Source organism: Stenotrophomonas sp. TEPEL (genome assembly GCF_004348785.1).
GTDB lineage: Bacteria > Pseudomonadota > Gammaproteobacteria > Xanthomonadales > Xanthomonadaceae > Stenotrophomonas > Stenotrophomonas indicatrix.
Genome location: NZ_QQXJ01000001.1, coordinates 4,108,422 through 4,165,198 on the forward strand (window position 1 = coordinate 4,108,422; position 56,777 = coordinate 4,165,198).

52 protein-coding genes and 1 pseudogene (1 of these 53 only partly in view) are annotated in these 56,777 nt (G+C 67.3%); 23 read left to right on the forward strand and 30 right to left on the reverse strand.

Going from position 1 to position 56,777, the window contains the following annotated elements; genetic code table 11:
- Window positions 1-458 (forward strand): nuclear transport factor 2 family protein (locus TEP_RS18785; RefSeq protein ID WP_132826579.1); only part of this gene is annotated, 458 nt, incomplete at its 5' end.
- A gap of 94 nt (window positions 459-552) precedes the next feature.
- Here the strand turns inward: TEP_RS18785 and TEP_RS18790 are convergent.
- Entirely contained in the window at window positions 553-996 is a 444-nt protein-coding gene (locus TEP_RS18790) for a Rid family hydrolase (protein ID WP_025875920.1), read from the reverse strand.
- Window positions 997-1,213: 217 nt separating this feature from the next.
- On the opposite strand from TEP_RS18790, the gene TEP_RS20040 reads away from it, so the two are divergent.
- Window positions 1,214-1,573 carry a helix-turn-helix domain-containing protein gene (locus TEP_RS20040; RefSeq protein WP_132826296.1) on the forward strand — a complete coding sequence of 120 codons (360 nt, stop codon included), beginning with the start codon at window positions 1,214-1,216 and terminating at the stop codon, window positions 1,571-1,573.
- Window positions 1,574-2,048: 475 nt separating this feature from the next.
- Entirely contained in the window at window positions 2,049-2,417 is a 369-nt protein-coding gene (locus tag TEP_RS18800) for a hypothetical protein (RefSeq protein ID WP_132826297.1), read from the forward strand.
- Window positions 2,418-2,447: 30 nt separating this feature from the next.
- Here TEP_RS18800 and TEP_RS18805 read toward each other — a convergent pair whose 3' ends face one another.
- Window positions 2,448-3,125, reverse strand: a complete 678-nt coding sequence (locus TEP_RS18805) for a hypothetical protein (protein WP_132826298.1) — start codon at window positions 3,123-3,125, stop codon at window positions 2,448-2,450.
- A gap of 108 nt (window positions 3,126-3,233) precedes the next feature.
- On the opposite strand from TEP_RS18805, the gene TEP_RS18810 reads away from it, so the two are divergent.
- Complete coding sequence (locus tag TEP_RS18810) at window positions 3,234-3,707, forward strand: nuclear transport factor 2 family protein (protein WP_132826299.1); 474 nt, start codon at window positions 3,234-3,236, stop codon at window positions 3,705-3,707.
- A 96-nt stretch (window positions 3,708-3,803) separates the two neighbouring features.
- Here TEP_RS18810 and TEP_RS18815 read toward each other — a convergent pair whose 3' ends face one another.
- From TEP_RS18815 to TEP_RS18835, 5 genes are all read right to left on the reverse strand, one after another.
- Window positions 3,804-4,829: an NAD(P)H-dependent glycerol-3-phosphate dehydrogenase gene (locus TEP_RS18815; protein WP_032978039.1), complete on the reverse strand. Its 1,026-nt coding sequence runs from the start codon at window positions 4,827-4,829 to the stop codon at window positions 3,804-3,806.
- Window positions 4,830-4,849: 20 nt separating this feature from the next.
- On the reverse strand, window positions 4,850-5,368 hold the full coding sequence (gene secB / locus TEP_RS18820) for a protein-export chaperone SecB (protein ID WP_049467899.1): 519 nt from the start codon (window positions 5,366-5,368) through the stop codon (window positions 4,850-4,852).
- A 99-nt stretch (window positions 5,369-5,467) separates the two neighbouring features.
- Window positions 5,468-5,905, reverse strand: a complete 438-nt coding sequence (locus tag TEP_RS18825; RefSeq protein WP_025875933.1) for a rhodanese-like domain-containing protein — start codon at window positions 5,903-5,905, stop codon at window positions 5,468-5,470.
- Between the two features lie 57 nt (window positions 5,906-5,962).
- Window positions 5,963-6,394: a hypothetical protein gene (locus TEP_RS18830; protein ID WP_080150286.1), complete on the reverse strand. Its 432-nt coding sequence runs from the start codon at window positions 6,392-6,394 to the stop codon at window positions 5,963-5,965.
- A gap of 32 nt (window positions 6,395-6,426) precedes the next feature.
- Window positions 6,427-6,894, reverse strand: a complete 468-nt coding sequence (locus TEP_RS18835) for a YiiD C-terminal domain-containing protein (protein ID WP_032951885.1) — start codon at window positions 6,892-6,894, stop codon at window positions 6,427-6,429.
- 33 nt (window positions 6,895-6,927) lie between these two features.
- On the opposite strand from TEP_RS18835, the gene TEP_RS18840 reads away from it, so the two are divergent.
- From TEP_RS18840 to TEP_RS18850, 3 genes are all read left to right on the forward strand, one after another.
- Window positions 6,928-7,716, forward strand: coding sequence for a uroporphyrinogen-III synthase (locus TEP_RS18840; RefSeq protein WP_132826300.1), 789 nt, complete (start codon window positions 6,928-6,930; stop codon window positions 7,714-7,716).
- A gap of 104 nt (window positions 7,717-7,820) precedes the next feature.
- Window positions 7,821-8,801 carry a uroporphyrinogen-III C-methyltransferase gene (locus TEP_RS18845; protein ID WP_132826301.1) on the forward strand — a complete coding sequence of 327 codons (981 nt, stop codon included), beginning with the start codon at window positions 7,821-7,823 and terminating at the stop codon, window positions 8,799-8,801.
- A 6-nt stretch (window positions 8,802-8,807) separates the two neighbouring features.
- The gene (locus TEP_RS18850; RefSeq protein ID WP_132826302.1) at window positions 8,808-10,115 is read left to right on the forward strand and encodes a heme biosynthesis HemY N-terminal domain-containing protein; all 1,308 of its coding nucleotides are present in this window, start codon (window positions 8,808-8,810) and stop codon (window positions 10,113-10,115) included.
- A 152-nt stretch (window positions 10,116-10,267) separates the two neighbouring features.
- On the opposite strand, the gene TEP_RS18855 is transcribed toward TEP_RS18850, so the two are convergent.
- Window positions 10,268-11,563, reverse strand: a complete 1,296-nt coding sequence (locus TEP_RS18855; RefSeq protein ID WP_093820881.1) for an acetyl-CoA C-acetyltransferase — start codon at window positions 11,561-11,563, stop codon at window positions 10,268-10,270.
- Window positions 11,564-11,656: 93 nt separating this feature from the next.
- On the opposite strand from TEP_RS18855, the pseudogene TEP_RS18860 reads away from it, so the two are divergent.
- Window positions 11,657-12,424, forward strand: a pseudogene (locus TEP_RS18860) (hypothetical protein); the annotation flags it as partial.
- An 89-nt stretch (window positions 12,425-12,513) separates the two neighbouring features.
- On the opposite strand, the gene TEP_RS18865 reads toward TEP_RS18860, so the two are convergent.
- From TEP_RS18865 to glnA, 11 genes are all read right to left on the reverse strand, one after another.
- Entirely contained in the window at window positions 12,514-13,146 is a 633-nt protein-coding gene (locus tag TEP_RS18865; RefSeq protein ID WP_132826303.1) for a superoxide dismutase family protein, read from the reverse strand.
- 33 nt (window positions 13,147-13,179) lie between these two features.
- Window positions 13,180-13,749 (reverse strand): superoxide dismutase family protein, encoded by a 570-nt coding sequence (locus TEP_RS18870; RefSeq protein ID WP_025875951.1) that lies wholly within the window; start codon window positions 13,747-13,749, stop codon window positions 13,180-13,182.
- A gap of 93 nt (window positions 13,750-13,842) precedes the next feature.
- Complete coding sequence (gene ntrC, locus TEP_RS18875) at window positions 13,843-15,291, reverse strand: nitrogen regulation protein NR(I) (protein WP_132826304.1); 1,449 nt, start codon at window positions 15,289-15,291, stop codon at window positions 13,843-13,845.
- Window positions 15,284-16,345: an ATP-binding protein gene (locus TEP_RS18880; RefSeq protein WP_132826305.1), complete on the reverse strand. Its 1,062-nt coding sequence runs from the start codon at window positions 16,343-16,345 to the stop codon at window positions 15,284-15,286. The genes ntrC and TEP_RS18880 overlap by 8 nt, the downstream gene beginning before the upstream one ends.
- Before the next feature lie 163 nt (window positions 16,346-16,508).
- The gene (locus TEP_RS18885; RefSeq protein WP_132826306.1) at window positions 16,509-18,554 is read right to left on the reverse strand and encodes a TonB-dependent receptor; all 2,046 of its coding nucleotides are present in this window, start codon (window positions 18,552-18,554) and stop codon (window positions 16,509-16,511) included.
- Window positions 18,555-18,634: 80 nt separating this feature from the next.
- Window positions 18,635-18,937 (reverse strand): hypothetical protein, encoded by a 303-nt coding sequence (locus TEP_RS18890; RefSeq protein ID WP_033832709.1) that lies wholly within the window; start codon window positions 18,935-18,937, stop codon window positions 18,635-18,637.
- Between the two features lie 109 nt (window positions 18,938-19,046).
- The gene (locus TEP_RS18895; protein WP_132826307.1) at window positions 19,047-20,201 is read right to left on the reverse strand and encodes an MltA domain-containing protein; all 1,155 of its coding nucleotides are present in this window, start codon (window positions 20,199-20,201) and stop codon (window positions 19,047-19,049) included.
- A gap of 116 nt (window positions 20,202-20,317) precedes the next feature.
- Entirely contained in the window at window positions 20,318-21,064 is a 747-nt protein-coding gene (locus TEP_RS18900) for an N-acetylmuramoyl-L-alanine amidase (RefSeq protein WP_059063145.1), read from the reverse strand.
- Between the two features lie 346 nt (window positions 21,065-21,410).
- The gene (amt, locus tag TEP_RS18905) at window positions 21,411-22,841 is read right to left on the reverse strand and encodes an ammonium transporter (protein ID WP_132826308.1); all 1,431 of its coding nucleotides are present in this window, start codon (window positions 22,839-22,841) and stop codon (window positions 21,411-21,413) included.
- Window positions 22,842-22,863: 22 nt separating this feature from the next.
- Complete coding sequence (locus tag TEP_RS18910; protein ID WP_164275288.1) at window positions 22,864-23,202, reverse strand: P-II family nitrogen regulator; 339 nt, start codon at window positions 23,200-23,202, stop codon at window positions 22,864-22,866.
- 261 nt (window positions 23,203-23,463) lie between these two features.
- The gene (glnA, locus tag TEP_RS18915; protein WP_132826309.1) at window positions 23,464-24,873 is read right to left on the reverse strand and encodes a type I glutamate--ammonia ligase; all 1,410 of its coding nucleotides are present in this window, start codon (window positions 24,871-24,873) and stop codon (window positions 23,464-23,466) included.
- 219 nt (window positions 24,874-25,092) lie between these two features.
- Here glnA and TEP_RS18920 point away from each other — a divergent pair, with 219 nt between their 5' ends.
- From TEP_RS18920 to TEP_RS18930, 3 genes are all read left to right on the forward strand, one after another.
- Entirely contained in the window at window positions 25,093-25,887 is a 795-nt protein-coding gene (locus tag TEP_RS18920; protein WP_033832703.1) for an undecaprenyl-diphosphate phosphatase, read from the forward strand.
- A 73-nt stretch (window positions 25,888-25,960) separates the two neighbouring features.
- Window positions 25,961-26,788: an META and DUF4377 domain-containing protein gene (locus TEP_RS18925; RefSeq protein WP_132826310.1), complete on the forward strand. Its 828-nt coding sequence runs from the start codon at window positions 25,961-25,963 to the stop codon at window positions 26,786-26,788.
- 57 nt (window positions 26,789-26,845) lie between these two features.
- Window positions 26,846-27,364 carry an META domain-containing protein gene (locus TEP_RS18930; protein ID WP_132826311.1) on the forward strand — a complete coding sequence of 173 codons (519 nt, stop codon included), beginning with the start codon at window positions 26,846-26,848 and terminating at the stop codon, window positions 27,362-27,364.
- Between the two features lie 132 nt (window positions 27,365-27,496).
- Here TEP_RS18930 and TEP_RS18935 read toward each other — a convergent pair whose 3' ends face one another.
- The 9 genes from TEP_RS18935 to TEP_RS18975 form a co-directional block, all read right to left on the reverse strand.
- On the reverse strand, window positions 27,497-28,108 hold the full coding sequence (locus tag TEP_RS18935) for a YbhB/YbcL family Raf kinase inhibitor-like protein (protein WP_132826312.1): 612 nt from the start codon (window positions 28,106-28,108) through the stop codon (window positions 27,497-27,499).
- A gap of 10 nt (window positions 28,109-28,118) precedes the next feature.
- Complete coding sequence (locus TEP_RS18940) at window positions 28,119-30,197, reverse strand: tetratricopeptide repeat protein (RefSeq protein ID WP_132826313.1); 2,079 nt, start codon at window positions 30,195-30,197, stop codon at window positions 28,119-28,121.
- Between the two features lie 56 nt (window positions 30,198-30,253).
- Entirely contained in the window at window positions 30,254-31,288 is a 1,035-nt protein-coding gene (locus tag TEP_RS18945; RefSeq protein WP_025875982.1) for an alpha/beta fold hydrolase, read from the reverse strand.
- A 7-nt stretch (window positions 31,289-31,295) separates the two neighbouring features.
- Window positions 31,296-32,087 (reverse strand): lysophospholipid acyltransferase family protein, encoded by a 792-nt coding sequence (locus tag TEP_RS18950; RefSeq protein WP_132826314.1) that lies wholly within the window; start codon window positions 32,085-32,087, stop codon window positions 31,296-31,298.
- A 119-nt stretch (window positions 32,088-32,206) separates the two neighbouring features.
- The gene (locus tag TEP_RS18955) at window positions 32,207-32,641 is read right to left on the reverse strand and encodes a hotdog fold thioesterase (protein ID WP_025875986.1); all 435 of its coding nucleotides are present in this window, start codon (window positions 32,639-32,641) and stop codon (window positions 32,207-32,209) included.
- Window positions 32,642-32,651: 10 nt separating this feature from the next.
- Window positions 32,652-34,709 (reverse strand): phospholipase D family protein, encoded by a 2,058-nt coding sequence (locus tag TEP_RS18960; RefSeq protein WP_132826315.1) that lies wholly within the window; start codon window positions 34,707-34,709, stop codon window positions 32,652-32,654.
- Window positions 34,706-35,323: a YceI family protein gene (locus TEP_RS18965; protein WP_025875990.1), complete on the reverse strand. Its 618-nt coding sequence runs from the start codon at window positions 35,321-35,323 to the stop codon at window positions 34,706-34,708. The genes TEP_RS18960 and TEP_RS18965 overlap by 4 nt, the downstream gene beginning before the upstream one ends.
- A 4-nt stretch (window positions 35,324-35,327) precedes the next feature.
- Window positions 35,328-35,804 carry a histidine phosphatase family protein gene (locus tag TEP_RS18970; protein WP_032977995.1) on the reverse strand — a complete coding sequence of 159 codons (477 nt, stop codon included), beginning with the start codon at window positions 35,802-35,804 and terminating at the stop codon, window positions 35,328-35,330.
- Window positions 35,805-35,841: 37 nt separating this feature from the next.
- Complete coding sequence (locus TEP_RS18975; RefSeq protein ID WP_049465923.1) at window positions 35,842-36,471, reverse strand: ParA family protein; 630 nt, start codon at window positions 36,469-36,471, stop codon at window positions 35,842-35,844.
- 122 nt (window positions 36,472-36,593) lie between these two features.
- Here TEP_RS18975 and TEP_RS18980 point away from each other — a divergent pair, with 122 nt between their 5' ends.
- Window positions 36,594-38,078, forward strand: a complete 1,485-nt coding sequence (locus tag TEP_RS18980; protein WP_132826316.1) for an AAA family ATPase — start codon at window positions 36,594-36,596, stop codon at window positions 38,076-38,078.
- A 663-nt stretch (window positions 38,079-38,741) separates the two neighbouring features.
- On the opposite strand, the gene TEP_RS18985 is transcribed toward TEP_RS18980, so the two are convergent.
- Entirely contained in the window at window positions 38,742-39,377 is a 636-nt protein-coding gene (locus TEP_RS18985; protein WP_132826317.1) for a tetratricopeptide repeat protein, read from the reverse strand.
- Window positions 39,378-39,548: 171 nt separating this feature from the next.
- On the opposite strand from TEP_RS18985, the gene TEP_RS18990 reads away from it, so the two are divergent.
- The 3 genes from TEP_RS18990 (at window position 39,549) to TEP_RS19000 (ending at window position 45,079) form a co-directional block, all read left to right on the forward strand.
- Window positions 39,549-43,235, forward strand: coding sequence for an indolepyruvate ferredoxin oxidoreductase family protein (locus TEP_RS18990; RefSeq protein ID WP_132826318.1), 3,687 nt, complete (start codon window positions 39,549-39,551; stop codon window positions 43,233-43,235).
- A 197-nt stretch (window positions 43,236-43,432) separates the two neighbouring features.
- On the forward strand, window positions 43,433-43,759 hold the full coding sequence (locus TEP_RS18995) for a helix-turn-helix domain-containing protein (RefSeq protein WP_240790727.1): 327 nt from the start codon (window positions 43,433-43,435) through the stop codon (window positions 43,757-43,759).
- A gap of 33 nt (window positions 43,760-43,792) precedes the next feature.
- Window positions 43,793-45,079 (forward strand): type II toxin-antitoxin system HipA family toxin, encoded by a 1,287-nt coding sequence (locus tag TEP_RS19000; RefSeq protein ID WP_132826320.1) that lies wholly within the window; start codon window positions 43,793-43,795, stop codon window positions 45,077-45,079.
- Here the strand turns inward: TEP_RS19000 and TEP_RS19005 are convergent, their stop codons facing one another.
- Window positions 45,080-45,694, reverse strand: coding sequence for a DUF938 domain-containing protein (locus TEP_RS19005; RefSeq protein WP_132826321.1), 615 nt, complete (start codon window positions 45,692-45,694; stop codon window positions 45,080-45,082). It lies immediately after the preceding gene.
- 548 nt (window positions 45,695-46,242) lie between these two features.
- On the opposite strand from TEP_RS19005, the gene TEP_RS19020 reads away from it, so the two are divergent.
- The 8 genes in view from TEP_RS19020 to TEP_RS19055 are tightly spaced (at most 27 nt apart) and all read left to right on the forward strand, a layout consistent with a single transcriptional unit that may run on beyond the window.
- Window positions 46,243-47,874: a TldD/PmbA family protein gene (locus TEP_RS19020; RefSeq protein WP_165933947.1), complete on the forward strand. Its 1,632-nt coding sequence runs from the start codon at window positions 46,243-46,245 to the stop codon at window positions 47,872-47,874.
- 27 nt (window positions 47,875-47,901) lie between these two features.
- Window positions 47,902-49,536 carry a TldD/PmbA family protein gene (locus TEP_RS19025; RefSeq protein ID WP_132826322.1) on the forward strand — a complete coding sequence of 545 codons (1,635 nt, stop codon included), beginning with the start codon at window positions 47,902-47,904 and terminating at the stop codon, window positions 49,534-49,536.
- Window positions 49,537-49,557: 21 nt separating this feature from the next.
- Window positions 49,558-50,892: a TldD/PmbA family protein gene (locus TEP_RS19030; RefSeq protein ID WP_132826323.1), complete on the forward strand. Its 1,335-nt coding sequence runs from the start codon at window positions 49,558-49,560 to the stop codon at window positions 50,890-50,892.
- Window positions 50,892-51,599 (forward strand): DUF4159 domain-containing protein, encoded by a 708-nt coding sequence (locus TEP_RS19035; RefSeq protein ID WP_025876014.1) that lies wholly within the window; start codon window positions 50,892-50,894, stop codon window positions 51,597-51,599. Before TEP_RS19030 ends, TEP_RS19035 begins: the two co-directional genes overlap by 1 nt.
- A gap of 13 nt (window positions 51,600-51,612) precedes the next feature.
- Complete coding sequence (locus TEP_RS19040; RefSeq protein ID WP_025876016.1) at window positions 51,613-52,596, forward strand: MoxR family ATPase; 984 nt, start codon at window positions 51,613-51,615, stop codon at window positions 52,594-52,596.
- Window positions 52,597-52,603: 7 nt separating this feature from the next.
- Complete coding sequence (locus TEP_RS19045) at window positions 52,604-53,500, forward strand: DUF58 domain-containing protein (RefSeq protein WP_132826324.1); 897 nt, start codon at window positions 52,604-52,606, stop codon at window positions 53,498-53,500.
- Window positions 53,497-54,618, forward strand: a complete 1,122-nt coding sequence (locus tag TEP_RS19050; RefSeq protein ID WP_132826325.1) for a BatA domain-containing protein — start codon at window positions 53,497-53,499, stop codon at window positions 54,616-54,618. Before TEP_RS19045 ends, TEP_RS19050 begins: the two co-directional genes overlap by 4 nt.
- Window positions 54,615-56,777, forward strand: the 5' portion of a protein-coding gene (locus TEP_RS19055) for a hypothetical protein (RefSeq protein ID WP_132826326.1). The gene runs 9 nt beyond the window's last position; only the first 2,163 of its 2,172 coding nucleotides appear in the window; the start codon lies at window positions 54,615-54,617; the stop codon falls past the right edge of the window. The genes TEP_RS19050 and TEP_RS19055 overlap by 4 nt, the downstream gene beginning before the upstream one ends.

Consider the following 56,777-nt stretch of genomic DNA (forward strand, 5'->3'; position numbering starts at 1 on the left):
GTCCCCCCCTTCCCCCGTTCACTCTCGAATCGGCGATCCAGAAGGTTCGCTTGGCAGAAGATGGCTGGAATTCCCGCGATGCCGACAAAGTGGCGCTTGCCTATTCGCTCGACACCCAGTGGCGAAACCGCGCCGAGTTCACCAACGGCCGCGAGGAAGCCCGGCAGTTCCTTGCCCGAAAGTGGAAGAAAGAGCTTGAGTACCGCCTGATCAAGGAGTTGTGGGCATTCACCGGCAACCGCATCGCCGTGCGTTACGCCTATGAATGGCGCGACGACTCTGGAAACTGGTTCCGCTCCTATGGAAACGAAAACTGGGAATTCGGCGCGGATGGTCTGATGGAGCGCCGCTTCTCATGCATCAACGACATGCCCATCAAGGACAGCGAACGCAAGTTCCACTGGCCACTGGGGCGCCGCCCGGATGATCACCCGGGGCTGTCCGACCTGGGCATGTAAGTTGCGGAGCCAACGTGGGGAAGGCCTGCGGGCGTGATTGCGCCCGCGGGCTTTCCATGTCAGCGCCGGGTGCTCCTTCGCTTCAGGGGGCCGGCTACGGCTGCACTTCAGCGCGGAACGCGATCTCGATCAACTGTTCGGGGAAGGCGAGCGCGGAAACGCCGATGAGGTTGCTGGCCACCTGGGGAACAGGCTGGCCATAGACGGCAGGCCTGACCTTGCTGCTGGCGGCGAACGCCGCAGGCACATCAATGACAAACAGGGTTTCCTCAACCACATCCGCCAGCGATCCACCCAGCTCGGCCAACAGCACCTGCGCGTTCTCGTAGGTGCGCTTCATCTGCGCTTCCATGGTGTCGAAGTTGGCAGGCTTTCCATCAGCGCCCAGAGCGGCCGGCGCCACCAGCTGTCCCTCCGGCGTGTGCGAGAGCTGGCCCGACACGAAGATCGAATTGTTCACGCGCACGGCCTGTACATACCCATAGGCCGATTCCCACGGCACGCCGAAGCTGGCCGTCTTGCGGTTGGAGGTACTCATTGCGTTGTCCTTCCAAGGATGAGGTCGCCAGTCTGCCGGCAGGCTCGGGTCTCCACCTGCCCCGAACGGGTGAGGCAAGCGTGTTCGTGAGCCTCGGGCGGCGGCTGCTGGCCGGAAGCAGACACAGACTTCGGTTGCGCCATCCATGCGCCGTTTGTTCAATCCAGCGCGTGCTCGGCCAGACATGATCTATCGGTCCCACTGCAATCCCGCACCGATGACAGATTCCGATACGTGCCGTTCGCCAATCCAAAGTACCTTCCAACGTTGTGTCATCGGTGGAGAACGAAAGGACAGATCGGCACCACCGCAGGTTGCGGAGGGGGCGATAGCCTTCTCCACCCTGTCTTCCCTGGCCGCAGTATTGAGCGATGAGAACCGCCGGCTGTTGCGACTGCTGCGCGAACTTCAACCCAGGTCGCTCACCGAACTGTCCGAACACTGCGGGCGCAAGGTTCCAAGCCTTTCTCGTACCCTTCGGATGATGGAAGGCTATGGGCTGGTTGAACTGAAACGGGTCGGGGCGTCTGTGGTGCCATCTGCCCTGGCCACGCGCTTTCTCATAGAGCTCGACTAGCACCACGCTGTATCGCCGCATCGCGAAGTTCTGTCGTTATTGCCTCGCTGACGTGTCAGCCCACTGCGGCGGCAATCACGACCCATGTCGCATATTCCTCTATCGCTGAGGGCCCTTGCGCCATCGGCGTCTGGGGCGGCTTAACAGCATGCAAGAATGCCGAAAGCGTCTTGCATCAAGCGTTGAATGCAATTTGTCTGATTGGCGTTGCGCAGCCACAGAGGTACAGATGACGGGCCATCGAAAAAGGATGGCCGGGCATCGAAAACCCGTGAGATCACACACGTTGTTTACGCTTGCCGGCCGGCGTCACCCCGCGTGGCGCCGGCTGGCAATCCGTCTGCCGGCTATGGCGGGCGGAGCGTGGAGGCCTTGCGCCTGCCGGACTTATGCGTGATCTCCCGGTTTTCGAGCCACGTCTCCGCCCGCCACCTTTGTGTGGCGGCTACCGTCTGTCCTGCACGGAGCCCCAGCCATGACTACACCGGAATTTCCTCGCCCTCATCCCTATCGCGCAGCGGACGATGCGTCATCAGAACAAGCATCTGTGATCGATCCCAGAGCTTTCATCGCCACGCTGACGCGGATTGGGAAAGGCGCAGCCGCCGACGGCCAGCCGTGGCCGGAGCGTCATCAGATGCCCGGCCGCCGCATGGCGCTGGCCGATGCGGACTGCGCACTGGCGGGCCTGCGCATCGCGCTGGAAATGCTGCTGGCGGCCGAGCGCGTCCGCCAGAACGGACCGGACGACGAATACGTGGGCGATCGGGTGATGGAGGGTTTGATGATGGCGTGCCTGGCGCTGACCGCGCAGGTCAGCGCGCGGATGCGGCCTGAGGCGTAACGCCGGAGAATCTTCCGGCGTTACCGCCCATCATTCGCAGGAATCGCCTTCTTCCTTCAGCATCGCGTCGTCCACCGGACGCTCGCGCTCGATGAGGGTGCGCTGCTCCGCGTTCGGCTCGCCCAGCCACCACACGTTGCAGCGGGCGGTAAGGCGGCCGACCATCTTCGAGTGCGTCGGCGAATACAGCATCGCCAGCGCAGTGGTCGAGCACTGGTGCGCCTGGCAGGCGGTGTAGAGCCACCACGGCTCGCCCTGCAGCACCATCAATTCGCCAGGCCCGCTGGGACCGCTCAGCAGGCGTTCGCGTAGGGAGGGGACGTTCCTGTCGGGCGATTCGGCCGCCGCAGTGTTCTTCATCAGGGCGTCGAACGCGGCCAGCACCTTCGGGTCCTTGCGGCCGCAGTCGTCCACGGTGTTGCCGCCGACCAGGGTGAAGAAATAAGTCGCCAGCGGATTGTCCGCGCAGGTGAGTTCGGCGCCGGGGGTCTCACCTTCCGGCTCGCCTTCGTTGTCCCACACCGACGGGTCCACGCCGTCTTCGACGGAGGGCGCGCGCTCGACCACCGTGGCCGTGGCGGCTGGGGCTTCCGTCGGCGCAGCAGTAGCGGCGGGTGCAGCTGCGGTGCCTGCTTCCGGTGCCGGTACCTGCGTGCACGCAGCCAGCAACGCGACCAGCCCTGCCATTCCCATCATTCGAGACGTCATTCCCTGTCCTGTGTCCATTCGCCCAGCCGGCGACCGCGTGATTCTACCCGCCAGCCAAGGTGGATACTCTGGCAATCACGCCTTCCAACACTGCCAGGATGCAGACGCATGCGCCGTTCACTACTTGCCTCGATGCTTCTCAGTGGCCTGTTGCTGGCCGGGCCTGTGATTGCGCAACAGCCCGCTGCGCCCTTACCCATCTCGCTGCCCGATGTCCCCCTGCCCGCCGCGCTGGATCGCGTGCTGCGCGATTACGAACAGGCGTGGCGCACCGGTGATGCGAAGGCGTTGGCGGGATTGTTCGCCGAGGACGGCTTCATCCTGCAGAGCAACCAGCCGCCCGTGCGCGGGCGCGGGGCGATCGAGGCGGCGTATGCCGGCCAGGGAAGCAGCCCGTTGCGGCTGCGTGCGCTGGCCTATGCCGCAGAGGAATCCACCGGTTACATCATTGGTGCCTACACCTACGGCAACAACGCAGGCGATACCGGGAAGTTCACGCTGACGTTGAAGCGCGTGGCGGGTGGGCCATGGATGATTTTTTCGGACATGGACAACACCAACGTGCCGCCGCAGTCGCGGTGATGGGCGCTGCGGGTTCCCCAGTAGATCCACGCCATGCGTGGATGGATTTCGCGCACGCACAAAAAAAACCCCGGCGCTGGGCCGGGGTTTTTCGATTCACTTGAACAGCGTATCCGGATACTCCGGCTTCTGTTCGCGTGCCAACAGCGCACGCAATCCTTCTTCCGGGGTCTGCTCGCCATGCAGCACGGCGCGCACGCGGTCGGAGATGGGCAGGTCGATGCCATGACGGCGCGCCTGTCGCATCACTTCGTCGGCGGTCTGCACCGACTCGACCACCTGGCCGATTTCGCGGATGGCGTCCTGCAGCGTCTGCCCGCGGCCCAGGGCCAGGCCGAGGCGGCGGTTGCGCGACAGGTCGCCGGTGCAGGTCAGCACCAGGTCGCCCAGCCCCGCCAGGCCCATCAGCGTTTCCGGCTTGGCGCCGATCGCTGCCGCCAGGCGCAGCATCTCGTTGAGGCCACGGGTGATCAGGCCGGCACGGGCGTTCAGGCCCAGCTGCATGCCATCGGCGACGCCGGTAGCCACGGCCAGCACGTTCTTCATCGCACCGCCCAGCTCGGCACCGACCATGTCGTCGCCGGTGTAGGCGCGGAACGCCGGGCCGTGCATGGCCTCGGCCACCGTCTGCGCGAACTCGGGCACGTCGCCGTGCACGGTGATCGCGGTCGGCAGGCCCAGGGTGACTTCCTTGGCGAACGACGGCCCGGTGACAACGGCCAGCGGCACGTCCTCGCCCAGCACTTCGCGCGCTACTTCATGCAGGAAGCGGCCAGAGCCGGGCTCGAAGCCCTTGGTGGCCCAGGCCACACCGGCACCGGCCGGACGCAGCGGTGCCAGCGCGCGCACGGTTTCACCGAAGGCATGCGACGGGGTCACCACCAGGATCCAGGCGGCACCTTCCACCGCCGACGCGAGGTCGGTGGTGGCGCGCAGCGATTCCGGCAACGGAATGCCGGGCAGGTAACGCGGATTCTCGTGGCGCTGGTCGATGGCCTCGACCACGGCGGCATCGCGCCCCCACAGCACGGTCTGGCGACCGTGGCGGGCGAGCAGCGTCGCCAGCGCGGTTCCCCAGGAACCGGCGCCGAGTACGGCAACCTTGTCAGCGGTAGTGCTCATCCGTGACGTCGCGGCCGGGATCAGGCGTTGCCGGCCGGCTCGGAGTCAGCCAGCGACGGTGCGTCGCCCTGCTCCTGGCGCTGGCGCAGGGTTTCTGCGTACAGGCCTTCGAAGTTGATCGGCTGCAGGAAGAACGGCGGGAAGCCGCCGGCCTGGATCAGGTCGCTGACCAGCTGGCGCACGTACGGGAACAGGATGTTCGGGCACTGGGTGCCGAGCAGCACGTCGATCGACTGCGGGTCCAGGCCGACCAGGCCGAACACGCCCGCCTGCTTCACTTCGGCCACGTACGCGGTGCGCTCGCCGGCCTGGCAGGTCAGGGTCACGGCCAGCACGACTTCAAAGGCATTCTCGCCCAGACGCTGGACCTGCTGGTTCAGGTTGAGCTGCAGTTCCGGCTGCACCTGGTCGTTGAAGATCGACGGGGCATTCGGCGACTCGAAGGAAACGTCCTTGACGTAGATCTTCTCGACGGTGAACGCGGGGCCGGTGGCGGCATCGGCCGGCGCAACAGCGCCGTTGGTGGTCTCTTCGGACATTTCCAATAACTCCAGTGAATGCAATGAAAACGATGGTCGAATTAGTGCGATGGGGGCGGCGGAGGGCGCAAACAAGGCCACATCCGCCACCACCTGCGATCAGTTGCGGCCCTTGACCAGCGGCAGTTCTGCCTGCTGCCACGCGGGGATGCCGCCGTCGAGCACGAAGACCTTCTCGAAGCCGGCCTTCTTCAGCGCCTTGGCGGCGGTCTCGGACGCGTTGCCGCTGCGGCATACCAGCACCACCGGGGCCTGCTTGGCGTTGGCCACCAGCTTGTGCTCGGGGCCGAACGCGCTGGCCTGGGCACTGCGGCTGCCGGCGATGTGGCCCTTTTCGAAATCAGCGCTGGGCGACAGATCCACCACCACCGTGCCGCCCGCGTTGATCAGCTGGGTCAGTTCGGCGGGCTTGATGCCCTTGAAGCCCCGGAACAGGCGGCGGATTTCGGTGACGATGAGGGCCACGGTCAGGCCGACCAGGGCCGCGGACAGCATCGGGTTTCGGCCTGCGAAGGCCAGCAACTCTTCGTAATTCACTCAGGTCACGGGTCGATTAAGCGGGCGCCGATTGTCGCACAAGCCGGACACGCCCCGTCACTGCCCCTGCCAGAGGTCCGGCAGGCCCGCACTCTGCCACCAGCGCTTGGCTTCCGGATCCCAGCGCCAGCGCTCGGTCACCACCACGGTGCGCTCGGCCTGGGTGTTCTGGTTGATCACCCCGATTTCGACCCGACGCTCGACCTGGCCGCCGTCCAGCGATGCGCTGCTGCGCTCGCGGTAGGACGACACACGCAGCTGCGCATAGCGGTTGAGCTCGAATTCGGTCGGCGGCTTGGTCTTGCGCAGCTGCGGGTCGAGATAGGCGATGGCGTCGTCCATGCTGCCCCAGCGGATGGTGGCGCCGTAGGCGATCTGGGTCTCTTCCAGCAGCTTGCGCTGCTTGCGGCTGAGGTCGTCGGCGGCAGCGCCGGCGGCGGCGCTGAGCAGCAGCAGGGAACACAGGAGGATCTGGATGAGGCGGCGCATCGGTGGGTTCCGCAGGGCGTCAGCCTGCCATCCTACCCTTTGGCGAAGGCAACGAAGCGACCGCTGAATTCGGCCGCGGCCTTGCCGTCGGCACCGGGCTGGGTGGCGACAATGCTGATGCGGGCCTTGCCGCGCTGGCGGAAGGTGGCCAGGAAGGTCTCCCAGGCGCCGCTTCCGGCCGCTTCGGCATGGGCATGCAGGTCTTCATAGACCGGTGCCAGGTAGCGCAGGTTGCTGTCGGCCACGTAGACCTCGGCGTCGTGGCCGGCCAGGCGCAGGCGCAGGCTGACCAGCGCCCAGCCGGACAGGGTCAGCACCGAGGCCAGGCTGCCGCCGAACGCATTGCCCTTGTCATTGACGTTGGCCACCAGCGGCGCGGTGATGCGCAGCACGCCGTCGGCATAGCCATCCAGGCGGATCTGCATCGCGCGGACCGCCGGCATGCAGTCCAGCACGTCCTGCAGGGCAGCCAGCGAAGAGGTCAGGGCATCAACAGCCATCAGCAGCAACCACGACAACGAAGGGCCCGCATAATGACGGCAATGGCCAACCATACGATACCCACTGGCTGGACCCTCATCTCGCTGCGCCCGCAGGGCCAGCAGGCGGCGCTGCGCCACGCCGCAGCAGGGCTGGGAGGCCGTACCGTCGCGCTTTCGCCCTGGCGGCTGCAGCGGCTGCAGGACAGCGCCGCGCGCCAGCAACTGCAACGCGCGCTGACCAGCGATCGGGTGGTGTTCACCAGCCCGGCGGCCGTGGCCGCAGCGGCCAGCCTGCTACCGCTGGCGACGGCGCAGCGCAGCCCGTGGCTGACGGTGGGCGAAGGCACCGCGCGTGCCCTGCTGGCCCATGGCGTCGCTGACGTCCATGCGCCCCAGCGGATGGACAGTGAGGGTCTGCTGGCGATGCCGGTGCTGGGCGATGTGCGGGGCATGCGGATCGGGCTGGTGACCGCACCGGGAGGCCGGGGCCTGATTGCCGCCGAACTGCAGACTGCTGGCGCACAGATCACCCGTGCCGATGTCTACCGACGGCTGCCGCTGCGCTTGTCACGGCGCATGCTGGCGCGTTTGGCCCGTTCTCCGACGCCTTGGCTGCTGGCCATCAGCAGTGGCGAGGCATTGCAGCACTTCTGGCAGCAGTTGCCTGCGCACTGGCAACAGCGGCTGCGGGCGAACGCGATCGCGCTGGTGGCCAGCGGCCGGCTGGGCACGCAGGCGCAGGCCCTGGGGCTGACCCGGGTGGTGCGCAGCGAGGGCCCTACCAGCGCTCAGCTGATGGCCGCTGCACACACTGCGCTCACTGGCCCGGCAGCGACCTGAACAGGCACCCGGCAGCGTCTTGCCGGTGTCGTCGGCAACAGTGATGCTGTGCACAACGCTGCCTGCCGGATCTGTTCCGGCATTGCCGCCGACAAGGAAGCCCGATGAACGACACTCTGCCGACCGCTCCATCGCCCCATCGCCCCCTGCGCTGGCTGCTGCCGCTTGCCGTGCTGGCGGTGCTGGGCGCGGGCGGCTATGCCGGTTACCGCTATTGGCAGAAGCAGCAGAGCGACCAGCTGGCGCAGGCGCAGACCACCGCCGTGCAGCTGAAGGGGCTGGAGGCTACGGTCGAGGCCCTGCGCCGCGACCAGCGCGCTGCCAGCCAGCGCCTGCAGGATGCGGCCACCACCAACCGGGTACTGCGCGACGAAGTGCTGGGCCTGTCGCAGCGCAGTGCCCTGCTGGAAGAAAACCTGGCCAAGCTGGCCGACAGCGCCAACCAGGGCCGCCAGGCCGTGCAGCGCGATGAGGCCGAACTGCTGCTGACCCAGGCCGCACAGCGGCTGGCCTTTGCCGATGATGTGGAGGGCTCACGCCGGCTGTATGCGCTCGCCGCCACTGCATTGGCCGACCTGCCCGACAGCGACGGCCTGAACCTGCGCCAGGCACTGGTGCAGGAACGCAACGCGCTGGATGCGTTGGGCGCCGGCCCGCGCGTGCTGTCGCTGCAACGCCTGGACGCGCTGGACAAGGCCCTGCAGGGCCTGCCTTCGCAGATCGCGCAGGCGCCGGCCAACTCCACCGAAAAACCGTGGTGGCAGGCCGCGCTGGCGCCCTTCGTGGATATCACCCCGAGCCGCCTGAACGGCCCGCTGACGTCGGCCGAGCGCGCCACCATCGATACGGCGCTGCAGCTGGAACTGACCCTGGCCCGCGCAGCGATCGAGCGCGGCGACGGCAAAGGCCGCGATGCCGCGCTGAATAGAATCGATCTCTGGGCGCAGCGGCGCTGGCCGGATTCACCGGACCTGCGCGCGCAACGTGCTGAACTCCACGCCCTGCGCTCGCTGCCATTGCAGGCCGATGACACCGTGCTTGGCAGCACTCTGCAACAACTGCGTACCCAGACCGACCGGAGGTAAGCCCGTATGAAACCCCTGCAATCACTGGTCGTGCTGTTGCTGGCAGTGGCCATTGGCGTGGTTGCCGCGCAATGGCTCGGCACCGATGACCTGAACCGCTACGGCGAAGTGACCCTGCGCTATGGCGGCTTCGACTACCACAGCAACCTGCCGAAGGTAGCGCTGCTGTCGGTGATCGGCGTGCTGGTGCTGTGGCTGCTGTGGAGCCTGATTGCCGCACCGTTCCGTGCCTGGGGCCGCTACCGCCGCAAGCAGGGCCGGGTGCGCCTGATCGACGGTCTGCTGGCCTATGAGCATGGCCAGTGGCAGCGCGCCGAGAAGCTGCTGGATGGCGCCGCCAAGGATCCGGAAGTGAGCGGGGTTGCCCTGGCCAATGCCGTGCGCAGCGCGCAGGTGCGGGCCGATGCACCCGCTGCCGAGGCGCTGCTGCAGCGCCTGGGCGAAAGCGATGCGACCTTGCAGGCACTGCTGCGTGCCGAGCAGCTGCTGGCCAACGATCTGCCGGTGGATGCGATCAACGCATTGGATGTGGCAGCGATCCAGCCGCTGCCGCCGCGTGGTCTGTGGCTGCGTACCGAAGCGCTGGCACGTGCTGGCCGCGCGCACGAGGCTTACGGCCAGCTGGGCGCGCTGCGCCAGACCAAGGTGCTGCCGGCCGAGGCCAGCAGCGAGCTGGAAGCACGACTGGCCGCGCAGGCACTGCTGGAAGCAGGCGACGTCAACGCCCTGGCTGCGCAGTGGGAAGCCACGCCGAAGGCGCTGCGACCGACGCCGGACGTGGTTGCCGCCTACGCCACCCGTGCAGTTGCACTGGACTGGGACGAACCGGCACTGCTGGCGCTTGAGCAGGCGCTGGACCACCGCTGGGATGACGAACTGGTGGCCGTGTATGGCCGTCTGCCGGCCGAACGTCTGGCCACGCGCCAGGCCAACCTGCAGCGCTGGCGCAACGTGCATGACGACTCGGCCGCCCTGCGCCTGGCCCAGGGCCGCATCGCGCTGGCGCAGCAACAGTGGGACGCGGCCGATGCGTTCCTGCATGAAGCCATCGCCGCGGGTGCCGGCGCCCCTGCATGGGAAGCGCTGGGCGAAGCCTTCGCGCAGCGTGGCGAACACGTGCTGGCCGCGCAGTGCCTGGCCAACGCGCTGCGCCTGCAGCGTGGCGAAGACAGTGTGGCGCTGGTGCGTGCACCGGCAGCGGTGGTCGACCCGCCGCTGCATGCGACCGTCGAAGAGCAGCCGATTGCACCGCTGCCGCCGGTGTACGACGCCAATGAAGAGCGCGACGCGTTCGGCAACCCGCGGATGCCGTGACCCTGGCTGAAGGTGTGCCGACCAACGGTCGGCACCCACCAGGGGATGCAATCTCGGCACCCACCAGGGGATGCAATCAACGAAAACGCCGCCCATCGGGCGGCGTTTTCAATTCCAACGTTGCCGGCCAGCGGCCGGCACTACCGTGGCGTTCAACGTTCGACGATCGCCACCACGCCCATGCCGCCGGCGGTGCAGATCGACACCAGCGCACGGCCACCGCCGCGCTCGGCCAGCTGCTTGGCCGCCGTGGCGATCACGCGTGCACCGGTGGCGGCGAACGGATGACCGGTGGCCAGCGACGAACCCAGCAGGTTGATCTTGTCCGGGTCGATGCGGCCCATCGGCGCATCCAGGCCGAGGCGGTTGCGGCAGTAATCCTCGCTCTCCCACGCACGCAGGGTGCACAGCACCTGTGCGGCGAAGGCTTCGTGGATCTCGTAGATGTCGAAGTCCTGCAGGGTCAGGCCGTTGCGCTTGAGCATCTCCGGCACGGCCACGGTCGGCGCCATCAACAGGCCTTCGCCGTGCACGAAATCGACGGCCGACACGTGTGCGTCGCGCAGGTAGGCCTGCGGCTCGTGACCATGGGCGCGTGCCCACTCTTCGCTGGCCAGCAGCACGGCGGCGGCGCCATCGGTCAGCGGGGTGGAATTGGCAGCGGTCAGGGTGCCGCGGCCGGAGACCTTGTCGAAGGCCGGCTTCAGCGTCGCCAGCTTTTCCAGCGAGGTGTCGGCACGCAGGATGTTGTCGCGCTCGACGCCGCGGAACGGTGCGATCAGGTCATTGAAGAAGCCGCGCTCATAGGCTGCGGCCAGCTTCTTGTGCGAGGACACTGCCCACGCGTCCTGCGAGTCGCGCGAGATGTTCCACTCCTTGGCCATGTCCTCGCAGTGGTCGCCCATGCTCTTGCCGGTACGCGGCTCGGCCACGCCCGGAAACTCCGGCTTGAGCTCGGCGAACTTGAAGCCGGAGGTCAGTGCGCGGATCTTGTCGCCGGTGCTCTTGGCACGGTTGGCCGCCAGCAGGCGCGCGCGCAGCTTCTTGCCATATACGATCGGCACGTCGGACGTGGTGTCTGAACCACCGCCGATGCCGGATTCGATCTGGCCCAGGGCGATCTTGTTGGCAACGGTGATGATGCTGTCCAGCGAGGTGCCGCAGGCGCGCTGCAGGGTGATGCCGGGGGTCAACGGCGACAGGCCCGAGGACAGCGTGGCTTCGCGGCCCAGGTTCCAGTCGCTGGAGTGCTTGATGACCGCACCCATCGCCACTTCGCCCAACTGCTGGCCGTGCAGGCCGAAGCGCTCGACCAGCGCTCCCAGCGTACGCACCGACATGCCGAGGTTGCCGACATCCGAATACGCCGTGTTCTGCCGGCAGAACGGAATGCGGACGCCACCGAGGATGGCGACGGGACGAGCGTTGGGCATGGAGATACCTGGCATGGATGAGGGTGTCTGCAACATGGCCTGCACGACAGAGCAGGCATAATGGGGCCAAGTGTAGCTGCCGCCCTGTGATGGGCCAACCGTGGAACCATGAGCAAACCCGACCCTGCGATGAATGCCCTTGGCGTGCTGGCCCTGGAACTGGCCGGCGGTGAAATCCCCCGCCAGGCGGTGCTCAGCGCTGAACAGGCCGGTGAACTGGCCGAACGCGTTGGCCGCGACCTGTCCAAGCTGGTGCCACAGGTGGCCGAGCTGGACCTGGTGTTCGCCGCCGCCCATTTCGATCCGGCCGAAGTGCTTCGCCCGGGCTGGCCGATCCATCGCCGCCTGGAAGAACTGCAGATGCGCGCGCCCGGTAGCAACCAGGGCCCGCGCGTGCTGGCCTTCGGCGCCGATGCCAGCGGTGATGTGCCGCTGCCGTTCCAGGCCGACGCAAGCCTGGTCGGCGGTGGCCTGCGGGTGGTGCCGTTCCTGCTGACCGGTACCGACGTGGCCACCACGACAGCCGTGGCCGCTGCACTGGAAGAGGTGCTGCTGGCCAATGGCATGGCCCATGCCGATACCGCGCTGATGGCGCAGAACACGTTCGGTGCGCGCATCGAGCACGCACGCTATTTCACCGTGAACGACCTGGCCGCGATGATGTCGATGCAGTACGACAATCAGGGTTTGGCCGCGCTGTGGCCGCTGATTGAAACCGCGATCATGGCCCCGGGCCAGGACGAGTGGCTGAGTGACGCGCCCGAGCCGTTGCTGCGCTATACGCAGGGCGAAGCGCGCATGGCGCTGTTCGACCCGGCCGGCTGGTGCGCCCATTACAACCACGGCAAGGGCGACTGCGAGCGCCTGCAGGGCATGCCCGGCGCTACCGGCGGAATACGGTAGCGGCGGGCCATGCCCGGCGGATCAACCGAAAAACGCCGGCTTGCGCCGGCGTTTTCGTTTTCTTACGGGGCCTTGTTGATCACCGCGCACGCCAGTCGCGCGCCGGCGTTGCCGGTCGGCTGGGTCTTGTAGTCGTCCGCGTCGGCGTGGACGATCAGGCTGCGGCCGATGATGTCGAAATCATCACCCTTGCCGATGTTGACGTTGCTCGACACCGGACCATCAATGGTGGCTACGCCCTTGTCGTCGGCCTTGATGTTGGGCATGTCGCCACCGTGGTGCGGATCAGTGGCCACGTTGCCGTGGTCCTGCTTGCCCGGATTGAAGTGGCCGCCGGCGCTCATGCCGTCCGGCGCGCTGCAGTCACCCTTCTCGTGGATGTGGAAGCCGTGCTCGCTGCCCGGCTTCAGGCCACTGATCTGGCCGGACGCGTGCACCTTGCCGTCGACCAGCTTGAAGGTGATCGAGCCCTTGGTTTCATTGCCCTGGGTCGGTGCCAGTTCGGCAGTGGCCGAGGCATCGGCTGCCGGGGCCGCTGCGGTAGCCGGTGCAGTGGCCGGATCGGCCGGTGCTGCCGAACCTTCGGCCGGGGTGGTGGCCGGGGCTTCGGCTGCCGGTGCTGCCGGCTGCTGGTTGCAGGCGGCAAGGCCCAGTGCAGCGATGGCCGCGAACAGCGAAGTGTGGATCAGACGCATGGAAACTCTCCTTGGGAAATGCCGGTGGTGTGATCAGCGGGTTACCCGGATCACGCCGCAGGCGATGCGGACGCCGGCATTGCCGGCGGGCTGGCTGCGATAGTCGTCGGCCCTGGCATGCACGACCAGTGCACGCCCGGCGATATCCGTGGCGGCGCCTCCGCCCAGGGTAACGCCCTTCAGATGCACATCGATGTTGGCGCGGCCCTGCGCGTCTGCCTGCAGGTTGTCGATGTCACCGAGGTGGTGCTTGCCGCTGCCGGCACGACCGTGGGCGACGCCGGCGGGATTGAAGTGGTTGCCGGCGCTGCTGGCGTCCACCGCGCTGCAGTCACCGCGCTCATGGATGTGGAAACCGGCCTGCTGCATCGGCTGCAGGCCGCCGACCAGGCCGGTCAAGTGCACGCCACCGCTTTCGGTCTTCAACACCAGACGGCCGCTGACGATGCTGGCCGAGGCTGGCGCCAGGTTGGCTTCGGCCAGCTGGGCCACGGGCGTGGTGACCACCGGCGGCGGTGTGGGCTGCGGCTTCTTCGGTGCGCTGCCACAGGCAGACAGGAGCACGGCAGCGGACAGCGGCAGAAGGGCGAAGGACAAACGCATCGAGGACTCCTTGCAGGTAACACTACGGACGGCATCGTCCATGGAGGATCAACAGTTCGGCAAGCGGGTGCGAGGATCGCGTGCAGGCACCGTTCAATGGCCGCCGCGGCGGCGACCGGCGCCCAGCTTGCGGGTAAGCGTATTGCGGCCGAGGCCCAGGCGCGCGGCGGCTTCGGCGCGACGACCGTGGGTGATCTGCAGGGCGGCCTCCAACAGGGCGTGGTCGACCCGTTCGCGCACCTGCGCGTGCAGGCCCTCGGTGCCCTCGGCCAGCTGCCGGCGTGCCCATTCGGACAGCAGCGCTTCCCATTGCCCCGGGTCACCGGCAGCCGCGCTGCTGCGCCGGCTGCGGGTGCGGTTGAGCGCGGTATCGACATCGGCCACGCCAATGGTATCGGCGGCGGCCAGTGCGGCCATGCGCCAGCACACGTTTTCCAGTTCGCGGACGTTGCCCGGCCAGTCGTGCTCGCGCAGCGCCTGCAGGGCGGCGGCGGTCAGCCGCTTGGGCGGCGTATCGAGCCTGCGCGCGGCAGCGGCCAGGAAGGTGGTGGCCAGTTGCGCGATGTCCTCGCGGCGCTCGCGCAACGGCGGCAGCTGCAGGCGCACCACGTCCAAGCGGTGCAGCAGGTCGGCTCGGAATTTTCCCTGCGCGACCAGCCCTTCCAGATCCTGGTGGGTGGCGGCGACCACGCGCACATCGACGCGGATCAGTTCACGTCCGCCCACGCGGAAGAATTCGCCCTGGGCGAGCACGCGCAGCAGGCGCGTCTGCAACGGCAACGGCATGTCACCGATTTCATCGAGGAACAGGGTGCCGCCGTTGGCCTGTTCGAAACGGCCGATGTGGCGCCGCTGCGCGCCGGTGAACGCACCCGCTTCATGACCGAACAGCTCGCTTTCCAGCAGCTCGGCGGGAATGGCGGCGGTGTTCAGGGCGACGAACGGATGCTGCGCACGCGGTGATTCGCGGTGCAGCGCGTTGGCCACCAGCTCCTTGCCAGTACCGGTTTCGCCGATGATCAACACCGCCAATGGCGCCTGCGCGAGGCGGCCGATGGCGCGGAACAGCGCGCGCATCGGTGGCGTATCGCCCACCAGTTGCGGCGGCTGGTCGCTGGCGGCTTCTGCGGCCGGCGTCGGCGCGGCCATGGCCGGCGCCACTGCAGGCAGCACGCGCTGGGCCAGTGCCACCGCGTCGTCCAGATCGAACGGCTTGGACAGGAACTCGTGCGCACCGCCGCGGAATGCACCGGCGGTACTGGCGACGTCGGTGTAGGCCGACATCACCACCACCGGCAGCTGCGGCAGCGCGGCCTTCAGCTTGTCCAGCAGCACCAGGCCATCGTCGCCGGGCATGCGCACGTCGGTGAACAGCAGCGCAGGCGGCGGGCTATCGGCCAGCGCCTGCAGTGCGGGGGCGGCGCTGTCGAAGTCGACCACCTGGTAGCCGGCCTCGCGCAGCGCGGTGCACAGCACGAAGCGCACGGCGCGGTCATCGTCGACCACCCAGATGCACGGCGCGGACGCGGAAGACTCAGACATCGCGCGGGGGCTCCTCGGCGGCGGCGGTGCCGTTGCCGATCGGCAGCAGCAGGGTGAATACGGTATGGCCCGGGCGCGACCGGTAGGTCAGCGTGCCGCGATGCTCGCGCGCGACCTGCTGGGCCAGCGCCAGGCCCAGGCCGGTGCCTTCGGCGCGACCGCTGACCAGGGGCAGGAACAGGTGTTCGGCCAGTTCTTCGGGTACACCACGGCCGTCGTCGGCGATTTCCAGCCGCAACGCCAGGGTGTGCAGCTGCTCGGCGATGCGCACACCGTGTTCAACGCGCGTGCGCAGGGTGATGTTGCCGGCACCGGCCTGGATGGCATTGCGCACCAGGTTCCATACCGCCTGGGTGAGGCGGTCGGCGTCGCCATCGAATTCGGGAATGCTGGGGTCGTAGTCGCGCTGCAGTCGCACCGCCCAGCCGGCCTCGTTCTCGGCCAGGCGCAGCACGCGCTCCAACGCGGCGTGGATGTTCAGCGCCGCATGCGGCGCAGCAGGTGCCGGGGACAGCAGCTGCTCGAGCAGGCCATTGAGCCGCTCGATCTCCGAGCCGATCAGGTCGATCAGTTCGCGTTCGCTGGCATCGCGCTGCGCCGCGCGGCGGGCCAGCAGCTGTGCGGCGCCCTTCAACCCGGCCAGCGGATTGCGCAGTTCGTGCGCCAGGCCCTTCAGCGCTGCGCTGAGCGCGCTGGGAAGGGCCTGGGTCGGGTCGAGCCCGGGGAACTCATCGACCGGATGCGCCTCCAGCAGCCAGCCGCCATCGTCGCGGCGGCTCATCCAGCCTTCGGCAAAACGCGCGGCTTCGCCCGGCAGCGCCAACGCCAGCCGGTTCAGGCGCAGGCTGTCGCGCTCGTCGCGAGCCAGGAAATGGGCCAGCGCCTCGCCCTGCACTTCCAGCGCGGCCAACGGCTGGCCGAGCAGGCGCCGGCCGCTGACGCCCAGCCAGCGCGCGAAGGCCGGGTTGCAGCCGGCGATGCGGCCATCGGGCCCGGCCCAGGCCAGCGGCGTGCCGAGGGCATCGAGGGACGGCGGGGGCGCGGGGTCGGACATTGCACCAATGTAGTGCAAAACGTGGGTGTGGGGTCAGAGCCCTTTCCTCGCGGAAAGGGATCTGACCCCTTGCGCTGCGGGGTCCGGGGTCGGATCCCTTTCCGTCAGGAAAGGGCTCTGACCCCTGCAGGTCGAGCAAGCTCGACCACTACCGGCTTTGCGGTTACAGCTTCATGTTGAGCCCAACGTAGACCGCGCGGCCCGGGGCGGGCGAGAACATCGGGCGGGCGCTGTCCCAGAAGAAGCTGTCGTACCAGGCGTAGGCATACTCGCGGCCGGTCACGTTCTTCAGCTGCAGGTCCACGCTCCAGGCCGGGGTGATCTGGTACTTCGCGCTGAGGTCGAGCACGGCGAAGCCGCCGAACTTGCCAGTGACGTTGCGCTCTTCCAGGTAGTAATCGCCCTGCGCGCGTGCCTGCAGGCCCAGCTGCAGGGCATCGCTGGCCTGGTAGTCCAGGCCGAGGTTGCTGATGTGGCGCGGGGTGGCGGCCACTTCGCGTCCCTGCAGGGTCACGCCAGCGGCGCGGTCGTCGCGGGTGATCTTCGCCTCCTGATAGGCATGCGAAGCCCACAGCGTCCACGCGTCACCCAGCTGCGCGCTGATCTGCGCATCCACGCCGCGGCGACGGGTCTTGCCCAGTGTGACCGTGGTGCCGGTGGCCGGCATGTTGGACACCTCGTTTTCCGCATCCTGCTGCCATACCGCCAGCCGGGCCTGGCTGCCGGCGAAGGGCTGGAATTTCAGGCCCAGCTCCATGCCGGTATTGGTGGAGGGCTGCATCGGTGCCTGCCCCGGGGTGAGGTAGGCCGGCGCGGTGGAACCGGTCAGCACCTGGAAGGTACGGCCCCAGTTGGCGTAGACGTGGGTTTGCTCACCCAGGCTGTGGATGACACTCAGTTTGGGCTGGCCGATGCTGCCGTAGTCCTGCAGGCGGCCGGTGGTGCCGTTCATCAGCCGGGTGTGGCCGCTGAAACGGTCCACACGGTAGGCCGGCACGATCTTCCACGCGTCGGCGGGCTGGTAGATCGCCTGCACGTAGGCGCCCCAGTTGTCGAAGCTGTGGCGGTCGTTGTTCTGCACGCGTGCCGGTGCCTGGCTGAAATCGGTGGGCTCGGCGTAGGCGTAGCGCTCGCGACGGTAACCGTTGTCCTGCTGCTCGTAATTGAGCCCACCTTCCACGGTAAGCGTGGGGCTGGCCTGCCAGGTGAGCGTGCCGAGCAGGCCTGCCTGGCGCTCGTCCCAGACACGACGCTGGCGCGGCAGGTTTCCGCTGGGCAGGTCGCTGAAGGTCACACGACGGTCGTCTTCATAGCGGTTGTAGTACAGCCGCGTGCCGAAGGTGAGCGCGTCGGACAGCTTCATGTCCAGGTGCGCGGCGAACTGGCGCATGTCGCGGTCATCGCCGTCATTGGCGTTGCGCAGGTCGCTGCGGCGGCGGTGCGTGCGCAGTTCATCGGCGGTCATGAAGCCGGGTTCGTCGGCTTCATGGTGATAAGCGCGCGCGGTCAGGCCTACGCGCATCCCTTCGTCGAGCGAGCCGAAGAACCACTTGCCGCCCAGCGCGTATTTCTTCGAGCTGTCGTGGTCGCGGTAACCGTCGCTGGCCTGGGTGCCGACGAAGTAGTTCTGCGCGAAGCCGTCGGCTTCGCGGCCCACCGCCAGCTGCACATCGCGGGTGTTGTAGCTGCCATAGGCCAGCCGCGCGTCGGTGTAGGTGCCGCCCTGGCGCGTGCCGAAGTTCACGTTGCCGCCGATGTTGTGCAGGCCGTAGCGCGGATCGTTGGTACCGCGCACCACTTCGATGTAGCTGATTTCCAGCGGAAACAGCATGTCGATGAAGCGCTGGTTGCCACTGTTGACGTTGCTGGGGATACCGTCGATCAGCGTCTTGATGGCATTGAGGTAGCCCTCGCCGTTGAAGGCGCGGAAGCTGACCTTGCCCGACTCGGCGCCCTGCCGGGTTTCAGTCAGCTGGATGCCGGGCATCTGCCCGAGCAGTTCCCAGCTGTGCGACACGTTGCGGTTTTCGATCTGGTCCGCGCCCAGCACGTCCACCGAGGTCAGCACCTGGTGTGCGCTCAGCTGCCCCTCGCTGTGCTGGTGCACATCGACTTTGCCCAGGGTGAGCGCGGCGTCGGCGGACTGGGCGAATGCTTCAGGAGCGAACGGGGCGGCCGCGAGCGCGGCCACCAGCGTGGGAGTCTTCATCGGGAGGCCAGGGAGATGGAAATGAAACTTTATAACATTTCGATTCCGCCAGCCATCCGATGACTGCGGCTCCCTCGACCTTAGACNGGGTAGCCGGTGGCTTCCCGGGCCTTCTTCCAGGCAATTTCAAACTCGCGCGCGCTGATCTCGTCGTCTTCGTCGAAATCCATGAACGACACCGGCTGGTCGGCCAGCACGAAGCGGTCATCGCTCTGGCCGGTTTCATCGGCCCACACGACCTTGGCCCCGTAGATCTCCACCTGGCGCACGATCTTCTCGCCACGGGCTTCCATCAGCACGTTGCCCTTGCCCAGGCCCGATTCGGCCCAGTGCTTGTAGTACTTCTTCGTGTTGGATTTTGCGTTGTTCTTTGCGTATTTCATTGCATGGGTCCTGGCCGCAGTTGCGACCGGAAAGTTCGGAATGGCGCCATTATCAGGCATATGGGGGTCAGATCCCTTTCCTGCGGAGGGGGATCTGAGCCCTGCTGACCTACTGCGGCAACGCCACACCCTTCGGCCACAGCAGCCACAGGTTGCCCTGCTGCTTCATGTCGCCGGCCAGCTTGCCGGCGGCATCGCCGCTGCCCCAGTACAGATCGGCACGTACCTCGCCGGCAATGGCGCCACCGGTGTCCTGCGCGGCCACCGGGCGTACCACCGGCGTGCCGTCCGGGCGCGTGGTCGACAGCCACAGCAGGCTGCCCAGCGGCACCACGGTGCGATCCACCGCCACGCTGTAGCCGGCGGTCAGCGGCACGTTCAACGAACCGCGCGGACCTTCCGGGCTGTCCGCGCTGCGCACGAAGAACACGTAGCTGGGATTGCTGCGCAGCAGTTCCGGTACGCGTGCCGGATGTGCCTTCGCCCACGCGCGGATCGCGTCCATGGTGACGTCTTCCTTCTTCAGCTCGCCCTGCTCCACCAGCCAGCGGCCGATCGCGCGATAGGGATGGCCGTTCTGTTCGGCATAGGCCAGCCGCACCTGCTTGCCATCGGCCAGGCGCACCCGCCCCGAACCCTGGATCTGCAGCAGCTGCAGGTCCATCGGATCGGTCAGCCAGGCCAGCACCGGCGCCTTGGCCCCCTTGCTGGCGATGCTGCCGGCATCGTCGTAGGGCTTGAGCACCTTGCCCTCCACGCGACCGCGCAGGCGCTTGCCCTTCAGTTCGGGATAGACGCTGTCCAGCTGCACCACCACCAGATCATCGGGGGTGCCGTACACCGGCACGGTGGCGGTGTCGGTACGGGTGAGGCTGCCCGGATAGATGGGTTCGTAGTAGCCGGTGATCAGGCCGTCGGCGCGATGGCCGCCGGCGCGCAGGGAATAGACATCGAGATCGCGCTGCAGGAATGCGCGGATCGCAGCGGCGTCCTTGTCGGACACGGTGCTGGCGGTCGCGCAGGGCTTGGCCCAGGTCGCATCGTTCTTCAGGCGGGTGCAGCTGCTGCGCCAAGCGGCGAAGCCGGCCTGCAGGTCGGTATCGGATACGGCCGGCAACGTGTTCCAGTCGACCTTGGCGTAGGTGGCGGCAGCGGGCTTGGCAGCGGCCGGCGCTTCAGGCCGGGTGCCCGTGGTGGCGCAGCCGGCAAGCAGGGCAACGGCCAAGAAAGTGAGGAGCGCGCGCGGCGACGTAACAGTGATCATCGTCGCAATGTAGTGGGGCCGATGGTAGCGCGGCAACCTTGGGTAGCGCCGGGCCATGCCCGGGCAGAAGCGGATCCCGCGCGGTGCGCTCGCCGGGCATGGCCCGGCGCTACCGGCTACGGGGTCTGCAGCAACAGCGAATGCAGGATGCGCGCGTCTTCGGCGTCGAGTGTTTTCGGCAGGGTGTCGCTGCCACGGAAACGGCGGTGGAACGCCCGTACCGCTGCTTCGCGGTTGTCGAGCGGATAACCGAAGCGCGCCAGCGCGGCCCATGCATCGAATCCTTCCGGCGCAGCACCATCGGCAGCGCGCGGCCACACGCCGAAACCGGCTTCGGCCAACTGTTGCCACGGGAAGAAGCGGCTGGGATCTTCCTTGCGCGTCGGCGCCAGGTCGGCGTGACCGATCACCTGTCGCGGCGGGATGTTCAGCCGTTCGGTGAGGTCGCGCAGCAGCACGATCAGCGATTCGATCTGCGCGGGGCTGAAGGGCGTACGACCATCATTGTCCAGCTCGATGCCGATGGACGCGGAGTTCAGATCGGTGATGGTGCCCCAGCGCCCGGAACCGGCGTGCCAGGCGCGGCGCTCATCGGCCACCAGCTGGTAGCGATGGCCATCGGCGCCGATCAGGTAATGCGCACTGACCCGCCCGCCGCTGTTGGCGGTACGCAGCGTGTGCAGGCTCTGCTGCACCGATTTCTGCTCGGTGTGGTGGATGACGATGATGACCGGCGTGCGCGCGTTCTGGTTCGGCGACGGCACCCAGGTGGCAAGCGGGTTGCGGGTTTCCTGCGGCGTGGAGGCACAGGCGGCCAGCAGCAGGCAGGCCGAGAGCATCAGGGAAGTGCGGATCGGGTGCATGCCCCGATTGTGCGCGATAAGCCCGGACGATGCAGTAGAGCCACGCCATGCGTGGCTGGGCCACCGACCGTGCCGACCAACGGTCGGCACCCACCAGAGCAGGAGTAGAGCCACGCCATGCGTGGCTGGGCAACCGACCATGCCGACCAACGGTCGGCACCCACCAGAGCAGGAGTAGAGCCACGCCATGCGTGGCTGGGCCACCGACCGTGCCGACCAACGGTCGGCACCCACCAGAGCGGGAGTAGAGCCACGCCATGCGTGGCTGGGCAACCGACCGTGCCGACCAACGGTCGGCACCCACCATGTAGATGCCAGGCGGCCCCTAGGGGCCACCTGTCATGCATCAGGCCTCGTAGGCAGACTCGCCGTGCGAAGTCACATCCAGGCCGGTGCGTTCTGCCTCTTCGGTCACGCGCAGGCCGACCACCACCTTGACCAGCAGCAGGATGGCTGCGGTCACCACGGCCGACCACAGCACGGTGAGGCCGACGCTGACCACCTGCACCCACACCTGGTGGCCGATATCCAGATCGGCCTTGGTGCCGCCCAGCGACTGCGCACTGAACACACCGGTGAGGATCGCGCCGACGATTCCGCCCACGCCATGCACACCGAACACGTCGGCGGTGTCGTCCACCTTCAGCAGGCGCTTGAGGCCGGTCACGCCCCACACGCAGACCACGCCGGCCACCAGGCCGATGACGATCGCGCCGAGCGGGCCGACGGTACCGCATGCCGGGGTGATGCCAACCAGGCCTGCCACCGCACCCGAGGCCGCGCCCAGTGCCGACGGCTTGCCCTTGCTGATCGCTTCCACCAGCGTCCAGCCCAGCACTGCAGCAGCAGTCGCCAGCACAGTGTTGAGGAAGGCCAGCGAGGCGACGGTGTCGGCGGCGGCGGCAGAACCGGCATTGAAGCCGAACCAGCCGACCCACAGCAGCATCGCGCCGATATAGGTGAACGGCACGTTGTGCGGCTTCAACGCGGTCTGCCCGTAGCCCAGCCGCTTGCCGACGAACCATGCCGCCACCAGACCGGCCACGCCGGCGTTGATGTGCACCACGGTGCCACCAGCGAAATCGATCGCGCCCAGCTCGCCCAGATAACCACCACCCCAGACGATGTGCGCCATCGGGATGTAGCTGAGGGTGAACCACAGCGTCGAGAACAGCAGCACTGCGCGGAACTTGATGCGCTCGGCGAAGGCACCGACGATCAGCGCGGTGGTGATGCCGGCGAAGGTCGACTGGAAGGCGACGAACAGGTAGTCCGGCAGGCCCTTGATCGGCGTGTTGCCCACCGAGTCCGGGGTGAAGCCCTTGAGGAAGGCGAATTCGGTGAACGAGCCGAAGAACGGATTGCCGGCGCTGAACACTGCACTGTAGCCATAGGCCACCCACAACAGCAGCACCAGCGAGAACACCACCAGGATCTGGCTGAGCACCGACAGCACGTTCTTCGAACGCACCAGGCCGCCGTAGAACAGGGCCAGGCCCGGTACCACCATCAGCAGCACCAGCAGCGTGGAGGTGAGCATCCAGGCGACGTCGCCATGGTCATAGGCGGGCGCGGCCACCGCTTCGGCAACTGCAGGCGCAGCGGCGGTCGGGTCCTGCAAGGGCTCGACGGCCACGGCCTCGCTCTGCAGCGGCGTGACCTGGGCCTGGGCATGTGCACTGCCTGGCCAGGCACCGGCGGCCAGCGCACTGAACAGCATCAGCAGGCACACCAGATGGAACCGGGCTTGCCACCCGGTGAGAAGGCGCATCTTCATGGGGGAGTCTCCGGAAGGGGGCTTACAGCGCGTCGGCGCCGATTTCGCCGGTGCGGATGCGGATGACCTGCTCGACAGCGGTCACGAAGATCTTGCCGTCGCCGATCTTGCCGGTGCCTGCAGACGACTGGATTGCTTCGATCACCGCCTCGGCACGTTCGTCGGTGACCACGGTTTCGATCTTGATCTTGGGCAGGAAGTCGACAACGTACTCGGCGCCGCGATACAGCTCGGTGTGGCCCTTCTGGCGGCCGAAGCCTTTTACTTCGGTCACGGTGATGCCCGACACGCCGGCATCGGACAGGGCCTCGCGGACCTCGTCGAGCTTGAACGGTCGGATGATGGCGGAGATCAGTTTCATGCGCATGTCCCGATGGTGGATGGGGCCAGCGCGCGAACGCGCGATGGCATCAGGCAACCACGGGCCATCGTGGTGATGGCCGTGGCTGTTGCACCGGACACGAAACGGGCCGGGACAGCCGTGCCTCTCTCCTTGCACGGCCGACGCGGGAGGGAGGGCGGCCCATGTCGCGTGTCCGGTCTCTCTCTTGCCCCTGGATCTGCGGGCCAAGGGCCCGCGTTTCCAGGGTGGGAGGGGGTACCCACCGCCATCGCCTGCCGGTCAACTGGCGTAGTACAGCTGGTATTCCAGCGGGTGGGTCGCCGCGCGGAACTTGGTCACTTCCTGCATCTTCAGCGCGATGTAACCGTCGATGAAGTCATCGCTCATCACGCCACCGGCCTTGAGGAAGTCGCGGTCCTTGTCCAGCGCTTCCAGCGCCTGGTCCAGCGAGGAGCAGACCTGCGGGATCAGCTTCTCTTCTTCCGGCGGCAGGTCGTACAGATCCTTGTCGCTCGGTGCGCCCGGGTCGATCTGGTTCTTGATGCCGTCCAGGCCGGCCATCATCAGCGCGGTGAAGGTGAGGTAGCCCGACTGGATCGGATCGGGGAAGCGCATTTCGATGCGGCGCGCCTTCGGGTTGGACACCCACGGAATGCGGCACGAGGCCGAACGGTTGCGCGCCGAGTAAGCCAGCATCACCGGGGCTTCGAAGCCTGGCACCAGGCGCTTGTAGCTGTTGGTGCCCGAGTTGGCGAAGGCGTTGATGGCCTTGGCGTGCTTGAAGATGCCGCCGATGTACCACAGCGCCAGCTGGCTCAGGCCGCCGTAGCCGTCGCCGGAGAACAGGTTGGTACCGCCCTTGGACAGCGACTGGTGCACGTGCATGCCGCTGCCGTTGTCGCCGACGATCGGCTTGGGCATGAAGGTGACGGTCTTGCCGTTGCGGTGGGCGACGTTCTTGATGACGTACTTCATCCGCAGCAGTTCGTCGGCCTTCTGCACCAGGGTGCTGAACTTGGTGCCGATCTCGCACTGGCCGGCAGTGGCCACTTCGTGGTGCTGCACTTCCACTTCGATGCCGACCTGTTCCAGGGTCTTGCACATCTCCGCACGCAGGTCGTGCAGGGTGTCGGTCGGCGGAACGGGGAAGTAACCGCCCTTCACGCCCGGACGGTAGCCGCTGTTGGCGCCGTCGTACTTGGCGCCGCTGTTCCAGGCGGCTTCTTCCGAATCGACCTTGAAGAAGGTGTTGCCCATTTCATTGGCGAAACGGACCGAATCGAAGATGAAGAATTCCGGCTCCGGGCCGAAGAACGCGGTTTCGGCGATGCCCGAGGACTTCAGGTAGGCCTCGGCGCGCTTGGCGATGCCGCGCGGGCAGCGGCCGTACGGCTGCATGGTGGCCGGGTCGAGGATGTCGCAGCTGATCACGATGGTCGGATCGGCATAGAACGGGTCGACGTAGGCGCTGGCGGTATCGGGCAGCAGCACCATGTCCGATTCGTTGATGCCCTTCCAGCCGGCGATCGAGCTGCCATCGAACATCTTGCCTTCTTCGAACAGCGACGGCTCGATGATGCTGACCGGGAAGGTGACGTGCTGCTCGACGCCACGCATGTCGACGAAACGCAGATCGACGAACTCGATCTGGTTGTCCTTGATCAGCTTCTCAACGTTTTCCACGGACATCGGTACGACCTCGGATGGGAATGAATGCCTGCTGAGGTACAGCAACGACCGTGCCAACTTTTCGGCCTTCACAAGTTGTTGATTTCAAAGCGCCTGCCCCAGCGCGGTGCAGACGTACATGCACCAAACGGGTGCGCGGATTACCGCACGCACCCGTTTGGTGCGGCGCGGATCGTCTATTCTCTCGGGCTTCTTCCGCCGCCAGCGCCCGCACCGTCCATGTCCGACCTGCTCTCCGCCCTGCTGCTGGGCATCCTCGAAGGCTTGACCGAATTCCTGCCGATCTCCAGCACCGGCCACCTGCTGATCGCCCAGCACTGGCTGGGCGCGCGATCGGACTTCTTCAACATCATCATCCAGGCCGGTGCGATCCTGGCCGTGGTGCTGGTGTTCCGCCAGCGCCTGCTGCAGCTGGCCACCGGCTTCGGCCAGCGCGAGAACCGCGAGTACGTGTTCAAGCTCGGCGCGGCCTTCCTGGTAACCGCAGTAGTCGGCCTGGTGGTGCGCAAGGCCGGCTGGTCGCTGCCGGAAACCGTCAGCCCGGTGGCCTGGGCGTTGATCATCGGCGGCATCTGGATGCTGCTGGTGGAGGCCTATACCGCGCGCCTGCCCGATCGCGACCAGGTGACCTGGACGGTGGCCATCGGTGTTGGCCTGGCGCAGGTGCTGGCCGGCGTGTTCCCCGGTACCTCGCGCTCGGCCTCGGCGATCTTCCTGGCCATGCTGCTGGGCCTGAGCCGCCGCGCGGCCGCTGCCGAGTTCGTGTTCCTGGTCGGCATTCCCACCATGTTCGCCGCCAGCGCCTACACCTTCCTGGAGCTGGCCAAGGAAGGGAACCTGGGCAGCGAGAACTGGACCGACGTTGGCGTGGCCTTCCTTGCCGCAGCCATCACCGGCTTCGTCGTAGTGAAGTGGCTGATGGGCTACATCAAGTCGCATCGCTTCACGGCCTTCGCGATCTACCGCATCGCTCTGGGCGCTGCATTGCTGCTGTGGTTGCCATCCGGCAGCTGAACAGCGCCGGGGCACGGCAACCCCGTTGCCGGCCGCGGTCCGTTTCCCCCTCGGTTCCCCAAGGAGAATCACCATGAACCGCAAGCTCACCCTGCTCCTCCCGCTGGCCCTGCTGGCCGCCTGCAGCCAGACCCCTGCCCCGGCCGGTACCGGCGGTGACGATCTGGCCCCGGCTGCGGCCAAGGCCGGCGACCAGAAGGCGCTGGCACACCTGGATGCGCAGCGCCTGCAGAGCCAGCACTGGCTGCTGCAGCAGGCCACCGCGGCCGATGGCAAGCGCATCGATGCGCTGTTTGCCCGCGAAGACAAGCCGGTCACCCTGGACTTTGTTGATGGCCGCCTGTCGGTCAGCAACACCTGCAACCGCATGGGCGGCGGTTACACCCTGGCCGATGGCAAGCTGAGCGTGAGCGCGATGGCCTCGACCATGATGGCCTGCACCGACAAGGCGCTGATGGCGCTGGACGAAGCCGTCTCCAGCCGTCTGCAGGGCGAACTGAAGGCCGAACAGGATGCCAACGGCGTGCTGACCCTGACCACCGCCAAGGGCGACGTGCTGGTGTTCAACCCGGAACCGACCGCTGAAACGCGCTATGGCGGCGCCGGCGAAACCGTGTTCCTGGAAGTGGCTGCGAAGACCGAGAAGTGCTCGCACCCGCTGATCCCGGATTACCAGTGCCTGCAGGTGCGCGAAGTGAAGTTCGACGACAAGGGCCTGAAGCAGGGCGAGCCGGGCAAGTTCGAGAACTTCTACGGCACCATCGAGGGTTACACCCACGAAGACGGCGTGCGCAACGTGGTGCGCGTGAAGCGCTACGAAGTGAAGAACCCGCCGGCCGATGCGCCGTCGCAGGCGTACGTGCTGGACATGGTGGTCGAGTCGGCCATCGAGAAGAAGTAATGCAGAAGGGCGACCGCGAGGTCGCCCTTCTTCCATGGGACACCTTGAAGTCGAGTCATGCTCGGCTGGGCAGAAGGCAGTCCAGCATGGCTCGACTCTACATACCCAACCGCCAAGGAGACAGGCATGATTCTTTCGCGCATTTTCGCGCTCCTGCTGGCCACAACGCCTGCCGGCCTCGCGGCAGCCAGTGATGCCAGCGATCTGCAACGCCTGCAGGCACACGAGTGGCATCTCACCCACGCAGTCGACGGCAACGGCAAGCGCCTGGATGCACTATTCATCGCCAGTGATCCGCCCGTCGGTCTGTTGTTCCGCGGTACCAGTGCCAACATGCTGAACCTGTGCAACGGCATGAGCGGCCCATACACGTTGAAAGACAGCCAGCTCACGTTGGGCAGCATGGAACAGAACCTGAAGGGATGCTTCGGTGCCAAAGGCGAACAGGAAACCGAAGCCAAGCGCAGGATTCTGGGGACCTCCACACTGGTCATGGGTAGCGCGGGGCCGTTGACCCTGTATACCGCACGTGGCGACACGCTGGTGTTCGCGCCGTTGCCACTGAAAAACAGATGACAAGGGCAGCCGGCAGGGTCGAGCCAGCTCGATCGGGCCTTTGTAGAGTCCAGCCATGCTCGACTGGGCGTAAAGCAGGCGAGCATGGCTACAGAAGGCAAAGTCGGGTTTGGCCCGGCCCTGCAGACGCGCTCAACCCAGCGCAGGATTCAATGTGTAGGTGCCGTGCAGCGCCGCTTCGGCCAGTACGTGACCGTGCATGGCACGGTACGCATCGGCGGCGGTGAAGCGTTCCGGCAACGACAGCGTGGCCACATCCAGCGCGAACACGCGGAAGAAGTAGCGGTGCACGCGCTCGTCGTTGAACGGCGGATACGGGCCGTCGTAGCCGAGGTAATCACCGGCCATGTCCGGATTGCCGGCGAACCAGCCGGTGAAATCATTCAGGCCCTGGCGGCTGCCGGCCGGGCCGGCCGGCGCGGTCTTGCCCTTCACCACGAAACCATCGCTGCAGCTGCCGGCGGCGATCTCCTGCACCGAAGCCGGAATGTCGGCCATCACCCAGTGCACGAAATCGCAGCGCGGCTGATCGCGCGGCACGCTCATGTCAGCGCGGCCGACCGTCTCCGGTACCGTTGGCACGTCCGGGTCCACGCACACCAGCAGGAACGAGCGGGTGCCATCGGGCACGCCGCTCCAGGCCAGGTGCGGGTTGCGGTCGGGGGCGAAGCCGGCGGCATCGCCGGCGGCGAACTCACGGTCGATCGGCGCGCCGTTGACCAGGCTGTGACTGCTCAATTGCATCAGATGCTCCTCACTCTTCCGGGTAACCCAAGCGCACCGCGACCGGGGTGAGCTGGGCGAACGCGGCGCCCATCACGTCGCGGTACCTGCGCCAGTGGCCGGCAGGCAGGCGCGGTGCGCCCAGCTGTGCGGCCGGCGGCATCGGTCGCCCGAACACGCGGCCCAGCAGGTCGGCCATCGCATGCGCATCGTTGCCGATGTCGTCGATGCGCAGCAGCACGTGCGGATACAGGTCTTCCTCGTGCAGCGCGGCGATCTGGGTGAGCGAACGCACCAGCCACTGGCTGGCTTCGGCCATCGAGGTCATCGCCAGCGGTGCGGCGGCGCCATAGGCGATCCAGTCCAGCAGCATGTCGCGCGGGTCGCGCAGCACCAGCAGCAGGCGGCCCTGCGGCAGCTGCGGGCGCAAGGCCCACAACAGCGCGTTGTCCCACCACAGCAGCCAGTCGATCACGGTGTCACTTTCCAGGCCGCGGGCCGGCAGGTGCTCGCGCCAACGCTCGACCAGGCGTTCCGGGCTCAGCACGCCCGACGCCAGGTCCTGCAGCGTGTTGTAGTTCTGGAAGGCATCGTCCGGTGGCGTGGCGGTGTAACGATCACTGCGCAGTACCGGGCTGGCAGCGGCCAGGCCGGTGGCCACCCGTTCCACGCCCGAACCCGGGGCGCCCCACAGGAAGATCGGTGCTGATCCACTGTCGCGCGTCGCCTCGTCGATGCTGCCCATCTCCGGCCAGCTCGGCGGTGCCTTGGCCTGCGGCGGCAGCGGCAGCCGCTGCGAAGCCTGGTCGGTCTGCAGCGCCATCCACGTACGCAGCGCTTCTTCTGGCTGCCCGGCGCGATCCTGGATCTCGCCCAGCCAGGTCCGCAGAGCAGCGCGGTGTCCCTCCGGTGCCTGGGCGATCAGGGCCTGCACGCGCTCCACGGCGGCGGCCGGGTCACGCTGCAGCAGCCCCTCGACGCGACGGCTTTCACCGCTGACGCGGCCCGGTTCCAGGGTGGTGATGCGCTCGGCGATGGCTTCGCCCTGCTCATGCTCGCCGGCCATGTCATGCAGGCGCATGCGCGCTTCCAGCGCCGGCATGTGGCCGGGCATCGCTGCCATCCAGCGCTCCACGACGGCTACGGCGCCGGCACTGCCGACCTCTTCCACGGCCAGCCGTGCCAGCCACAGGTCATGCAGCTGGTCATTGCTTTCCAGAGCGTCATCCAGACGTGTGCGGGCTTCATCTTCGCGGCCCAGGCGCTGCCAGGACATCAGCAGCAGCTGCAGCACCTGGCGATCACCCTGCAGCGATTCCAGCAGCGGCAGCAGGTGCTCCAGCGCCTGCAGCGGCTGGCCACTGCGCAGTGCCAGTTCGCCGGCCAGGCGGCGCATCGGCGGCACGTCCAGCTCCGGCTGCTGCAGCGCCTGCTGCATTGCCTCGGCGGCGGCCTCCACGTTGCCCTGGCGCAAGGCCAGCTGCACCACCATGCCGTGCAGCGAGGACATCTTCGGGTTCAACGCCAGCACGCGACGGAACGCCTGCTCGGCGAATGCCAGCATGTCCTTGCCCAGATAGGCAAAGCCCAGCGCGTACAGCACGCGGGTATCGTCCGGCAGCGCCTGGCTGGCCGCCGACAACAGGGCCAGCGCACGGTCGGCGTCGCCGCGGCGCAGCGCGACCATGCCATCGATGGTCAGCAGTTCCGGATGGTCCGGCTCCAGCCGCGAGGCCAGGGTCGACAGCCGCTGGGCCTCGTCGAAATCATTGCGGCCCACCGCCAGGTGCGCCTGCATCAGGTAGGCGGGGAAGGCGTTGGGGTCCAGCCCGGTGGTGCGCAGCAGGGCTTCATCGGCACCGTCGAACTGGCGCAGTGCCAGCAGCAGGCCGGCGTGCTGCAGGTGCAGCTGCGCATCATCGGGGGCCAGCTGCAGCGCCTGCTGCAACGCCTCCATCGCGGCCTCGGCCTGGCCCTGCTGCTGCAGCGCAAGCGCCAGCCAGCGGTGGGCCTCGGCCTTGCCGGGTTCGTCACGGGTCCACGCCTGGGCCAGCTGCACGGCCTGGCCGGCATCGTTCTGGCGCAACGCTTGGAGGATCTGGTCTTGCATGGCCGTCCGGTTCAAGGTCAAACCCGCATTGTAGCGGGCCGCGCGCCGGTGCCGGTTCAGCCCGGCAGGACCCGCCGCAGGCGCTGTGCGACCCAGCGCTCGGAGAAGCCATCGCCGCGCCAGTTTTCCAGGAAGCCACAGTGACCGCCCCAGCAGGCGGTTTCCAGCCGCGCCTGCTGCGGCAGCTGCCAATCGCGGAAGGTGGCGTAGGGGATCACCGGATCGTCCTGCGCCATCAGGATGTCAGCAGGTACCTGCAGCGTGGACAGGCGGTCACCGGCGATGGAGTAGCCATCGAAATAGGCCTGCAACGAACCGAACGTGGTGTGCCGCTCGACCAGCCAGGCGGTCAGCGAACGGATGTCCATGTTCAGCACACGGTCGTCGCAGTCGCTCAGTTCGGGGAACAGATCGCGCTTGCGCCGCAGCGAGCCGGCCCACTTGCGGCGGAAGTACCAGTCGTACATCGCCGGGCCGTTCTCGATGTTCTCCATGGTCAGCCCCGGGTCGAGCACCGGGCAGACCGCGGCCACGTGCTGCAGCGGTACGCCGGCGGCCGGTGCGCGCAGGGCCAGCCGCAGCACGAAGTTGCCACCCAGCGAATAGCCGGCTGCAACCAGCGGCAGATCGGGCCAGCGCTGGGCGACATCGCCTGCGGCGTGCACCACTTCGTCGATGAGGTTGGAGTGGAAGATGCCGGGATTGAGATGATGGGTGTTGCCGTGGTCGCGGAAATTCAGCCGCACCACGTCGAACCCCTGCTCCAGCATGCGGGCAGCGGCCATGCGCATGTAGCTGGATTCGGCGCTGCCCTCCCAGCCATGCAGCAGCAGGGCGATGCCGCGCGGTTCGCGCCCTTCGACATGGCTGTGCCAGCCCTGCAGGCGCACACCCTCACCACCATCGAGGATCAGCTCCTCACTGACAGCGCCGGTGGCGGCCAGCAGCAGCAGGCCACGTTGCAGGCGCATGCGGCTGGAGCTGAGCATCGACTGCAGGTGCGGATTGCGCAGCCAGCGCGGCGGCTGATAGTCGGACGCGGTGAGCATCGGCGCATCAGCGTCGAGGGTCGGTGGCGGAGACACGGCCACCATGGCCTCAATCCCCGCTCATGGCCGCCACGATGCGCGCGCGCGAAGTTTCCGCGATGCGCCGACGGCCTTCCAGGTCCTGGGTGCCGATCGGCTCCAGGAAATGCACTTCGGTAGGCCGCGCCGGCTCACCGAGCAGGCGCAGGAAATTGGCGAAGAAACTCTCGCCCGGGCCGAAGGCCACGATGGTCTGTGCATCCCCGCGCACGCCGTAGATCAGCGCCACCGGCTGCACTGGCACGCCGGTCTCGACGGCGGCCTGGAAGATGCGCGCATGGAATGGGCCAACGTCGTGGCCGCCGCGGGTACGCCCTTCCGGGAACACGCCCACCGCCTTGCCGGCGCGCAGGCGGTCGGCCATCACCTGCATCACCCCACCGAGCGATTCGGTGTTGCCACGCTGGTGGAAAATGGTCTGGCCGCGCGCGGCAAGCCAACCGACCACCGGCCAGCTGGCGATCTCGCGCTTGGCGACAAAGCCCATCATGCGCTGGCTGTGCAGGATCGAGATATCGACCCAGCTGACATGGTTGGCGACGAACAGCACTGCGCCCGGCAGCGGCTGGCCGACGCGCGACAGGCGGAAGCCGAAGATCCACATCAGGCCGCCCTGCCACCAGTTCACCACTTTGGCGCCGAAGGTGTCGTCGCCCACGCGCAACTCGCCCCATGGCGGAAGCATGCCGATCAGGATCAGCGGCAGGAACACGGTGATGTGGACCAACAGCAGCGGTACGCGGTACAGGTAACGGCACACACGCGCCACGCCGCCGCGGGGGGCCGTAGTGGGGGAAGTCATTCACGCACGATACCGGAGGGCTGCCATCGCTGCCAGCCGAATTCGGCCATAAGTCTCATTGACGGCGGCCATCGGCGGGGAACGCTGGGTTCCGCCGCCGTCACCGATGCCGCGACGGCTCAACCGTGCCCGGCCGCCACCACGGCCAGGGTCAGCCGGGAGATGCAGACCAGCCGGCCCTGCTCGTCCTCGATGCGGATTTCCCACAGCTGGGTGCTGCGGCCCACGTGCACCGCGCGCGCGGTGCCGGTGACCGTACCCGAACGCACGGCGCGGACGTGGTTGGCGTTGATCTCCAGGCCCACGCAGACCTGCTTGGCGGTATCCACGCAGAGGTTGCCGGCGCTGCTGCCCAGGGTTTCGGCCAGCACCACCGAGGCGCCGCCGTGCAGGATGCCGTACGGCTGGCGGGTGCGCTCATCCACCGGCATGGTCGCCTGCAGCCAGTCCTCGCCAGCGGCGCTGAAGACGATGCCGAGGGTATCGATGGCGGTATTGCGGCTGAGTGCGTTGAGCTGCTCGATGGAAACGGCTTCGCGGAATACCTGGGTCATGCGGCTACCTTCAGAGGATGGGAACGAGGCCGGCGCCGAATGCGGTCAGCATGCGCACCAGCAGCCACTTCGGCCCGACATTGACCTCGGGGAAGTCGCCCACCGCGACATAGCAACGGTGGAAATCGGCGCTCTGCCGCGGCAGTGGCTGCGGGCAGTCCGGGCCGGGCTTGAACTCGTAGTCGGTGGCGTAGCGCCACGGCCAGAAGTCGAGGATCGGCAGCGCCTCGGAGGCCTTGCCGACGCTGTAGTTCAGGCCGGACAGGACCGGCGGCTTGGCACGCGGCGCCACCGTCCAGGAGTTCTGCGGGTGGGTATCGCGCAGGATGCTCTGGGCCAGCTGCTCGGCGAAGGCTGGATCGTCAATGATCACCGCGCCTTCGGTGTTGTAGTTCTCGCTGCGCGGATCGAAGTTGTGGGTACCGACCACGCCGATGCGGCGGTCGACCACCAGCGACTTGGCATGCAGGCCCATGCGCGCGCCCTTGCGGGTGACCGGCAGCGGCTTGTTGACCGCCTTGCTGCCCAGGAACGAGGGGCGCGTTTCGGTACGCAGCAGGCGGGTCTCGACTTCGCTGCCGGCGGCACGCCGGCGCGCACGGGCATTCTCATAGGCGCTGCCGGTACGCGGATGGATCACGCGCGCCGGCCGGTCGTCCCCATCCGCCGCGGCCACCCCATCACCACCACTACCGCCACCGGCATTGCTGCCCGCCGCGCTGCCGCCGATCAGCGGGTTGCGGCCGGTGTCGCTGCCCGGCGCTGCAATTGGATCGGGCAACAGGTTGCGGTAGTCCACCGGCGCATCCAGCGGGAACGGCTTGAATTCGAAGATGTTGAAGCCCAGTTCGCGCATGTTGCGCCGCTTGTACTTGTAGGACAGCGCATACACGATCGGGTTGTCGGTGGCGGCCAGGCTGTTGCTGGATACCACCACGCGCGGCGGCTGCGGGCGCTTGCGCAGCTCGCGGAACAGTTTCTGTGCCGGCTTGGACAGCACCAGGTAGGGTGTCTGCAGGATCACTTCGTGCTGCGCACTGGAGATCAGTGCGTCCAGCTGCGGCTCGGTGACGTGCTGCCCGGCCAGTGGGGCGTCGGCGCGCTCACGCCGGTGCTTGCGCGGCAGATCGGCCACATAGCGCACCGAGGCGACCGGCAGGGCGGTGTCCACGAACGAACGGGTGACGAAGGCGACGTCGTTGGCTTCCTCGCTGACCCGCTCCACCCGCTCGGGCCTGCGGAACTGTGCCGGTGGCAGCGCCGGCACGCCCTGCTTGAGCAGGGTACGGCCGACATCGTTCAGGCGCTCGGCCGGCACGCTGCGCTGCGCGCGCCAGAAGGCATCGAAGTTGGCCGCCATCGCGCGTGCTTCGGGGCCGGCGATCAGCACGTCACGGTCGCGGAAGTTGTATTCGCGGTCCCAGTCGTAATAGTCGTCCTGGTAGTTGCGCCCACCGACCACGCCGATCGCATCGTCAACCACCAGCAGCTTGTTGTGCATGCGCTGGTTGAAGCGGCGGAAGCAGCACAGCACGCTGCCGGCATAGTCGAAGTAGTTCAGACGGGCCTTGCCGAAGGTCGGGTTGTAGACCCGCAGCTGGAAGTTCTCGTGGGCACCGGCCAGTGCGCCGAGGATCTGCAGGTCGGAGATCGCCGAAAGCTGGTCGATCAGCAACCGCACCTTCACCCCGCGCCGCGATGCCGCCAGCAGCTCGTCGATGACCAGGCGGGCGCTGTCGTCCTTGTCGAAGATGTAGGTCTGCAGGTCGATGCTGCGGGTGGCGCTGCGCAGCAGGTTCAGGCGCGCGACCAGCGCACCTTCGCCCTCGTCCAGCAGGGTGGCGTAGTGCCGCGGCTGGTCCGGGGTCGATTCGCTGAACGCCCGGCCGGCCAGTGCCCGCAGGGGCGAATCCAGCGCGCAGCGGTCGGCCTGCTGGCAATCGACCTGCGTCGAGCGCGCCTGCACGGCAATCGCCTCGGCGCGATCACGCTGGGCATGCGACAGCGACGCGCAGCCGCTGCCCAGCAACACGGTTGCCAGCGCCAATACACGCAGCACAGGATTCACGGTTTCGGCGCCTCGCTGAGGCGCGCACGCAATACGAAAGTCACTCGGTCACTCAAGGCAAGCTGCCAGCTGTCCATGCCATACCGACCTCGTTGCACGGTACCGCGGCTGACGACGTCGCAATCATAGCCGGGTCGGGCACATTCCGCTTTCTCGACCTTGAGCGTCTCCGGATGGCTGACCCCGCGCAGGGTCAACCGGCCGTCGATACCGCCGCCCTCGGCAACCGTCTCCGGCCAGTACGGCAGCGAGTCGAACTCCACGAACGGGTAACGGCCGGCATCGAAGAACTCGGGGCCGCGCATCCAGCCGGTATAGCGGTCCTTGCCGGGAATCTCCACGGTGCGGGTGAACATCTTCAGGTGGACCTGGTGGCGGCCATCGGACAGCACCTCGATACGCCCCTCGAAACGGGGGAACACGCCCTCGATGCGCTGGCCGAAGCGGGTGCGGACTTCGAAACCGATCTGCGAGCGCACCACATCCAGCTGCAGCGTACGCGGCGGTTCGGCCACGACCGCCGGCAGCGCGGTCGGTGGCGGTGCGGCAGCCCAGGCCGGGCCGATCGCCAGAACGACTGGCAGCAGACAGCGGCCCGGCAACGCCAACCTCATCGGCTCACGGCCACCAGAAGGCGTTCAGGCTGGCCACGCCCGGCTCGATCGTCGCCTCGCGGGCGAAACCGAGCACGGCCACGCCGCCCGGCGGCATGCCACGGTAATCACTGCTGGTGCCATCGGTCATCAGCGCCACCAGCTGCTCCAGCCCGGGGTTGTGGCCGACGATCAGCACCCGGTCCAGGTCACGGCGCTCGTCCACCAGCGCGGCGAGGGTGCCGGGGGTGGCCTCGTAGATGCGGTCTTCCAGGCGCTTTTCGACATAGCCGATGGCTGCCATCACCGCTTCCAGGGTTTCGCGGGTCCGCCGCGACGGTGAACACAGCACGCAGTCCGGCAGCAGGTTGTTCTCCTTCAGCCACTTGCCGGCGGCTTCGGCTTCAGCGAGCCCCACCGGCGACAACGGCCGGTCGAGGTCGGCCTGGCCGGTGGTGGCCGGTTCGGCGTGGGCGTGGCGGAGCAGGATCAGTTCGCGCATTGCGGGATTCCAATGAAGGGATGGAGACCTACGGCTGTTACAGCTTCAGCCAGGACAACAGGGGTTCCCAGTCGGCCTGGTGCTCGCGCACCTGGGCGGAGCGGTAATCGAAAAGACTGCGGCCCAGGCCGGTCATGACCACATAGCTCTGGCTGTCGCGCAGCTGGGCGACCACCGGATAGGGCCAGTCAGCCAGCATCTGCAGGGCCTGCTGCGAGGTCTGGGTCCAGGGCTTGGTGCGGTTCAGCACCAGCCCGACCGGCAGCTTGCGGCTGTGCACGCGCGGTACCTGGGCCAGGCTGTTGAGGAAGCCGACGATGGCTTCGATGTCCAGTGCCGAGGGCAGCACCGGCACCACCACGGCATCGGCAGCGTCGAGGAAATGCGGGATATCGTCGGCCAGCGCGCCGGCCGGTGCATCGATCACCACGGTATCGGTACCGTCGGGAAGCTTCTGCGCCCATTGCTTCCTGCGGTACACGTCGATCGGCAGCACCGCGCTTTCCAGCCCGGCCCGGCGCTGTGCCCAGCGGGTGCTGGAGCCCTGCGGGTCGGCATCGGCGATCACCGTGGCCTTGCCCTGCAATGCCGCGTACGCGGCCAGGTGGGTGGCGATGGTGGTCTTGCCCACCCCGCCCTTGGAACCGGCCACCAGGATCGTCTTCATGCCAGCCTCGCTTCCGGGTACGTGCCCCGAGCGTACACCGCCGATGGTGACGGAAGGTAGAGCCGTGCTGAACCAGTGCCCCGGCCTTTGCTATCGTGGCGCCCCCGAAGGATCGAACCGCCATGAGCGAACTGCAGGACCTGAGCGCGCTGATCCGCGCCAACACGCCGTTGATCGTGGTCGAGACCCAGGACGAGGGTCGCATCGTCGAGCTGTTCCGGCAGACGCTGATGCATGTCTGGCGGGCCCTGCACCGCTGGTCGATCACCGAGGGCCTGCGTCGCATCGACCTGGAGCGCGAGGACGAGCCGGTCGGTCCGCCCGATGCCAGCGCCGCACTGCAGATGATCCGCCAGGCCGACCAGCGCGGCGTGTACCTGCTGCTCGATTTCCACCCCTACCTGGGCTACGCCAGCCACCAGCGTGCCCTGCGCGACCTGATCCAGCGCCGCCACAGCGAACCGCACGTGCTGGTGCTGATCGGCGCCAAGGTGGAACTGCCCGCCGAACTGGAAGCCCTGGCGGTGCGCTTCAACCCGCGCCTGCCCGACGCCAATGCACTGCTGAAGATGCTGCGCGAGGAAGCCGATGCCTATGCACGCGAACACGGCGGGCGCCGGGTGGAAGTGGACAGCGAGGCGGTCAAGAAGATCCTGAAGAACCTGCAGGGCCTGAGCCTGGTCGATGCGCGGCGCATCGCGCGGCAGCTGATCTATGCCGATGGCGCGCTGCGCGACGATGACCTGCCACAGTTGGCGCGGCTGAAGTTCGAGCTGCTCAACCGCAGCGGCCACCTGTTCTTTGAACATGACAGCGCGCGCTTCGGCGATGTGGCCGGCGCCAACCGGCTCAAGCGCTGGATCAACCAGCGTCGCGTCGCCTTCATCGCCGGCTCGGCACCGGCCGGGCTGGACCCGCCGCGCGGCATGCTGCTGCTGGGCGTGCAGGGCTGCGGCAAGTCGATGCTGGCCAAGGCCACCGCCGCCGGCTTCGGCGTGCCGCTGCTGCGCCTGGACGTGGGCGCGCTGTACAACAAGTACCACGGCGAGACCGAAGCCAACCTGCGCCAGGCACTGGCCTCGGCCGAGCAGCTGGCGCCGTGCGTGTTGTGGATGGATGAGATCGAAAAGGGCTTGGCCACCGGTACCGAGGATGGCGGCGTGTCGCGCCGCGTGCTCGGCTACCTGCTGACCTGGATGGCCGAGCGCAAGGCGCCGGTGTTCATCGTGGCCACCGCCAACCAGGTGCACGAGCTGCCGGCCGAGCTGCTGCGCAAGGGCCGCTTCGACGAGATCTTCTTCGTCGACCTGCCCTCGGCCGATGTGCGCGTGGAACTGCTGCGGCTGCACCTGGGACGGCGCCAGCTCAATGCCGACGACTTCGCGCTGCCGGCACTGGCCGCAGCGGCCAACGGGTTTTCCGGTGCGGAAATCGAGCAGGCGATCGTGGCCGGGCTGTATTCGGCGCATGCCGAAGGCCGGCCACTGGATACCGAGCTGCTGATGGGCGAGATCCGCACGACACGGCCGTTGTCGGTGCTGATGGCCGAGCAGGTGGCGTCGTTGCGGGAGTGGGCGTCGGGGCGCACGGTGTCTGCGGACGACTGAAGGTTCCTGCGAACGGCGCAGCCCCTCGTGGCTGCTGGTTGGCCGCAAGAATCAAAAGCCGCGCTTGGTCGGGCGGGGTGGATTCGCGGGGGACGCCGTGAATCCGTCCCTGGAGACTTGTCCGCGGCTTGCTCGTGTGCGCAATCCTGCGCACACGGCAAGACCGGGGTTGGGCGTCCTGCCCAACCCGCCCGAGGCATGCCTCGGGCCCATGCCGCGGACACCCCCGCGAACCCACCCCGCCCGACCTCTGACAGATTCACCTCTGACAGATTCCGGGGGCGATCAGCCACGGAAAAGAAAAAAGAAGAGCAAAAGCAAAAGCGGTTGGCTGGCCGCTTTTTGTAGCGACGAGCCCACCCTCGGCTGCATTTCGATCAGATATCGATCATTCGACTCCGATGCAGATTCATCCACGCATGGCGTGGATCTACGTGTCGACCAAGGTCGACACCTACCAACAGCAGCGGGAACCTGTCGAAGGCGGGGCACTGTGGGTTTGCGGGGTGTGAGCGCCATGGATGGCGCGACCAAGCCCCCATGGACGGGTTTACGGCGGCCCCGCAAACCCACAGTGCCCCGCCATCCCCCAGCAAGCCGCTTTGGCTTTGGCTGTTGCTCCGGCCTCTGCGGGGCGCCGGGCAGCCGCCCGGCCAGGACCCCTCAGGGCCAGGCTGGAGGCGCGGCTGCCCAGGCCTGCTGCACTTCGGCCAACGTCGCGCGTTCGTCATCGCGCCATTGCGGCAACAGCTGCGCGTAATGACTGCTGTCGCGCCATTGCCCCGGCTCGGTCCGTACGGCGGCGGCATACCACTTCACCGCTTCCTGCTGCTGGCCGGCGCGCCACAGCGCCAATGCATAGCTCGGCGGCACCCAGCCGGGATTGCTGCGCAGGGTGCTGGCAGCGGCCTGCCACTGTTCCAGCGCAGCCAGCACCTGGCCCTGCCGCAACAGGTCCCAGCCATAGTTCCAGCGGACGCTGCGGCCCAGCGCGCTCTGCACCGGCGCCTCGGCCAGTGCCTCGCGATAGAGCTTGTCGCCCAGTTCCGCGCGCCCCTGCGCAATGGCCACCGACGCCAGCTGTGCCGTGGCTTCCAGCCCCTTGCGGCCACGCTCGCGATGCTTCAGCAGCTGTGCCACCAGGTCGTCGCCTTCACCCTGCACCACCGTGATCGGCGCGGCAGCGGCGTCGCTGTCGAAATAGAACTCCTGCGGTGCCGGCAATGCCGGCGCGGCCCACACAGTGGCCGCTCCCGAAACCAGCAACACGCCGGCCAGGAACTGTCCTGCAACTGACATCCCAATTCCCCCAAGGTTGAAACACCAACCCTCCCTCTCTCTCCCCGATCCTAACCCCAGCACGGCCCCGGCGCGAGTGCCGGGGGCCCTGGCCCCCCACTGTTACAATTCGCGCCTTTCCCGCCGCGTGCACCTGCGCGGCCGGTGCCAGCCGATCCTGACAGGCCAGCCATGACCAGTACCGCGCAACTCACCTCGCCCGCTTCCGCCGACCTGCTCGACCGTGATTACACGCTCGACCACAAGTACACCCGCAACGAAGGGCGGATCTACCTGAGTGGCGTGCAGGCGCTGGTGCGGCTGCCGCTGATGCAGCGCCTGCGCGACGAAGCTGCGGGCATCGATAGCGCCGGTTTCATCAGTGGCTATCGCGGCAGCCCGCTGGGCGGCTTCGACCTGGAACTGTGGCGCGCGCGCAAGCACCTGGAAACGGCCAAGGTGAAGTTCACCCCGGGCCTCAACGAGGACCTGGGCGCGACCATGGTGTGGGGTACGCAGCAGACCAACCTGTTCCCCGGTGCCAACGTGCAGGGCGTGTTCGGCATGTGGTACGGCAAGGGCCCGGGCGTGGACCGCTGCGGCGACGTGTTCAAGCACGCCAACGCCGCCGGCACGTCGCGCCATGGCGGTGTGCTGGCACTGGCTGCCGATGACCATGCCTGCCGCAGCTCGACGCTGCCGCATGGCAGCGAGGACGAATTCGTCAGCGCGATGATGCCGGTGCTGAACCCGGCCGGCGTGCAGGACATCCTCGACATGGGCCTGCTCGGCTGGGCGATGAGCCGTTACACCGGGCGTTGGATCGGCTTCAAGACGATCGCCGAGACGGTGGAATCGTCGGCCTCGGTCGAGGTCGATCCGCTGGCCCGGCGCATCGTGCTGCCGGAGGACTTCGACATGCCCGCCGGCGGCCTCAACATCCGCTGGCCCGATCCGCCGCTGGACCAGGAGATGCGCCTGCACCGCTATGCGGTGAAAGCCGCGCAGGCCTTCGCGCGTGGCAACGGCATCGACAAGGTGGTGATGGACGCGCCGCGTGCGCGGCTGGGCATCGTCACCACCGGCAAGAGCTACCTGGACGTGCTGCAGGCCCTGGAATACCTGGGCCTGGACGAGCAGGCCTGCGCCGACATCGGCATCCGCGTGTACAAGGTCGGCATGACCTGGCCGCTGGAACCGGAAGGCATCGCACGCTTTGCGCAGGGCCTGGAAGACATCATCGTGGTGGAGGAGAAGCGTGCCTTCATCGAGCGCCAGATGAAGGAGCAGTTCTTCAACTGGCCGGCCAGCTGGGGCCAGCGCCCGTCCATCGTCGGCAAGTACGACGAGGCCGGCGAGTGGATCCTGCCGTCCACCGGCGAACTGACCCCGGCCACCATCGCCGGCGTGATCGGTCGCCGCATCCAGAGGTTCTTCAACAACGACTCCATCGAGCAGCGCCTGCGGTGGATGCAGGAGAAGGAGGCCGAGCTTGCGTTGCCGCGCGCCAGCTTCCCGCGCGTGCCGCACTACTGCTCCGGCTGCCCGCACAACACCTCCACCACCGTGCCGGACGGCTCGCGTGCGCTGGCCGGCATCGGTTGCCATTACATGGTGACCTGGATGGACCGCAGCACCGACACCTTCACCCACATGGGTGGCGAAGGCGTGACGTGGGCCGGGCAGGCCGCGTTCACCGACACCCAGCACGTGTTCCAGAACCTGGGCGACGGCACCTATTTCCATAGCGGTTCGCTGGCGATCCGCCAGGCGATCGCCGCCGGCGTCAACATCACCTACAAGATCCTCTACAACGACGCGGTGGCGATGACCGGCGGGCAGCCGGTGGACGGCCCGTTGAGCGTGCCGGACATCGCAAAGCAGATGCGGGCCGAGGGCATCCACACCATCATGGTGTTGTCGGACAACATCGCCAAGTGGACGCGCCAGCGCGAGCATTTCCCCAGCGACGTGGAATTCCACGACCGCAGCGAGCTGGATGCGGTGCAGAAGCGCCTGCGCGAAGTGAAGGGTGTTTCGATCCTGATCTACGAACAGACCTGCGCCACCGAGAAGCGCCGCCGCCGCAAGCGCGGCAAGCTGGAAGACCCGGCCAAGCGGGTGATGATCAATTCGCTGGTCTGCGAAGGCTGCGGCGACTGCGGCAAGAAGAGCTTCTGCGTGTCGGTGCTGCCGAAGGAGACCGAGTTCGGTCGCAAGCGCGACATCGACCAGTCCAACTGCAACAAGGACTATTCCTGCGTCAACGGCTTCTGCCCGAGCTTCGTCACCGTGCACGGTGGGCAACCGCGCAAGGGCAGCAAGCGCGATGCCTCCACGCTGCTGGACAACCTGCCGGCACCGGTAGTGCGCGGCACCCTGGAGCAACCCTGGAACATCCTGATCACCGGCGTTGGCGGTACCGGCGTGGTGACCATCGGCGCCCTGCTGGGCATGGCCGGTCACCTTGAAGGCAAGGGCGCCTCGGTGCTCGACCAGACCGGCCTGGCGCAGAAGGGTGGCGCGGTGACCACGCACATCCGCATCGCCCGCCGCCCGCACGAGATCCATGCGGTGCGCATCGCCGCTGGCGAAGCCGATCTGGTGCTGGGCTGCGACATGGTGGTGGTCAACGACTACTGGGCGCTGTCGAAGGTACGCGCCGGCCGTTCGCAGGTGGTGCTCAATACCTACGAAGCGATGCCGGGCACCTTCACCACCCGCCCGGACATGCAGTTCCCCGCCGCCGACATCATCGCCGGCGTGCGCGTGGCCCTGGGTGGCGAGGAGCCGCTGCTGCTGGACGCCACCCAGCTGGCCACCGCGCTGCTCGGCGATGCGATCGCCGCCAACCTGTTCATCCTCGGCTACGCCTGGCAGCAGGGCCTGGTGCCGCTGTCGTTCGAGTCGCTGATGCGCGCCATCGAACTCAACGGCGCGGCCGTGGCGATGAACCAGCAGGCCTTCGCCTGGGGCCGCCTGGCCGCGGTCGATCCGCAGGCCGTGCAGCAGGCCGCCGGCCTGGTGCGCAATCGCCACACCGACGCCGAGAACACGCCCGGGCCGCTGCATGCCTTGCCGCCGGGCGAATGGGAAGGCAACGAATGGGGCGCTACCGCTGCACCGCGCAACACCGGTGACGAGCGCGAGCTGCGCGGGCTGCCGACGCACGGTGGCGATGTCGCTTTCCTGCCGCTGGACGATGCGCGCCTGTCGCGCTCGCTGGACGAGATGATCGAGCGCCGCTCGGCCTTCCTGACCGACTACCAGGATGCGGCCTACGCCAACCGCTACCGCAGCCTGGTCGAGCGCGTACGCGCGGCCGAAGCCGAGCGCATCGGCGGCTCCACCGCGTTGACCGAAACCGTGGCCCGCTACCTGTTCAAGCTGATGGCGTACAAGGACGAGTACGAAGTGGCGCGCCTGTACACCAGCGGCGACTTCCAGCGGCGCCTGCAGCAGCAGTTCGAGGGCGACTACCAGCTGCGTTTCCATCTGGCCCCGCCACTGTTCGCCAAGAAGGACGAGCAGGGCCGGCTGCTGAAGAAGGAGTATGGCCCTTGGATGTTCAAGGCCTTCGGCCTGCTGGCGAAGCTGAAGTTCCTGCGTGGTGGTCGCCTGGATGTGTTCGGCCGCACCGAAGAGCGTCGCATGGAGCGCCAGCTGATCACCGATTACGAGGCGACCGTGCAGCAGCTGATCGACGGACTGGATGACGACCGCCTGGCACTGGCGGTGGAGATTGCCAGCGTGCCCGAGCACATCCGCGGCTTCGGCCACGTCAAGGAAGCGCACTTCGAGAAGGCCAAGGCCCGCGAAGCGCTGCTGCTGGCGCAGTGGCGGAATCCGAAGGCGCTGCATATCGTGCAGGTGGCTTGAAGGGAGTGCCGGCCGTTGGCCGGCATCTGCCCGCCCCATGCATATCGTCGCCCATGACAACGAACGCCGACATTTTTTAAATAGTCGGTGTTCGGTTACATCCGACGAAATGTCATCGAACGGCGACTATTGCTTGTATGTCGTCGAGCGCATACATTCGCGGAATGGACGTCCTCCGAACTTCCCGAGATCTGGGCGTGGTCATCCGCCAACGTCGCAAGACACTTCGCTGGGATCAGGCGCAGTTGGCCGAACGCGTGGGAGTGAGCCGGCAGTGGCTCATCGAAATGGAGAAGGGCAAACCCCGGGCCGAACTGCAACTTGTACTGCGGACACTGAATGTACTCGGCCTGGTACTGACCGTCGGTAACGTCGAGGGCGAGTCATCCGTTGCTGATTCGTCGGAACTGCCTCTAGTGCTGCCCGATATCGACACTATCGTGGATGGCAACCGGCTGTACCCGGATGAACGTCGCAAGGCAGTTGTGCCGATCGATGGTCGTAACCGCAGCAAGGATCTCTGAAAGCCTCTTCTCCCTGGAAACCGCGCTTCCGGCATGGACCTCAACGTACTCCTTTCCAACAGAGTGGCTGGATACCTTGGGCAGGATGCACATGGGCATCCAACGTTCCGTTACGCGGACAGTTGGCGCCAGACGCCGGAGGCCTATCCTTTGTCTCTCGCGCTTCCGTTGGCGCAGGACAGTGCGCCCAGCGCAACGCTATCGGCGGTGCTGTGGGGACTGCTTCCGGACAACGAGGTACTGCTGCAACGATGGGCCTCGCGATTCCATGTATCAGCCCGCAATCCGGTCGCATTGCTCTCCCACGTGGGTGAGGACTGCGCGGGAGCCGTCCAGTTTGTGGGAAATGAACGGCTCGCGGCCGTCCTTTCGGGCGAGAGCGACAGGCAGGAGCCACTGTCCACGCATGAAATCGCCCAACGCCTGCAGCGTGTACGTGTGGACCAAGCCGCAGCACGGCGACTCGATGATGTCGGACAGTTCAGCCTGGCCGGGGCGCAAGCCAAGATCGCCCTGTTACAGCGCGACGACGGGGGCTGGGAGATTCCCGCCGGTCGTATTCCAACGACCCATATCCTCAAGCCACCCAGCGGCGACTACGATGGATTCATCGAGAATGAGGTGTTCTGCCTACGTCTGGCCAGACACGTTGGCATGTCCGCCGCGTTTGCTGAAATGATCTGCGTGGAAGACGCACAGGCAATCTCCGTAAGGCGATACGACCGCATACGTACGGCGGCTGGATGGCAGCGTGTACACCAGGAAGACTTCTGCCAGGCTCTGGGCGTGATGCCCCAAATCAAGTATCAGAATCAGGGTGGGCCCGGTCCTGCCGACCTTGCACGCGCGCTATGGGATCACTCCAGTCAACCGCGCTCGGATGTCGAGGCACTGCTGCAGGCACTGCAATTCAACTACCTCATCGGCGGCACGGATGCGCACGCGAAGAATTATTCGCTGCTGATAGGCGCGCAGGGAAGGGCCCGCCTTGCCCCTCTGTACGATATCTCCAGTGCCCTGCCCTACACCGAACTTGAGCACCGCAAGATCAAGATGGCGATGAAGATTGGCAGCCACTACCGCTGGTGGGACGTCCGCTTGATGGATTGGCGGTCTACCGCTGAGGCAATGAGACTTGATGCAGACAAGGCACTGTCTGGATTGTTCGACATGGCCAGCCAACTTCCCACGCTCGCGCGACAGTTACATGCGGAACTCCACGCGGAGGGGATTTGTCACCCGGTACTGAACCGCTTGCTCGATGCCATCGATATGAGCTGTAAGCGCTGCCTGCGGCAGTTTGAACAGCCCGACGCCTGATCAGCCCAACCGCCACAGCAGCAGGCGGTTGTTGGCCGGCATCGCCACATCCCCCAAGCGGGTAAAGCCGTTGTCGGCGGCCAGCGCCTGCACCGCTTCGCTATGGCGGATGCCGCTGCGCGGATCACGCGCCTTCAGCCACGCATCGAACTGCGCATTGCTGTCGCTGGTATAGCGACCGCCGTAGTTGAACGGGCCGTACACCGCCAGCAACGCGCCGTGGCGCAGCAGGGGTGGCAGTGCGGCAAACAACGCCTGCACGTGCTCCCAGCTCATGATGTGCAGGGTATTGGCACTGAAGGCAGCATCGAACGTGCTGCCTTCCGGCAAGCTCAGGCCGGGCGCTGGCGGCAGTTCCACCTGCAGCGCCACCGGCGGCAGCAGGTTCAGCAGCGCCGCCTCCGCGCGCCAGGCCTCGATGCCGGGCAGATGATCGGGATGGTCGCTGGGCTGCCAGCGCAGCCATGGCCAGCGCTCGGCGAAGAAAGCGGCATGCTGGCCGGTGCCGCTACCGATCTCCAGCACCCGGTGGCGATCACCCATCCACGGGTCGAGCGCAGCGGCGATCGGTTCGCGGTTGCGTTCGCAGGCTTCTGAATACGGCTTGCTCGACATCGAGACGGCGTCCAGGCGGGGTCGACCTCATTGTGCACGAGGGGGGTGTTGCTCGGCAGGGCTGCGCCCTGCACCTGCAGAGGCCGCGGCAACTGCCGGAGCAACAGCAGAAGCTGGCTTCCTGCGGGATGGCGGGGTGGATCCGGTTGCGGGGGACGCCGTGAATCCGTCCATGGAGGCTCGGTCGCGCCATCCATGGCGCTCACGCCCCCGCAACCGGATCCACCCCGCCATCCCGCAGGAAGCCAGCTTCTGCTGTTGCTCCGGCAGTTGCCGCGGCCTCTGCAGGTGCAGGGCGCAGCCCTCCATGGACGGATTCACGGCGTCCCCCGCAACCGGATCCACCCCGCCATCCCGCAGGAAGCCAGCTTCTGCTGTTGCTCCGGCAGTTGCCGCGGCCTCTGCAGGTGCAGGGCGCAGCCCTGCCGAAACCCTCCCCGACCATGACTGCAGTCACTTGCCCGAATGTCCGCCGCTGGCGAAAGTCGAGGAGTTGACGTGATCGGATCGGTCCTTTGCCGGCCGCACGGAAGTGAGAGAGAGACGCTGTGCAACGACGTGAGTTCCTGGCATTTTCCGCTCTGGGCCTGGCGGGCCTGGCCCTGCCGCATTCGCGGCTGATCGCCGCCGAGCAGTTGCTGGCCCCGGCCGACCCGGTCAAACGCCGGCGCCTGGCCGAGGTCGCCCTCGCTGCCGCGCGTTCGGCCAAGGCCAGCTACTGCGACGTGCGCATCGGGCGCTACCTCAACCAGTCGGTGATTACCCGCGAGCACCAGGTCGGCAACGTGACCAACCGCGAATCGTCCGGTTTGGGTGTGCGGGTGATTGTCAACGGTGCGTGGGGTTTCGCCGCCACCCACCAGCAGACCGAAGCGGCGGNGCGCACCGCCGTCGAACAGGCCACCGCCATCGCCCGCGCCAATGCCAGCATCCAGTCCCGCCCGGTGCAGCTGGCGCCCACCCCGGCGGTCGGCGAGGTGCGTTGGCAGACACCCATCCGCCGCAATGCGATGGAAGTGCCGATCCAGGACAAGGTCGAGTTGCTGCTGGCGCTCAATGCGGCCGCACTGAATGCGGGTGCCGACTACATCAATTCCACCCTGTTCCTGGTCAACGAGCAGAAGTACTTCGCTTCCAGCGACGGCTCGCTCATCGACCAGGACATCCACCGTATCTGGCTGCCGTTCACCGCCACCGCCATCGACAAGGCCAGCGGCAGGTTCCGCACCCGCGCCGGCCTCTCCTCGCCGATGGGCATGGGCTACGAGTTCCTTGATGGCGACGCACGCGGCAAGGTGCAGCTGCCCGGTGGCATCACTGCGTACCGCGATTCCTACGACCCGGTGGAGGACGCCATCGCCGCCGCCCGCCACGCGCGCGAGAAGCTGAAGGCGCCGTCGGTGAAGCCCGGCAAGTACGACCTGGTGCTGGACCCGTCCAACCTGTTCCTCACCATCCACGAGAACGTCGGCCACCCGCTGGAACTGGACCGCGTGCTCGGCTACGAAGCCAACTACGCCGGCACCAGCTTCGCCACGCTGGACAAGCGCGATGCCGGTTTCCGCTGGGGCAGCGACATCGTCACCTTCTTCGCCGACAAGACCCAGCCGGGCAGCCTCGGCGCGGTCGGCTACGACGATGAAGGGGTGAAGACCCAGCGCTGGGACCTGGTGCGCGACGGCATCCTGGTCGACTACCAGGCGACGCGCGATGAGGCGCACATCCTCGGCCGCGACGCCTCGCATGGCTGCAGCTATGCCGACTCGTGGTCCAGCGTGCAGTTCCAGCGCATGGCCAATGTCTCGCTGGCGCCGGGCAGGACGCCGCTCAGCGTGGAGGACATGATCAAGGATGTTGAGAACGGCATCTACATCCACGGTCGTGGCTCCTATTCCATCGACCAGCAGCGCTACAACGCGCAGTTCGGCGGCCAGCTGTACTACCAGATCAAGGACGGAAAGATCACCGGCATGGTCGAGGATGCGGCCTACCAGATCCGCACGCCGGAGTTCTGGAACGCCTGCACCGCCATCTGCGATGAACGCGACTTCCGCCTTGGCGGTTCGTTCTTCGACGGCAAGGGCCAGCCCGGCCAGGTGTCGGCGGTCTCGCACGGTTCGTCCACCACCCGTTTCAACGGCATCAACATCATCAACACCGCGCGCAGTCTCGGCGCTTGAGCCACCCGTCCTTCATGGAGAGCAGCCTTGCACAGACGTGACTTCCTGGCCCTGACCGGGCTTACCGCTGGCGGCCTGATCGTGCCGTCGTTCTTCGGCAAGGCGATCGCCGCCGAGCAACTGCAGTCCAGCCTCGACCCTGCGCTGAAGAAGCGCCTGGCCGATGCCGCCCTGCAGGCTGCGCGCAGCGCCGGCGCCACCTATTGCGACGTGCGCATCGGCCGCTACCTGCGGCAGTTCGTGATCACCCGCGAGGACAAGGTGCAGAACGTGGTCAACACCGAGTCCACCGGTGTGGGCATCCGCGTGATCGTCAACGGCGCCTGGGGCTTTGCCGCCACCAATGCGCTCAGCACCGCCGACGTGGCCCGTGCCGCGCAGCAGGCCGCGGCGATCGCCAAGGCCAATGCGGGCGTGCAGACTGCGCCGGTGCAGCTGGCCAAGGCGCCGGGCGTGGGCGAGGTCAGCTGGAAGACGCCGATCCGCAAGAACGCGATGGAGGTGCCGATCAAGGAGAAGGTCGACCTGCTGCTGGACGTCAACGCCGCGGCGATGGGCGCCGGTGCCAGCTTCGTCAACTCGATGCTGTTCCTGGTGAACGAGCAGAAGTACTTCGCCTCCACCGACGGTTCCTACATCGACCAGGACGTGCACCGCATCTGGGCACCGATGACGATCACCGCCATCGACAAGGCCAGCGGCAAGTTCCGCACCCGCGAAGGCCTGTCCGCACCGATGGGCCTGGGCTACGAGTACCTCGATGGCGCAGCGGCCGGCAAGGTGCTCACGCCCAATGGCGTGGTCAACTACGGCTCGTCCTACGACATGAAGGAAGATGCCATCGCAGCGACCAGGCAGGCGCAGGAGAAGCTGAAGGCGCCGTCGGTGAAGCCCGGCAAGTACGACCTGATCCTCGATCCGTCGCACACCTGGCTGACCATCCACGAGTCGATCGGCCACCCGCTGGAACTCGACCGCGTGCTCGGCTACGAAGCCAACTACGCCGGTACCAGCTTCGCCACCCTGGACAAGCGCGAGCAGCATTTCCAGTACGGCAGCGAGCACGTGAACATCTTTGCCGACAAGACCCAGCCGGGCAGCCTCGGCGCGGTCGCGTACGACGATGAAGGCGTGAAGTGCAAGCGCTGGGACCTGATCAGCAACGGCAAGCTGATCGACTACCAGACCATCCGCGACCAGGCGCACATCCTCGGCAAGACCGAATCCGATGGCTGCTGCTATGCCGACTCGTGGTCCAGCGTACAGTTCCAGCGCATGGCCAACGTGTCGATGGCGCCGGGCAAGTCGCCGCTGAGCGTGTCGGACATGATCAAGGACGTGGAGAACGGCATCTACATCATCGGGGATGGTTCGTTCTCCATCGATCAGCAGCGCTACAACGCGCAGTTCGGCGGCCAGCTGTTCTACGAGATCAAGAACGGAAAGATCACCCGCATGCTCGAAGACGTGGCCTACCAGATCCGCACGCCGGAATTCTGGAATGCCTGCAGCGCCGTGGCCGATGAACGCGACTACCGCCTGGGCGGTTCGTTCTTCGACGGCAAGGGCCAGCCCGGCCAGGTCTCGGCGGTCTCGCACGGTTCGTCCACCGCGCGCTTCAACGGCATCAACGTCATCAACACCGCACGCAGCCTCGGCTGACCGGTCAGGAGCCCTTACACCATGAGTATCTTCACCGAAGCCCAGGCCAAGGCCATCCTCGACAAGGTCATCGCCCTGTCCAAGGCCGATGAGTGCACGGCCGTGCTGGCCGGTTCCATCAACGGCAACATCCGTTTCGCCCTGAACAACGTGTCCACCAGCGGCATCGTCGACAACACCGAACTGGCCGTCACTGTGGCCTTCGGCAAGCGCGTGGGTACCGCCTCGATCAACGAGTTCGACGACGCCGCGCTGCAGCGCGTGGTGCGCCGCGCCGAAGACCTGGCCCGCCTGGCCCCGGAGAACCCGGAGTTCATGCCCGCCATCGGCAAGCAGACCTACCGCCCCAGCCCGACCTTCAGCGAATCCACCGCCGCCATCGATCCGGCCTTCCGCGCCAAGGTCGCCGCCGATTCGATCGCGCCGTGCCGTGGCAACGGGCTGATCGCTGCCGGCTTCCTCGAAGACGGCCAGGGCTTCTACGCCACGGCCAACAGCAACGGCAACTTCGGCTACCAGCGCACCGCCAACTTCGACTACACCTGCACCGTGCGCACCGAAGACGGCCGTGGTTCGGGCTGGGTGGGTCGCAACCTGAAGGACGCTGCCGACTTCAAGGCCGACCAGGACATCCGCATCGCCATGCGCAAGGCGACCGAGTCGCAGGAAGCCAAGGCACTGGAACCCGGCAAGTACACGGTGATCCTGGAGCCGGCAGCCGCCGCCGGCCTGATCAGCTTCATGATGAACTTCTTCAGCGCACGCTCGGCCGATGAAGGGCGCAGCTTCCTGTCCAAGAAGGGCGGTGGCAACAAGCTGGGCGAGCAGGTCTACGATCCGCGCGTGAACATGCATGCCGACCCGTGGCACCCGGACGCGCCGGTGCTGCCGTGGGACAACGAGGGCATGCCGCGTGAGCGCATCGCCATCATCGAGAACGGCAAGGTCGCCAACCTCGACTACTCGCGTTACTGGGCACAGAAGCAGGGCAAGACCGCCAAGGCCACGCCCGGCAACCTGCTGATGAGCGGCGGCGAGAAGAGCACCGCCGAACTGGTGCGCGGCACCCAGAAAGGCATCCTGGTCACCCGCACCTGGTACATCCGCATGGTCGATCCGCAGACCGTGCTGCTGACCGGCCTGACCCGCGATGGCACCTTCTACATCGAGAACGGGCAGATCAAGTACCCGGTGAAGAACTTCCGCTTCAATGAATCGCCGGTGATCATGCTCAACAACATCGAAGAGCTGGGCAAGCCGGTGCGCGTGGCCGGTGACGAATCCAGCTTCGTGATGATGATTCCGCCGATGAAGCTGCGCGATTTCACCTTTACCTCGTTGTCCGACGCGGTCTGATGGATCGGCGGGCCTGCCTGCGCTGGTTGGCCGCTGCCGCTTCGGCGGCGGCGCTGCCGGCATGGGCGCAGGCAGGCCCGCGCAGTTCGCGCTACGATTTCTGGTTCACCCGCCTGCAGTACGACTCCGGTGACTGGGACGTGGATGCGCGCATGCCGTCCAACCTGATCACCTCGCTGATCGACTACACCTCCCTGCGGGTGGACCCGCAGGAACGCGTGGTGGCATTGGCCGACCCGCGCATGCTGGAGGCGCCGTTCTGCTACCTGGCCGGGCACACCCTGGTCGAGTTCAACGCCGCCGAACGGCAGAACTTCGTGCGCTACGTGCGCAATGGTGGCTTCGTCTTCGTCGACGACTGCAACCACGATATCGACGGCCTGTTCGCCACCTCGTTCGAAGCGCAGATGGGCCGCCTGTTCGGGCCGAAGGCGCTGCAGAAGCTGCCCAACAGCCACGCGCTGTACCGCAGCTTTTTCCGCTTCCCCGACGGCCCGCCCGCGACCAGCTTCGAGCTCAACGGCTGGGGCGATGACCTGGTGCACGACTACCTGAAAGGCATCGAGGTCGATGGCCGGCTGGGTCTGCTCTACAGCAACAAGGATTACGGCTGCGAGTGGGACTACGACTGGCGCAACAAGCGTTTCCTGGCCGAAGACAACACCCGCTTCGGCGTCAACATCGTGATGTACGCATTGAACAATTGAACGGACCACGCCCATGACCTCCCCCGACCTCGATTCCCTGCTGCCGCGCCTGCACGCGCTGCGCAGCGCCCTGGCCCACGCCGTGGTCGGCCAGCACACCGTGGTCGAGCAGCTGCTGATCGGCCTGCTGGCCGGTGGCCACTGCCTGCTGGAAGGCGCGCCGGGGCTGGGCAAGACCCTGCTGGTGCGCTCACTGGGGCAGGCACTGGAACTGCAGTTCCGGCGCGTGCAGTTCACCCCGGACCTGATGCCCAGCGACATCCTGGGCACCGAACTGCTGGAAGAGGACCACGGCACCGGTCATCGCCATTTCCGCTTCCAGCAGGGCCCGATCTTCACCAACCTGCTGCTGGCCGACGAGCTCAACCGCACCCCGCCCAAGACCCAGGCGGCGCTGCTGGAAGCGATGCAGGAGCGTACGGTCAGCTACGCCGGCACGACCTACACGTTGCCGGCGCCGTTCTTCGTGCTGGCCACGCAGAATCCGATCGAACAGGCCGGTACCTACCCCTTGCCCGAAGCACAGCTGGACCGCTTCCTGCTGCATGTGCTGGTCGATTACCCCAGCGAGGAAGAAGAGCGGCAGATCCTCGAACAGACCACCGGCGGTGCCACGGAAAGCGTGCCGAAGGTGATGGATGCCGAAGCGGTGATCGCGCTGCAGGCGGCGGTGCGCCAGGTGCATGTCAGTCCCGACGTACTGGCCTGGATCACCCGCCTGGTCCGCGCCAGCCGCCCCGGCGATGGCGCACCGGCGGCGATCAACCAGTGGGTGAAATGGGGCGCGGGTCCGCGTGCCGGGCAGTCGCTGGTACTGGCCGCCAAGGCGCGCGCCCTGCTGCAGGGACGCTTCGCCGCCACCCGCGAGGATGTGCAGGCGCTGGCGGCACCGGTGATGCGCCATCGCCTGCTGCTGTCCTTTGCCGCCGAAGCCGAGCAGAAGCGGGCCGACGATGTGGTCGCAGCACTGCTGCAGGCCGTTCCCTTCCCGGGTTGATCCACTGGTGACCGCAGGCACGCCGCTGCTGCTGCCACCCGACCTGCGTGCGCGCCTGCGTGCGCTGCGCCTGCGGCCACGCCTGGCCAGCGGTGCGAGCGGCATCGGCCAGCATGCCAGCCGCAGCCGCGGCGCCGGCCTGGAATTCGCCCAGTACCGCGCCTACGAGCCCGGTGACGAACTGCGCCAGATCGACTGGAAGCTGTATGCGCGCTCGGATCGCTTCTTCGTGCGCGAATCCGAGCGCGAAAGCCCGATTGCCGTCTGGCTGCTGCTCGATGCCACGGCCTCGGCGGGCCAGTCCGATCGCACAGCGCCTGGACGCAGCCGCCTGGATCACATGCGGCAGCTGGCTGCCTGCGTGGTCGAGCTGGCGCTGCAGCAGGGTGATCGCTTCGGCCTGCTGGCGATCAATGGCGATGGCCTGCAGCTGGTGCCCGCAGCGAGCGGCGCACGCCAACGTGACCGCGTGCATCTGCAGCTGCATGCCCTGCAGGCGCGCGGCGCATGGCCGGCCGCAGAGCGACTGAGACCGCTGTGGGAGCGCGTGCGCCCCGGCGATCTGCTGCTGACCATCGGCGATGGTTTCGACGACGCAGGCATCATGCTGCTGGAGCAGCTGGCCAGCGCCCGCCGCGAGGTGATGCTGCTGCAGGTGCTGACCGCCGACGAGCGCGATTTCCCCTTCGACGCAGGCCATCGTTTCCGCGATCCGGAAACGGGCGATGAACTTCTCGGCGATGGCGCCGCGATCCGCGCCGACTACCTGCAGCGCTTCGCCGAGGCGCGCGCCGCGCTGCAATCGCGGTTGCAATCCAGTGGCATCGCCATCGCCACCAGTTGGCTCGACCAGCCGCTGGACCAGCCGCTGCAGGCGCTGTTCGGCCGCAGGGGCGGCGCATGAGCCTGCTGTTCCCGCTGGGCTTGGCGGCGCTGGCCGCATGGCTGCTGCCACTGCTGATCCACCTCGCCCGTCGTCATCCCTACACGCCACTGGATTTCGCTGCGCTGCGCTGGCTGCGCGCCCAGGTGCGACCGCGGCAGCGCATCCGCTACGATGATTGGCCGCTGTTGCTGGTGCGCCTGCTGTTGCTGGCCGCACTGGCCCTGCTGCTGGCGCGCCCGGCGCTGACCGGTCCTGCGCCCGTGCCAGCAGCGTGGACGGTGGTGGCACCGGGCCTGGACGCGATCGCGCTGCGCGGCAGCACCGATGCGCGCAACTGGCATTGGCTGGCGCCGGGCTTCCCCACCATCGACCAGCCCGCGCCGGCCAACGCTGCTTCCCTGCCCAGCCTGCTGCGCGAGCTGGACGCGCAGTTGCCGGCCGGCACCGCGCTGACCGTACACGTACCCGATCCCTTGCCCGGCCTTGATGGTGCCCGCCTGCAGCTGTCGCGCGAGGTGCAGTGGCAGCCACACGCGCTGGCCGTCACCGCGCCGCCACACGCTTCCCCGGCACCACGCCTGCGTACGCGCAGCGATGCACCGGCCGCTGCGCTGCAATGGCTGGGCGCGTTGCAGCGCGCGTGGAGCACGCAACCATTGGCGGCCCCCTTGGCCGACGACGCGTTGCCTGCGCGCGGCGAGATCGGCGTCTGGACCGCCAACGATGCGCTGCCTGGCACCTGGCAGCGCTGGCTGCAGCAGGGCGGCACGGTGCTGACCGCTGCGAAACCGCCAGCGGGTGCACCCGTACTGCTGCGCGATGCAGACAATGCACCGCTGCTGTGGCAGCAGCGCATCGGCCAGGGCCGCCTGCTGCATCTGCCCGGCGAATGGAACGTGGCCCGCAACAGTGCACTGCGCGATGACGGCCTGCCGCGCGACCTGCTGCAGGCCCTGCAACCGCCATCAACGCCGCAGCTGGGTGATGCGCAGGATCAGGCGCCACGCCGGGCGGCCCTGCCCGCCGCAACGCCGCCCCTGCGCGAACCCACCGCCTGGCTGCTGCTGGTGATCGTGCTGTTGTTCGCGCTTGAGCGCTGGATGGCGAGCAGTGCGCGACGCGGGGCTGCACCATGAAGGCGCTGCAACAGGCATGGCAGCGCGCGCGCCGGCGCCGCGCGGCGATCACCCTGCTGCTGGGCCTGCCGTGGGCGCTGGCGTCAGCGGCACTTGCGCTGCGCGTGTCCGGTTTCGATATCGCCTGCGTCGTGGCAACCATGGCCCTGCTGATCATTGCGGCCGCAGCGACGATGCGCGCCCGGCAGCTGGACCGACGCTGGTTGCAGCGCACGCTCGATGCCAGTGGCGCCAGCGAAGACAGCGCCGACCTGCTGTTCGCTGACGCCGGCACGCTCAACCCGTTGCAGCAACGCCAGCGCACGCACGTGCTGGCGGCGCTTGAACGCAACCTCCCCGAGCTGCGACCACGCTGGCCGCGCAGGGCAATGGCGCTGTGCTGGATCGGCAGCATCGCCGTCGTTGTGCTGGCACTGGGCTGGCCGCACCGCGCCGCACCGCGCCCCACGGCGCCTGCCTCGCCGCAAAGCAGCGCCAAGGCCGGTCCATTGCGCCTGCAGTCCACTGGACTGCGCATCGACGCACCGGCCTACACCGGCCAACCCACGCGCACGCAGAACGCACTTGACGCCAAGGTCGCCGCCGACAGTCGCCTGTCCTGGTCACTGCGCTTCGACCGTGCACCCAGCAACGCCTGGCTGCAGTTCCACGACGGTCGACGCCTGCCGTTGCGCGAGCGCAATGGTGAATGGCAGGCGCAGCACGTAGCGCATGCCCCGGTGCTGTATCGCGTGGTCAGCGAACCGGCGCTGGCCGAAACCCGCCTGCATCGGCTCGACGTGGTCGCCGACCGTGCGCCGACGGTGCGCGTGATCGAGCCTGCCACCAGCCTGGTGCTGGGCACCCCCGGGCAACGGCAGTGGACGCTGCGCTTCGAGGCCAGCGACGATCATGGCGTCTCCCCACAGGCGACGCTGTCGATCACCACCACCCAGGGCAGCGGCGAGAACATCACCTTCGTACGCCGCAGCGTGACGCTCAGCGGCAGCGGTGAGGCGAAGGCACGGCGCTTTGCCCATACCCTGGATCTGGCCGCGCTGGGCGCACAGCCCGGCAACGATGTGATCGCCCAGCTGGAAGTGCGCGACAACCACGCGCCGGCAGCACAGGTCGGCCGCAGCAGCAGCGTGATCCTGCGCCTGCCCAGCGCCGAGGCCGTGCTCGGTGCCGAACTGGAAGGCCGCATCAAGAAGACCCTGCCCGCGTACTTCCGCAGCCAGCGGCAGATCATCATCGACGCCGAGGCGTTGATCCGCGAACGCCGGAGCGTAGCCGCCGATACCTTCGTCAAGCGCAGCGACGCGATCGGCGTCGACCAGCGCATCCTGCGCCTGCGCTACGGCCAGTTCCTGGGCGAAGAAAGCGAGGGCGCGCCGAAGCCACCGCCGACCAGCGACCTGCCCACCAGCGATACGCCGGCGGCAGACGCACACGATGAAGAGCATGAGCATGAGCACGGTCACGGCGCCGAGGCCGGCGCACACGACGAGCACGGCCACGACCACGGTGGCGCAGCCAGCGGCAATGACACGCCACCGGTGTTCGGCAGCGCCACCGACGTGCTGTCCGAGTACGGGCATACCCACGACCACGCCGAGGCGGCGACGCTGCTTGACCCGCAGACACGCGCCACCTTGAAGGCCGCGCTGGACCAGATGTGGTCGGCCGAAGGCGAGCTGCGCCAGGGCCGCCCCGAGCAGGCCCTGCCGTTTGCCTACAAGGCGCTGGCGTTCATCAAGCAGGTGCAGCAGGCCGAGCGCATCTACCTGGCCCGCGTCGGCCCGGAGCTGCCGCCGATCGACGAGAGCCGGCGCCTGAGCGGTGACCGTGCCGGGCTGGCCAGCCGCAACCTGCCGCTGGCCGCGCGCACGCCGCCCGATCCGGCCGTCGTCGAGGCCTGGCAGCGATTGGGCGACGAGGATGGCACGCCCGATCTGGACATGCTGGCCGCTTGGCAGCAGCGCAACAACGCCTACCTGCCCGATGCACTGGACCTGGCTGCCGCCATCGAACAACTGCGCATCGAACCCGGCTGCACCGAGTGCCGGCAGCGCCTGCGCGCGCAGCTGTGGCGCGCATTGCAGCGGCCACTGCCGCAGGTGATGCGACGCCGTGCGGCCGATGCCATGGGGCAGCGCTACCTCGACGCGCTGGAGGCA

Excerpts from the sequence above, each read along its gene's own strand:
- TEP_RS18790 (WP_025875920.1), bottom strand. The coding sequence starts at position 996 with ATGAGTACCTCCAACCGCAAGACGGCCAGCTTCGGCGTGCCGTGGGAA.
- TEP_RS20040 (WP_132826296.1), top strand. The coding sequence starts at position 1,214 with ATGACAGATTCCGATACGTGCCGTTCGCCAATCCAAAGTACCTTCCAA.
- TEP_RS18800 (WP_132826297.1), top strand. The coding sequence starts at position 2,049 with ATGACTACACCGGAATTTCCTCGCCCTCATCCCTATCGCGCAGCGGAC.
- TEP_RS18805 (WP_132826298.1), bottom strand. The coding sequence starts at position 3,125 with ATGACGTCTCGAATGATGGGAATGGCAGGGCTGGTCGCGTTGCTGGCT.
- TEP_RS18810 (WP_132826299.1), top strand. The coding sequence starts at position 3,234 with ATGCGCCGTTCACTACTTGCCTCGATGCTTCTCAGTGGCCTGTTGCTG.
- TEP_RS18815 (WP_032978039.1), bottom strand. The coding sequence starts at position 4,829 with ATGAGCACTACCGCTGACAAGGTTGCCGTACTCGGCGCCGGTTCCTGG.
- secB (WP_049467899.1), bottom strand. The coding sequence starts at position 5,368 with ATGTCCGAAGAGACCACCAACGGCGCTGTTGCGCCGGCCGATGCCGCC.
- TEP_RS18830 (WP_080150286.1), bottom strand. The coding sequence starts at position 6,394 with ATGCGCCGCCTCATCCAGATCCTCCTGTGTTCCCTGCTGCTGCTCAGC.
- TEP_RS18835 (WP_032951885.1), bottom strand. The coding sequence starts at position 6,894 with ATGGCTGTTGATGCCCTGACCTCTTCGCTGGCTGCCCTGCAGGACGTG.
- TEP_RS18840 (WP_132826300.1), top strand. The coding sequence starts at position 6,928 with ATGACGGCAATGGCCAACCATACGATACCCACTGGCTGGACCCTCATC.
- TEP_RS18845 (WP_132826301.1), top strand. The coding sequence starts at position 7,821 with ATGAACGACACTCTGCCGACCGCTCCATCGCCCCATCGCCCCCTGCGC.
- TEP_RS18850 (WP_132826302.1), top strand. The coding sequence starts at position 8,808 with ATGAAACCCCTGCAATCACTGGTCGTGCTGTTGCTGGCAGTGGCCATT.
- TEP_RS18855 (WP_093820881.1), bottom strand. The coding sequence starts at position 11,563 with ATGCCAGGTATCTCCATGCCCAACGCTCGTCCCGTCGCCATCCTCGGT.
- TEP_RS18865 (WP_132826303.1), bottom strand. The coding sequence starts at position 13,146 with ATGCGTCTGATCCACACTTCGCTGTTCGCGGCCATCGCTGCACTGGGC.
- TEP_RS18870 (WP_025875951.1), bottom strand. The coding sequence starts at position 13,749 with ATGCGTTTGTCCTTCGCCCTTCTGCCGCTGTCCGCTGCCGTGCTCCTG.
- ntrC (WP_132826304.1), bottom strand. The coding sequence starts at position 15,291 with ATGTCTGAGTCTTCCGCGTCCGCGCCGTGCATCTGGGTGGTCGACGAT.
- TEP_RS18880 (WP_132826305.1), bottom strand. The coding sequence starts at position 16,345 with ATGTCCGACCCCGCGCCCCCGCCGTCCCTCGATGCCCTCGGCACGCCG.
- TEP_RS18885 (WP_132826306.1), bottom strand. The coding sequence starts at position 18,554 with ATGAAGACTCCCACGCTGGTGGCCGCGCTCGCGGCCGCCCCGTTCGCT.
- TEP_RS18895 (WP_132826307.1), bottom strand. The coding sequence starts at position 20,201 with ATGATCACTGTTACGTCGCCGCGCGCGCTCCTCACTTTCTTGGCCGTT.
- TEP_RS18900 (WP_059063145.1), bottom strand. The coding sequence starts at position 21,064 with ATGCACCCGATCCGCACTTCCCTGATGCTCTCGGCCTGCCTGCTGCTG.
- amt (WP_132826308.1), bottom strand. The coding sequence starts at position 22,841 with ATGAAGATGCGCCTTCTCACCGGGTGGCAAGCCCGGTTCCATCTGGTG.
- TEP_RS18910 (WP_164275288.1), bottom strand. The coding sequence starts at position 23,202 with ATGAAACTGATCTCCGCCATCATCCGACCGTTCAAGCTCGACGAGGTC.
- glnA (WP_132826309.1), bottom strand. The coding sequence starts at position 24,873 with ATGTCCGTGGAAAACGTTGAGAAGCTGATCAAGGACAACCAGATCGAG.
- TEP_RS18920 (WP_033832703.1), top strand. The coding sequence starts at position 25,093 with ATGTCCGACCTGCTCTCCGCCCTGCTGCTGGGCATCCTCGAAGGCTTG.
- TEP_RS18925 (WP_132826310.1), top strand. The coding sequence starts at position 25,961 with ATGAACCGCAAGCTCACCCTGCTCCTCCCGCTGGCCCTGCTGGCCGCC.
- TEP_RS18930 (WP_132826311.1), top strand. The coding sequence starts at position 26,846 with ATGCTCGGCTGGGCAGAAGGCAGTCCAGCATGGCTCGACTCTACATAC.
- TEP_RS18935 (WP_132826312.1), bottom strand. The coding sequence starts at position 28,108 with ATGCAATTGAGCAGTCACAGCCTGGTCAACGGCGCGCCGATCGACCGT.
- TEP_RS18940 (WP_132826313.1), bottom strand. The coding sequence starts at position 30,197 with ATGCAAGACCAGATCCTCCAAGCGTTGCGCCAGAACGATGCCGGCCAG.
- TEP_RS18950 (WP_132826314.1), bottom strand. The coding sequence starts at position 32,087 with ATGACTTCCCCCACTACGGCCCCCCGCGGCGGCGTGGCGCGTGTGTGC.
- TEP_RS18955 (WP_025875986.1), bottom strand. The coding sequence starts at position 32,641 with ATGACCCAGGTATTCCGCGAAGCCGTTTCCATCGAGCAGCTCAACGCA.
- TEP_RS18965 (WP_025875990.1), bottom strand. The coding sequence starts at position 35,323 with ATGAGGTTGGCGTTGCCGGGCCGCTGTCTGCTGCCAGTCGTTCTGGCG.
- TEP_RS18970 (WP_032977995.1), bottom strand. The coding sequence starts at position 35,804 with ATGCGCGAACTGATCCTGCTCCGCCACGCCCACGCCGAACCGGCCACC.
- TEP_RS18975 (WP_049465923.1), bottom strand. The coding sequence starts at position 36,471 with ATGAAGACGATCCTGGTGGCCGGTTCCAAGGGCGGGGTGGGCAAGACC.
- TEP_RS18980 (WP_132826316.1), top strand. The coding sequence starts at position 36,594 with ATGAGCGAACTGCAGGACCTGAGCGCGCTGATCCGCGCCAACACGCCG.
- TEP_RS18985 (WP_132826317.1), bottom strand. The coding sequence starts at position 39,377 with ATGTCAGTTGCAGGACAGTTCCTGGCCGGCGTGTTGCTGGTTTCGGGA.
- TEP_RS18990 (WP_132826318.1), top strand. The coding sequence starts at position 39,549 with ATGACCAGTACCGCGCAACTCACCTCGCCCGCTTCCGCCGACCTGCTC.
- TEP_RS19000 (WP_132826320.1), top strand. The coding sequence starts at position 43,793 with ATGGACCTCAACGTACTCCTTTCCAACAGAGTGGCTGGATACCTTGGG.
- TEP_RS19005 (WP_132826321.1), bottom strand. The coding sequence starts at position 45,694 with ATGTCGAGCAAGCCGTATTCAGAAGCCTGCGAACGCAACCGCGAACCG.
- TEP_RS19030 (WP_132826323.1), top strand. The coding sequence starts at position 49,558 with ATGAGTATCTTCACCGAAGCCCAGGCCAAGGCCATCCTCGACAAGGTC.
- TEP_RS19035 (WP_025876014.1), top strand. The coding sequence starts at position 50,892 with ATGGATCGGCGGGCCTGCCTGCGCTGGTTGGCCGCTGCCGCTTCGGCG.
- TEP_RS19040 (WP_025876016.1), top strand. The coding sequence starts at position 51,613 with ATGACCTCCCCCGACCTCGATTCCCTGCTGCCGCGCCTGCACGCGCTG.
- TEP_RS19050 (WP_132826325.1), top strand. The coding sequence starts at position 53,497 with ATGAGCCTGCTGTTCCCGCTGGGCTTGGCGGCGCTGGCCGCATGGCTG.